This is a genomic window from Sphingorhabdus sp., assembly GCF_035329025.1.
GTDB lineage: Bacteria > Pseudomonadota > Alphaproteobacteria > Sphingomonadales > Sphingomonadaceae > Sphingorhabdus_B.
This window is the reverse complement of sequence record NZ_DAOLHN010000029.1, coordinates 1-44,239: the sequence shown is the minus strand read 5'-3', so window position 1 is coordinate 44,239 and position 44,239 is coordinate 1. Positions and strand designations below refer to the sequence as shown.

Below are 44,239 nucleotides of genomic sequence, written 5' to 3'. Positions count from 1 at the left end.
GCTGTCAGGCGGCGAGGCGCAGCGCGTGAAACTCGCCAAGGAACTCAGCCGCCGCAGCACCGGCCAAACGCTCTACATATTGGACGAGCCCACGACGGGGCTGCATTTCGAGGATGTGCGCAAACTGCTCGAGGTGCTCCACCGGCTGGTCGAACAGGGCAACAGCGTGGTGGTGATCGAGCATAATCTGGATGTCATCAAGACCGCGGACTGGATTATCGACCTTGGGCCCGAAGGGGGCGTTAAGGGTGGGGAGATTGTTGCGGAGGGGACGCCGGAGGATGTGGTTAAGGTGGCTGCCAGCTATACGGGGCATTATTTGAAGCCGTTGCTGGAAAAGGCGAAATAGCACCTCTCCCTTTAGAGGATGCCGCCAACCCAGCCTTGCATCAAAGCGCTATTGAGCTAAACCAACTTTGTGTGCGGAATATACAGCAAAGCTGTTATTTGGATGTTTCTAAGCCAGTTGCTCTAAATTGCATTGTGTTACAAGGCCCGCATTGGCGCGAATTTATTGAAATCATTTATTGTTAGTTTTCGGCTCTCTACTTAATACGAAGGCGTAAATAGACGAGCTTTTAGGTGAAGAGGTCACTTCTCTACCAAGCTGAGATGCTATTTTCCGATGCGAATATGCAACCTTTTGAAGTTCAACGTAGCGCTTTTTGGAATCCATCTTGCCTCATCCCTTTTTTGCTACGATACGTGCCTGCAAGAATAATTCAACTAGCTTGAGTGGTAAAATATGCCTGATGATTTGGCGTTGATCCGTTTTCCTGAACTGGTGGTCGGCATCGCCGGTCCAATTGGCGTGGATATTGAAACAATCTGTGCAACCACTCAAGAGGCACTTCGAGCTGTCGATTATGGATCGACCATCATCAAAATAACGGATGAAATTGATGAGCTTCCTTCATCATTCAAAAAACCACGCGGAAAAAACTTTCATGGTCTGATGAAATTTAAGATGGATCATGCCAGCGATCTTTGCCGAACACGCGATGATCCTGCGTTTCTGATGAGAGTGGCCATTGCCGCTATACGCCGTGAGCGTGACAGTTTGGCCGAAAATGGCAAATCGCTTAGTGAAGTATTCAAGAACGAAGTGGCTGGAGATGAATCCTTCGGTCCTCCTAATCCCTTCGCTTTTGACTTGATTGGCGCAACGGATCGTGTTGCCCAATCTGAAGCTTATATCATCAGACAATTAAAACGACCCGAAGAGGTAACGCTTCTTCGCAGAGTTTATGGTCGTCAGTTTATTCTTATTTCAGCATATGGCTCTGAAACTGATAGACGAGAAGTATTGGAAGAAAAAATACGTAGAACCACCCCCTTGAATACGTCCGAGAACACAATAACATATAAAGCCCAGGAGCTTATTGATAAAGATGCAGATGAAGGGGGAGATGTATGCGGACAACATCTTAGAGATACGTTTCACCTTGCTGATGTATTCATTGATGGTATCAATAAAAACGAAATGTCCATAACTTTAACTCGTTTTTTTAATGCACTATTCGGATTAAACTCAATAACTCCTAGTAAAAAGGAGTACGGAATGTATTGTGCTAAATCAGCTTCTTTAAGATCATCGGATTTATCAAGGCAAGTTGGTGCAGCTATTTTCAGCAAAGACGGGGAAATTATTGTTCAAGGTTGCAATGAAGTTCCAAAAGCAAATGGAGGAACTTACTGGGATTGCGAGCAGCCTGACTTTAGAGATATTTCTCTTGGAAGCGACCCGAATGAGGACGAAAAGAGAGAAGTCGTACGAGACGTTTTAGAACGCCTCGAAAGAGCAGAAATTTTAAAACTTCCAGCACAAGCAAAGAGAGATCTAGATTCCTTAATAGACCACTTAACATCGAACAAAAAAGATCAAAATGATAAAAGTATGGGAGCATTAAAAGGTTCTAAAATACTTGATCTTACTGAATATGGAAGAGTAGTTCATGCAGAAATGTGTGCAATTTGTGATGCAGCTCGCTTAGGAAAATCATTAAAAGGTGGAATACTCTATTGCACAACATTTCCTTGTCATAATTGCGCAAAGCATATACTTGCATCTGGAATAAAGTCTGTGGTTTTTATGGAACCTTATCCGAAAAGTAAGGCAAAGATTTTACATAAAAATGAAATAGAAGTTGACGGTTATAGCAGTGATAGAATTTCTTTTGTCCCATTTCTCGGAATATCTCCTTACAGATATAGAGATATATTTGAAAAAAGAGAAAAAAGGAAATCAGGAAGTCTCGCAAAAAAATGGTACTATGACGTGCCATGCCCGATGATAGATGTACTGGCACCGAGTTATACTGAGCTCGAGCGACATGTTGTGCGGCCTATTGCATCTGATGCTGTTCAGGGAATTCTTCCTCTCGAGACTGACCCTGAAGAATAGTTCAAAGTATTTTTCATTTTTTATTCGATCGTTGTCCAGAGTAAAATCCACTCTGAGCTGTTATCAAATCTGCGAGCCCCCCCTACAATTCCACCGCCTCCCGCACATAGCCCCACTCGCCAACGCCATCCCATGCCCGGCCATCGGGAAAATGCAGCTTCACCCCGGACAGCGCGGCGCGGTCGAACAGGCGCATGTTCAAGAAATTCCGGAGAGACGATGCCAATCATACAATTCCCCATACTCCCTCACCCCTCCCCAAAAGAACCAACCCCCTTCACAACCCCCCGTCCATCCGCCACAACATTGCCATGTCCACCGAGCCGGAAGAATATGAACATGGCGGCGAGTATCGGCCCGATGCCTTTGGCGCGCTCAACAGCATCGAAGACCTGAAAGGCGAGGGACATGCGGTCGGGTGTTTGCTGCTCTATCTGTTCGTCATTATCGTCTTCGTCGCGGAGCTGCTGCGCTATGTAACAGGCAGCGCCAAATGGTGGCCGTTGCTGATTGCCATTCCCTTCTTCTTTCCCCGCGTCTGGGCAGCATTCCGGTTGGGGCAAAATCCCGACATGGCGGATGTTCCTGCGTTCAGCGGCATGAGCCTGCGCGACAAACGGCTGTGGATCGCCGGGGCGGTGGTACTGATGATCGCTGAATTCGAATTGCAGCTATTCTGGCCAACGATCAGCGCGTGGTTTGACGGGCTTTGGTAGCCGGATTTAGCCGCCGAGCGTGATTGCCTCTCGCAAATAGCCCCACTCGCCCACGCCATCCCATGCCCGGCCATCGGGAAAATGCAGCATCACCCCTGACAGCGCAGCGCGGTTGAACAGGCGCATGTTCACGCCCATGCGGTCATTCGCGGCGCCGCTCTTTTCCAGCCAGGCCGCGCTCAAGGCAAAATGCGTGGTGCAGCCGCAGCGGGGGCAGAAATGCACCTCCACGGCGGGCTCCCGAATCGTTTGTGGTCGCATTTCCTGCCCATGAAACCGGTTCCCACTTTCGCTTGAAATACTCCCGAAATCTGCGCGGCTATAACCCCGCGTCTCCCCCGTCACCTCCACCTCATTCGGCGCATAATATCCCCACCAGACGCCGTGAGACTCACACAGGCTGCAATTGCATTCGAAGATGAAGTCGGGCGCATGCGCGACCTGCACATGCACGGCGCCGCAATGGCAGGTGGCGGATAGGGGATTGGTCATCGCGCGATGGTAGCAAGCTGGGGCGGAATTGCACCCTCTCTCTCCCTCTCTCCTTTAGGGGAGAGGAGCGAGACTTGGCAGCTGGTCTGCCTAGTCGCAGCGGAGAGGGGCTGAAACGGTGAGGTCGTGCCTAGTCTCCCCCTCTCCACTACGCCTAGGCGCTTGCAGCGCCAAGGCTTCGTACCTCTCCCCTAAAGGAGAGAGGTTTGGTTCCCCCTTCAAATCCTCCCACCCCACCCCATATCTGACGCAACCAATCAGAGGAGTTGCCCCAGATGCGCCTTTCCGCCCTTTCGCTTGCCCCGATTGCCCTGTTGTCGCTCGCCGCCTGTGGCGAAGGCGGGGCGCTGGACGAGAATGTGAAAGCCACCGTGCGCCAGTCGATCGTCGCCAGCTGCGCCGCGACCGCGGAGGGGCAGGTGCCCGAGGGCGTCAATGTCGACCTCGACAAAGTCTGCGATTGCGCCGCCGACAAGCTGATGGCGGGCAAGAGCGTGCAAGACCTGATCGCCAACCCGCCCACCAGCGTGGAGGACCTTGCGCCAATCAAGGAGTGCCTGAAGGAAATCGGCCCGGTAACGGTCGCGCCCCCGCCCGAGGGGTGAGCCCGCCTCTCTCCTTCAGGGGAGAGGAGTGAGGAATCGACCGGAGGGAGATGGCCGAAGGCCACCTGCGAACTTGTTCGCTAGTCGCAACGGAGAGGGGCTCCAACGGTAAAGGCTCGCCCAGCCTCCCCCTCTCCTCTTCGTCTAATCGCTTGCAGCGATAAGACTTCGTACCTCTCCCCTGAAGGAGAGAGGGTGGTTTTCCATCGCCTTCGGCCCTGCGTGAAACCCGAAAACCTCAAGGCCACAAAGCCGAGATCGGATAGAGCGCGATCAGCCAGGCCATGCAGCCAATCACCACGCGCCGGTCGTTGCTGGCAATCGCCAGCAAGCAAACCGGGAAGAAAGACCATGTCGTCACCAGCGTCTTTAGGCTGATCAATGGGGAAAGGCCGACAAGCGAGACGGTGAAACCGAGCAAGGCAATATTGGAGAACAGCAATCCGCCGAGCACCTTGCGCCGGTGCTTTTCAAAATGCCCGTCGAGATCGGCCCATTCCTCCGGCTCGTTCGGGAAGATCAGCGAGGCGGCGACGAAGAGCACCGCTGTCACCACGAATCCGCCGAACATCAACGGCCAGGTGACCGTCACCATCTCGCGCACTGCCCAGCCATACATCCAGAAGGTCACGACATCGCAGGTGACAAACAGCCCGAGCAAAGCGGTGGGCCAGCCGATCTGTACCTTGTGGCTCGCGTTGAGCGCGCGGGCGAGCCCGCCCAGCCCCTCTGCCAGCGCGAGCCCGAGCATCAGCCCGAACAGCGAAAAGATGAATTCAAACGCGCTCATGCAGCTCCCCCGGCTTTGCGGCTGTGTGCCAAAGTGCGCGGAGTGGGGCAAGCGAAGAGGAGGTTATCCGATAAAACTCCGCGCCTTGGCGATCGTCTCCGCGAGTCCGGCGCGCATTTCCTCCCACACTGCGCGCTCGTCATCCGCGTCTTCGGGCAGCGTGTCTTCGATCAGGTCAATCCCCGCCCACAGCATGCCTTCATACCAGCCGGGTTCAACCTTCAGCGTCTCCTGATGGTGCGGGATGGAATCATAGAGGATGATGCGGATCTCCTCCGGTCGTTCGAACCAGGTCATCAGGCAATAGAGCACATTGCCGACCATCTCCGCCTCCAGCAGCGCACGCTTGCCGAGGCCGTGATGTTCAAAGCTGGCCTCTGCCGCCGGATGCGCGGCGTAGAAGCGCGCCATCAGCGGGGCAGTGATATCGCCCACTGTTTCGGCTGCGCGTTCCAGACTGCGCTCGATCAGTTCAAGTTTCGCTGCCCTGTCTTGCATGCGCATCCTCCCTTTGGGCGATAGTGGCACAGGTGGCCGGGCGCGGGAAGTGATATCGGTCAAGCGCGATGCACTTTCGAGCTACTGTCCTACATGCGCGTTTTCTGCTTGGGTGGTGCGATGGACGAAGGTGCTTGCCCGCGCTGCCCGTTTCACCTCGCGCTATCGGCCGCGCTAAAGTGACAAAGGTGACAATCGGCCCCATGCCTTCCGGTGAAGTTTGTAACCTTAAGGCCGTTTTACGCCATTCGCTTTGCCGCATTCACGCCCCTATCCACCGTTATAGACCAAATGGGCGATTCACAGGTTGTCACATATATGTAACAAGCCGTCTCAAGGCGGGACACCGCACCAAAAATCCCAGCCTTTCGGGTCGCACCGAACATAATTCCGGGGGGAAGGGTATGGCGACAACAGCCAATGGAACCGGCGCAACAGGCCAGGATGCCGAGCGTCGTTTTTACGGGCGCATGGCGCTAGCGATCATCATCGCCATTTTCATCGGATTTGCGCCCAGCTTCTATCTGTTCCAGATGGTCAGCTATCCAAGGCCCAATCCGCCGTTGACCGCACTGACCGTGGCGCACGGAATTGCAGCGACCGCTTGGCTGGCGATATTCTATACGCAAATCCGGCTGGTCGCGGCCAAGAGGCGCGATATCCACCGCCAGCTTGGCGTTTGGGGCATGGTGTTGGGCGCGGCGATCCTGCCGATCATCTACTTCACCTCGCTGCACGCTATTCCGCGCGGGCTGCATCCGCCGATTATAGACGCCGAAAGCTGGTCGGCCGTGCCTTTGCTCGCCATTCCCGCCATGGCCTATCTGCTCTGGATGGGCTGGCGCAACCGGATGGACCCGCAGGCACACAAGCGCTTCATGCTGGTCTATACCCTCTGCATGGTTGAACCGGGGCTGGGCCGCTGGCCGTTATTCCCGCCGAATATGGCCGGGCATGTCATCAGCAACGTCCTCGCCTTTGCCTTCATCATCCCGCTCGTGATGTGGGACAGGAAGACGATCGGCAGCATGCACTGGGCTACCAAGGCCGCTGCGGTTGCACTCGCCTTCAGCTGCTTCGCGCGCTACATTTTCTGGGGCTTGGGTATTTGGCCCGATATCGTGCGGGTGCTGCCCTATTAGGAACCCAGCCGCTCGGCCATCAGCTTGCGGATATCCGCTTCGGGCCGCGCGCCATAATGGCTGATGACCTCGGCGGCGCACACGGCACCCATGGTCAGGCAGTCTTTGAGGTCGCGGCCCTCCGTCAGCCCGGCAAAAACGCCCGCCGCAAAAAGATCGCCCGCGCCGGTCGTGTCGACCACGCGTCCGACTTTTTCGGCGCCTACGCGCGCATGTTCGTCGCCACGATGCGCCTCTGCGCCCGCCGCGCCATGCGTGCAGACGAGCATCGGAACGCGCGCCGCAAGCGCTGCAACAGCCGCCTCGGTATCCTCGGTCTGCATCATCGCGCGGACCTCGGTGTCATTGGCAAATAGCAGATCGAGCGAACCGTCATCCATCAGCGCGAAGAATTCATCGCGATGGCCATCGACGACAAAGGCGTCGGACAGCGTCAGCGCAACCTTGCGCCCGGCCTGTTTGGCAATGGCAATCGCCCCCGTCATCGCCGCACGCGATTCCGGCGCGTTCCACAAATAGCCTTCGAGATAGAGCCAGGCGGAAGCTTCGATCTTCGCCTTGTCGATCGCCGTTTCGGGCAGGAACTGCGCTGCGCCAAGGAAGGTGTTCATCGTCCGCTGCGCATCGGGCGTCACCAATATCAGGCAGCGCGCTGTCGACGGCTGGCCGGGGCGAGCAGGCACATCAAAGTCGATCCCCGTCGCGCGGATGTCATGCGCAAAAACGTCACCGAGCTGGTCCTGCGCGACCTGACCGATAAAGGCCGTCTTGTGGCCAAGCCGCGAAAGCCCCGCCAGCGTATTCGCCGCACTGCCGCCGCTGATTTCCCGGCCGGGTCCCATTGCGTCATACAGCGACTGCGCGCGCTCGGCATCAATCAGCGTCATCCCGCCCTTGTTGAGATTCTGCGCCTCGATAAAGGCATCATCGGCATCAGAAATCACGTCGACTATGGCATTGCCAATCGCCAGCACGTCGTAGCGGGTTTGCGTCATTTACACTTCCTGCAAAGAGTTTGGCGCGCCCTAATGCGGCTGGCACAAAAGGGCAAGTGGCTTGCATGTGTAATACACCCGCACTATCTTGCGGGAATGTTCAGGGCCATCTCGCTCGGCTTCGCCAGTCTTTCGCACAAGGGCATCATGCGGATCCTCGCGCGGGTGATGCTGCTCACCCTGCTGTCCTTCATCCTCTTGGGTGTCGGTCTGTGGTTTTCGATAGACTGGCTGTTCCATGCCCTCGGCTATGCCAATGATGGCGGGTTGAGCGCCGTCGCGGCCATCGCCGTGCTGCTGATCGGCGGGTTGGTGCTGTTCCGAATGATCGCGATTGCCATCACCTGGGTCTTTTCCGACGACATCATCGATATCATCGAGGCAAAGCATTATCCTTTCGAGGCCGCACGCGGCAAGCGGCCGAGCAATTGGCAGTCGGCGCGGATGGGTATGCGTTCGGCCATGCGCGCACTCGGATATAATTTGTTGGCGCTGCCCTTCTATCTGGTTCTGCTGATTACCGGCATCGGGGCGCCGCTGGTGTTTCTTGGAGTCAATGCCCTGCTGCTTGGTCGCGATCTGGAGGATATGCTGGTCGCGCGGCACGGGCATCATTTGGCCGCCTTTGGCAAGGGAGAAAGGCTGATGTTAGGCCTTGCTGGCGCAGCAGGTATGATGGTTCCACTGTTGCAGTTTGTTGTCCCGGTTGTCGCCACCGCGTCTGCCGTGCATATGGCGCATGGAAAATTCAGGGTGACAACCAAGTGAAAAGATTTGCCTCGGTCGTAATTGCGACAATGATGCTGACGGCTTGCGGCGCTGCCAGCGCCGAACCCAAACGTCCGCAAAGCGCACCCGTGCCGTTGGACAAACCCGCCGCGACTTCACCGACAGCGCGAGCAGCATCATCCTCGAAGGGGCTCGACGCCGTTATGGGCAAGGACATGGGAACGCTGGTCCGCATGTTCGGTCCACCACGCCTTGATATTATCGAGGTGCAGGGGCGCAAGCTGCAGTTCAGCGGTCGCGCCTGCATCCTCGATACCTATCTCTATCCCCACGGCAAGAATGGCGCAGAGATTGTGACTCATGTCGATGCGCGGCGCAGCGACGGCGCCGAGGTGGACCGCGCGCAATGCGTCAACGCGCTGATGGCGCGGTAGAGCAAAGCAAATCATATAAGGATTTCGTCATTCCCGCGAAGGCGGGAATCCATCTCCCGTGGTATCAATTTAATCCGTCGGTGATGGACCTCCGCCTTCGCGGGGGTGACGAAAGTAGGTTTAAGCTACGTCTGGCGCCCATTCGGACCGCACAGTTTCATCCGACTCAAATTTGAGTCGCGTACGCTTTTCAGCCGAAAATTGAACTTCATCCAATTGTGCGATAGCCCAGATGGCTGCGCCGCGTACCAGCGGACTGGCGTCATCTAACAGTAAGACCAGCGGCTGGACCAGAGCGGTATCGCCACTGTTGCCAGCCGCAATTGCGGCATTCCGGACAAAGCGATCGCGCCCGGTCCGCTTGATTGGGGTCCCTGCAAACAGTTGCCGGAATTGACTGTCATCGAGCGCGAGCAACCGAGCCAATGGCATATCCGACAATTCCATCCGCTGCGCCAACGCTTTGTGCACGGAAGCGGTTCGAGCAAACTTGTTCCAGGGGCAAGCCGCCAGACAATCATCGCAGCCATAGATATGGTTCCCGATTGCGCGGCGGAACTCGTGTGGGATCGGCCCTTTGTGCTCGATCGTCAGATAGGAAATGCAGCGGCGCGCATCGACACGATAAGGCGCAGGAAAAGCATCGGTCGGACAAGCCAATTGGCATGCATCGCACGACCCACAGCGGTCGCGCCCGGCAGCATCAGACTCCAGCTCTGCAGTTGTGTAAATCGCGCCCAACAACAACCAGCTGCCATGTTCGCGGCTGACGAGGTTACTGTGCTTTCCCTGCCAACCCAGCCCGGCCGCCTCGGCGAGGGTCTTTTCCAGGACCGGCGCCGTATCGACAAACACCTTCACCTCGCTGCCCGTTTGATGGACGAACCATTGCGCCAACCGCTTGAGCGCGCCTTTGACCACATCATGATAATCCTTGCGCTGCGCATAGACCGAAATGCGGCCGAGCTCTGGCTGCGTCTCAAGCGCCATAGGGTCGGTTTCGGGCGCATAGCTCATGCCGAGCATGATGACTGACTGCACTTCGGGCCATAGGCCGTCAGGGCTCGATCTCTGGTCGACGCGATCGGCCATCCAGAGCATGTCGCCATGCCGACCTTCATTAAGCCACTGCCGCAAGCGGTCGCCCGCTTCAGGTGCCAGCCGCCCGGCTGCCACGCGGCAATCGGCAAAACCCTCCACCCTCGCCTTTTCCTTCAGGGCGTTAACCAAATTTGTCTTGTGTCTTTTCACGCGCTGTCCCTATTCGGGTGTCGGTTAACTTTGGGGCGATCTACCAATATGCATGCAATCGAGGCACGCGGGCTTGTCAAGCAGTTCGATGGTTTCCGCGCGGTCGACGGTATCGACCTGAATGTGCCGGAAGGTAGCATTTATGGCATATTGGGGCCGAACGGCGCCGGCAAGACGACCACGATCCGAATGCTGCTGGGCATTATCGATCCCGATGAAGGCACACGCACGTTGCTCGGCTCTGACCGCCCGCTGAGCCAATCCAAACTGGTGGGCTATCTTCCCGAAGAACGCGGACTTTACCAGTCGATGCGGGCAGCCGACACCATCGCCTTCATGGGTGCCCTGCGCGGAATGCCTCTGAAAGCGGCCGAGCAGCGCGGGCGCGAACTGATGGAAGAAGCCGGCCTTGGATACGCCGCCGATCGCCAGATACGGCAATTGTCCAAAGGCATGGCGCAAACCGTGCAACTGCTCGGCACTATCGTCCACGATCCAAAGCTGATTGTACTCGACGAGCCCTTTTCCGGCCTTGATGCGCTCAATCAGGCGAAGCTCGAACGCATGATCCGGGCACAGGCCGAGCGGGGCGTGACGATCATCTTTTCGACCCATGTCATCGCGCATGCCGAGCGGCTGTGTGAGCGCATTGCTATCATCGCCAAGGGCAAGGTCAGTTTCGACGGACTGGTATCGACCGCGCGGGACAGGTTGCGCCCTCAGGTCCATCTTGAAACCGAAAACTTGGACGGCCCTTGGCGCAAAGCATTGCCCGCCGATGCACGGCAGGAAGGCAATTGGTGGCACTTCACTCTGCCCGACAGTGGAGCAGAGCCGCTATTGACCGCGCTTGTCGAAGGCAAGGCTGGCGTCAAATCCTTATCTATCGAGCGCCCCGGTCTGCATGATGCCTTTGTCGCCATAGCCGGTGAGGATACTGCCGCCGAAATGGATGCGCCGACAGCGGAGGACTTGCTATGATGGAAACCATTCGCGCTGCTTTCGTCATCGGTCGCCGCGATTTCACGGCGATCATTTTTTCCAAAGCCTTCTTCTTCTTCCTTTTGGGACCGATGTTCCCTTTGCTCGTCGGCGGAGCCGCTGGCTTGTTGGGTGGGCAGGTCGCACGCGATATTGACCGCCCGGTGGTCGGGGTCGCGATGTCTGCTGAAGATAGCCGCCAGTTGCTCGCCGCACGCTCAACACTCGCCGCACAAGTTGGCGAGAGACGATTGCCCGAATTGAAGCAATTGGCGCAATCCGCGCGCGATGTTCCGCCAGAAAAATTGCTCGACGACAAAGCCAACGGTCTTGCGGCGGTTTTGGGAGGTACGCTGCAAAAGCCTGTACTCACGGGAACACGCGGCCCAGTCGAGAGCTATCAGGGAGAGGTTGCAATGCTCTCTGCATTCGCAAAGAATGCCGATGCAATGGTGCTGCCAACTGTCGAAACCCGACTGGTCGAGCGCAGCGCAGGTAACGAAAAGCAGAAGCGGTTGGTGACTGCGCAGGCGACCCAGGTACTCTTGTTCATGCTGACCATGTTGCTGGCAGGTATGGTGCTGTCCAATCTGGTCGAGGAAAAGGCAAACAAGATCATCGAAATCCTCGCTGCTGCTGTTCCCATGGATGCAGTATTCCTCGGCAAATTGTTTGCGATGTTGGCGATGGCGTTTGTCGGTATTACCGTCTGGGCAACGGTCGGCTTCGGGCTCGCAAACCTATCCGGCCCGGCTCTACCGAGCCTGCCTACGCCAGCTGTTGGCTGGCCGATATTCGTGTTGCTGGGCGTGGTCTATTTCACAATGGCCTACCTCATCCTTGGATCGCTATTCCTCGGGATTGGCGCAATGGCGGCGACGGTGCGCGAAGTTCAGACATTATCGATGCCGGTGACGATGGCGCAATTGATCAACTTCTTCCTTGCCATGTACACAGTCACCAAAATGGGTGAACCCATAGAACTGTTCGCCTGCCTTTTCCCGTTCACATCGCCTTTTGCCATGATCGCCCGCGCGGCGCAGGATGCAACATTGTGGCCGCATCTGCTCGCGGTGGCCTGGCAGGCATTGTTCGTGCTGATCATCCTGCGCGTCGGTGTCTATTTGTTCAGGCGCAATGTGATGAAATCGGGCAGCGCTGGCCGTATCAAGGATACGGGCGGCAAGAAACTGTTCGGCCTCGTCAAACTTCCCGGATGATTTGCTAACAGCAAATTAAGTTGCTTATCGAAACGGGATTGACATTATTGTCAGCAATGGCACTCTTCAGAACAAAGAAGAGGAGTCTAAAATGGCAACTGCCCCTGTGCTCGATACATCGGCAACCGAATCTGGCGAGAAGCTGCCCTGGAAGGTAGTTCAGTGCCCGCATGAATGGGACGTCACCCGTCCCGAAATCTATGTTGAGGATCGCTGGCATCCGATTTTCAAGGAAATGCGCGAGGAGGCCCCGATTAACAAAGTCGAGGGCAGCAGTTTTGGCAGCTATTGGAATGTCACCACGCTGAAGGCTATCCAGCATGTCGAGGCCTTGCCCGACATTTACTCCTCCTCGTTCGAGCATGGCGGTATCACGCTTGTCGACGACGAAGCGCTTGATGAGCCTATTCCGGAAGAAGAACGCATAGTCATGCCGATGTTCATCGCGATGGACCGGCCCAAGCACACCGAAGAACGCCGCGTCATCGCGCCTGCTTTCACTCCAGGCGAGATGGAGCGCATGGCATCCGACATTCGTCGGCGCACCGGTGAGTTGCTCGATTCGCTTCCCGTTGGCACCGCTTTTGACTGGGTCGACAAGGTTTCCATTGAACTCACCACCCAGATGCTGGCGCTACTGTTCGACTTTCCCTGGGAAGACCGCCGCCTGCTAACCGAATGGTCTGACTGGGCGGGCGATGTGGAACTTTTCCGCACCGAGGAAACGCGCAAGGCGCGTCTCGCCAAGATGTTCGAAATGGGTGCGTATTTCCAGCGTCTGTGGGACGAGCGCAAGGACCGTGGCGAAGCGCCCGACCTGATCAGCCGCATGATCCATTCACCGATGAAGGATATGAACCAGTTCGAATATATGGGGAACCTCATCCTGCTGATCGTCGGCGGCAATGATACCACCCGCAATTCGATGTCGGGCTATGCCTACGGCCTGCACAGTTTCCAGGACGAGCGCGAGAAGCTGGAGAAGAACCCCGAACTGATCCCGAATGCGGTCAGCGAAGTGATCCGCTGGCAGACCCCGTTGGCGCATATGCGCCGCACTGCGCTCAAGGACCACGACCTGTTCGGTGCGCCGATCAAGGCGGGTGACAAGATCGGCATGTGGTATCTTTCGGCCAACCGTGACGAGACTGTTTTCGACAATCCCGACAAACTGATTGTCGATCGCGAAAATGCCCGCCGTCACCTGTCGTTCGGCTATGGCATCCACCGCTGCGTGGGCGCCCGCCTCGCTGAACTGCAAATTCGCGTATTGCTCGAAGAGATGGCCAAGCGCCGCCTCCGCCCGAATGTCGTGGCAGAGCCAGTCCGCGTCGCCGGCTGCTTCGTCCATGGCTATCGCTCAATGGACGTTGAACTCAGCAAATATTGAGCGCGGGATGAAACCTTTTGCCTGCTTCGAACGTACTTACATTCGAGCAGGCGAAAGGGTTTCGGCATGAATGAATACACAAAGCGCACCTTCCTGAAAGCCGCCGTTGGTGGCGTAGTCAGTCTGGCTACCGCTGCGTTTTCGACATCATCTGCTGTCGCAAGCAAGGCTTTTGCGGTCGTCAAATCCGATGCCGAGTGGCACAAGATCCTCTCGCCCTTGGCCTATCGCGTGCTGCGCAAGGAATATACCGAACCACCCTTTTCCAGCCCTCTTAACGATGAAAAGCGGAAAGGAAATTTCGTCTGCGCCGGGTGCGGCCAAAAATTGTTCAATGCGCTGACGAAATATGAAAGTGGTACAGGCTGGCCCAGTTTCTGGCGTCCCATCCGAGGCGCAATCGGGACAAAGGCGGATTACGGCCTGCATTTGCCCCGCACCGAAGTTCACTGCTCGCGTTGTGGAGGGCATCTGGGCCATGTCTTTGACGACGGCCCAAAGCCCACGGGCAAGCGCTATTGCATGAATGGTGCTGCGATGAAATTTGAACCAGTCTGAAAGACCTATTTGGGCTCACCAATTCCCGAGAAATCGAGTTCACCGCTCTTCTTGGGTTCTTCCGCCTGGCCACCGCGTTCGATGATACCCAATATGGCGCTGTTTCGTCCATCTTGCGCCGCATATTCGCGCGCACTCAATCCGGCTACCGCATCGCGCTTGTCGGGATTTGCGCCTGCCTTGAGCAGCAGGCGAACCATCTCCGGCTGCCGCAATTGAACCGCACGAATCAGAGGAGTTTCCCCACTGCGATTGGTGCCATCAACCACGGCCTTGCTTTTGATCAAGCGTGCGGCACCTTCGACGAAGCCAAGCTGCGTTGCCAGCATCAGCGGGGTTACACCCTTTTTATCTGCCAGATTGGGATTGGCGCCTTTTTGCAACAAATAGCTCAGCCAAGTCTCGTCGCGGCGGTTGACTACAATATGCAGTGCCGTTTCTCCCGTACCATCACGCCTTGTGTTGATAATAACCGAGCCCGGCTCGCTGATAAATTTTTCTGCCTCTTTACCGTCGCGATCTTCAACGGCCTTGAGGAAATTATAACTGTCGGAAAACTGCGCCAATGCGGGCTGCGCCGCCAGCGCCGTAGCCAGTATCCCGAGAAGAAATATGCGCGATTTGGTCCGAATGAAAAGCATGGCCCCTACCCTGAATTGATGGATGCAAACTTGAATTCGCGCCCTTAACAGACCATGGCTGGCGCTGCCATGAACAAAAATGTCACATTTCTTATCGCCGCATTTGCGCTTGCCGCTTGCAATCGCTCCAGCGAGCAAGCCCCGCTATCGCAGGCGCCACTGGCTGGGGCCGCGATCGGTGGCCCATTCACACTGACGGACCAGGATGGAATGCAGCGCAAATATGACGAATTCGATGGGAAATATCGGATCGTCTATTTCGGATATACCAACTGCCCCGATATCTGCACGCCGGATATGCAGCATCTCATGGCCGGGCTGACCCAGTTCGAAAAGGCGCATCCGATGCTTGCCGGTAAGGTGCAACCGCTGTTCATCACCGTCGACCCGAAACGCGACACGCCTGCAATCCTCAAACAGTTTGTTTCAGCCTTCCATCCCCGTCTGATCGGCTTGACCGGAAACGACGCACAAATTGCTTCGGTCGCCAAGTCTTTTGCCGTCCATTACGAGCGGGTCGAAGGCTCCACTCCGGACAGCTATTTGATGAGCCATAGTCAGACGCCGTTCCTGATGGGACCGGACGGCAAACCGCTCGCACTGCTTCCCGCCGATACGCCGAATACCGAGCCGAACGAGGGCGAACCCAAGCTGGTGGCCGCAGAGCTCGCCAAGTGGGTGCGCTGAATTGAGTGAGGTGCCTTTCTGGGAGCAGCCGATCGAAGCGCTCACCCGCGATCAGTGGGAGGCCCTGTGCGATGGTTGCGGCAAATGCTGCCTGCACAAGGTCGAGGATGAGGATACAGGCCGCATCTATGCTACCAATGTCGCGTGCAAGCTTCTCGATCTGAGTAGCTGCCGCTGTGCTGACTATCGCCACCGACGGATGCATGTGCCCGATTGCATCCGTCTGACCCGGCGGAGCATCGACAATTATCCCTGGCTGCCTTCGACCTGCGCCTATGTGTTGCGGGCCAACGGCCAGCCACTGCCGGATTGGCATTATCTTGTCTGCGGCGACCAAGAGGCCGTGCATCGCGCTGGCATATCGGTCAAAGGTCGGGCAATATCCGAACTCCATGCTGGACCGCTTGAAAACCATATTGTCGAACAGCCTCTCTGATCCGAAAGCCGGGGATCCGGTCGTCGATATTGAGGGGCAGCAGATACCCGTCCGCATCAAGCGAACGCGCCAGGCGCGGCGCATTTCGATGCGCGCCGATGCGATCCGGCGCGAAATCCGGATCACGATGCCTGTGTACGCGCCCACTACCGCGGCATTGGATTTTGTTGCCCAAAAGCGGCAATGGATTGCCACACGCTTCGAAACCGCACCGGTCGTCGCGCAACTCGTTCATGGTTCACATATAGCCTTCATCGGCGAGCGGCACCGGATCGTCTGGAACAACAGCCACAGCCGCCGCGTCCGTCGCCTAACCGGCGACCAAGGGTTTGAACTCCATCTAGGCGGCCCCGAAGAAATGGTCGGTCAACGTATCCTCCGCTGGATGCGGGAGGAGGCGCGCCCCATATTCGCAGGTGACATTTCCGAATATTGCTGCAAGGCCGGCGAAACGCCTCCACAATTGGCGATCGGCGACCCCCGAAGCCGTTGGGGCAGTTGCTCGTCGCGTGGCACGATTTCGCTTAGCTGGCGGCTGATAATGGCACCCGCTTTTGTTCGCCGTTCGGTGATTGCCCATGAGGTCGCGCATATGCGCCATATGGACCATAGTCCGGCTTTCTATGCCTGGTTTGACGAATTGTTCGAAGGTGACCGGAGGGCCGCCGACCATTGGCTCAAAGCTCATGGAACAAGCCTGCAACTGGTGGGGAGGTAAATATTCGTCCAGTAAAGGACTTACCCGCCCAGTGCCGTTAGACCGAACTTGGCCAAGTCAGCAATTGACATTCCGGACCGATAGATAGAGCAATCGAGATATCGGAACGCTGGGGCGTACTTTTTTTGCGATGAGTGGCATGCAATTCAGTCTGGCATATATCGCTTTTATAGCGTCTTCAGCGGCATCGGCACAGCCAGGGGCGATGCCTGTAGAACCCATTATTTCCGATAACGAATTTGAAAAAGCTATACCCAAGCTGGAGGACAGCGACGGTGAAGAGCCCCCCTCCTTGGCTGCATCAGACGAGGACGACGACGGTACAGTTGAAACCGCAACCCCTCCAATTGACGAACCTTTACCATCCCTCGAAGCTTTCAGCATGGAGCCTTTGTCTGGCGAAGCGGCGACAGGACCGGATGAATCTGGAAGCCTTGTAAACTATGCTGTCCAGATAGATGGTTTGGAAACAGAAGGCGAAAATGGGGCCATTTTTGACAGGATAAAGCGGCGTTTTCGCGAGCTCTCCTCTTTGAGCCTCAGTGGAGGCAATGCAGAAAACAGGTTATCCATTAATGCCCGTGCTCGGGCCGACCAGCAGTTGCTGCTCGACATATTGTTGAGTGAGGGTTTCTACGACGGAAGGGTCAATCTATCGTCGAAACTTTCAGAAGCTGCTGGCGGCCCGATCCAGGTGGAGTTCCGTGTCCGGCCCGAAAAACGATACAGTCTGGGTTCAATCACATTTGAGGCCCCGGCCGACGTCACTGAAAGCCTGATACGGACCAATTTCCCGCCGAAGAGCGGCGACCCCATCGTCGCAGATAATATCGTGGCTGCGGAAGCCCAGATTTCGCTCGCTTTGCCACAAAATGGATACCCGTTCGCGCAGGTCGGGCAGCGCGATATTCTGCTCGACGAAACTGTGGGCACAGGCGACTATACCTTGCCCGTCGCAACAGGGCCGAAAAGTTACTTCGGGCAAATATTGACCGAGGGCAATCCGGTATTTGATGCCGAACATGTTGGTATTTTACGCCGATTCAGGACAGGTGATCTTTATGACGCGCGAAAGGTTGACGACCTTCGCGAAGCGCTGGTCGCCACCGGGCTTTTGTCGACTGTTTCGATCGAGCCTGTGGCCAGTTCAGAACTGGCCTCCGATGGCACAGCCTATGCCGACTTGATCGTCCGGCAAGAGGCGGGGCCTGCACGAACCCTTGCTGCGTCGGCCGGATATGAAACGGGTCGTGGATTTCGTGCCGAAGGAGGCTGGATACACCGCAACCTGTTCCCGCCAGAGGGATCGCTCGGCGTCAGCGGAATCGTCGGAACGCAGGAACAAGCCCTAGCTGTGGTTTTCAACCGTTCGAATGCGGGGCGCCGCGACCGCACGATCGAACTGTCGGTGTCGGCGCTCCACAAAAATTATGACGCCTTCGATGCTTATACAGGCCGTATAGCTGGAACGCTTTCTTACCAATCGACACCCATATGGCAGAAAAAGCTGACCTATTCCGTTGGTTTCGAGCTGCTCGCCACTTATGAGAGCCTTTTCGAAGCCAGTCGTGTGGCGCGCGCGCGCAACCTCTATTATGTCGCCGCATTGCCGACCGAAGTCGGCTTTGACCGTTCAAACGACCTGTTGAACCCCAGCCGTGGCTTTCGCTTCAACCTTCGCATGTCGCCCGAAACAGCGCTGGGCCAAGGATCCCGCTTTTACCTGCGCGCGATGCTTGATGGCAGCTATTATCAACCTATCGGTGATTCGCTTGTAATCGCAGCACGCGGCCGGGTGGGAACGATTGTCGGCACGTCCCGCGACAGCCTGCCGCCGTCGCGGCGCTATTATGGCGGAGGTGGAGGATCGGTGCGCGGGTTCGGGTTCCAGCAGCTCGGTCCGACCGATATAGAGGGTAATCCCATTGGTGGTCGAAGCCTCAACGAGGCGGCAGCAGAAGTCCGCTACCGCTTTGGGGATTTTGGCGCAGTAGCCTTTGTCGATGCCGGGCAGGTCTATCCGGAAAGCACGCCGCGATTTGATAACTGGCGATTTGGCGTGGGCGTGGGTGGTCGCTTTTACACGAATTTCGGACCGGTACGCGTCGATGTGGCGACACCCATTAATCGTCGCCCCGGGGAATCGCGCTTCTCCTTTTATGTCTCATTGGGGCAAGCATTTTGAAGGCGCTGTGGAAATGGATTGCAGGCATAGCCGCCATCATGTTGCTGTTGATAGCGGCCCTTTTTGGTTTCCACTATTGGCTCGACACGCCCTCCGGCCACAGGTTTGTCGCCCGACAGATAGCCGCCTATGAATTCGAAAACGGCCTGAATATCCGCATTGGCCGCATTGAAGGATCGATCTATGGCGAAGCGCATTTGTCCGATATCCGCCTACAGGACGACAAGGGAAGTTTTGCCAGCATCCCCCATGCGAAACTCGATTGGCATCCGTTAGATTATTTCTACGGCAAGCTGTCCATCGACGCCTTAATCGCAAAACAGGCCTATATAAACCGCCTCCCCGAATTACGCGTAATCCCGGATCGCGGCGAACCATTTTTCCCCGACCTCGATATCAGGATTGACCGTTTACAGTTCGACCGCATCGTTTTCGATAAGTCGATTGCGGGGCGTGAACATATCCTCAACCTGCAGGCGAAAGCCCACATTGTCGATGCAAGGGCGCGCGTCGATGCGACCGCGCAAACGATCGAAGGCGACCGGTTGGTTGCACATCTGGATGCCATTCCCGACAAAGACCGTCTCGGAATGGCTTTGCGCCTCGATGGTCCGGCCGGCGGTCTCACATCGGGATTGCTCGGCCTCAATGCGCCGGTGAAACTCCGCCTTGATGGCCAAGGTAGCTGGACCAAATGGGATGGTTTGCTGAACGCTGAGGCAGGGAGTGACCGTCAGGCCAAATTAACCGTAGCGGCGCGGGATGGAAAATTTTCCATCGCAGGCGATGTTACGACTGGCAAAATCGCCAACGACAATCTCCTTGGCAATCTGCTCACGCCCGGTTTCAAAGTCGACCTGGTGGCTGACTATGAAAACCGCGTAGCGCAGATTTCGGGCAAACTGATTGCGTACAAGGTAAAGCTGGATGCCTCAGGCACTTTGGATTTGGCGGAAAGCCTATTCCAGAAACTCACCATCAACATCGACATGCCACGCAAGGTGGCGCTTTCGAGCGGGATCGAAAGCCAGGGCGCAAGTGGCAAGCTCCTCATCGATGGCCCGATGGCTGGGCCCCAAATCGACTATTCCGTGAAGGCTGAGCAATTGCGCTGGGGCGAATTTTCCTTCTTCGGCCTGACCGCCAATGGTGTTGCGCGTTCTGAAAAGGATTTTGTCCGCATACCGGTTTCAGCCCGGGCGCGGCGCATGACCGGTTTTGAAGTCACTGACCAACGGATATTGGCAAACATCAAACTCGATGGCGACTTGGCGTACTCCAACGGACGCCTTTTGAGCGAAAGGCTCAACCTGAAGTCCGATCGGGTATCGGCAGTGCTGCAGGGCGCAGCCAATTTCTCGAAGGGTCAGTTGGCAGCCAGCATTAAAGGCAATATTGACCGCTATCGGATCGAATCTGTTGGCTTGTTCGATATCGATGCCGACCTCGGTCTCAAAAGCCGTATGCGCAATGATTATGCGCTGTCGGGAACGGTGCGGGCGCGGTCGACGCAGTTGTTCAGTGATGGCGTTCGCGATTTCCTCGGCGGTCAAATGCTGGTGCGGGCAGGTATCGGACTGTCCGAAAACGGCATTTTGCAGATCAGTTCGGCGCAAATGATCGCGCCCAAACTCAGACTGAATCGGGGAAGCGGAACCTATGTGCTGGATTCAGGAGCCCTGCGCTTCAATGGCAGCGGTTATTCGAACGAATATGGACCCGTCGGTATCGCAGTAAGCGGAACGCTGACCGAGCCGATCGCCAGAGTGACTGCAAGCCGCCCCGGAATGGGTATTGGCCTGGCCGATGTCAGCGCGCTGGTCAAACGCACGTCGCAGGGTTTTTCGGTGCTGTTCAACGCTTCTACAGACTATGGACCGCTTGATGGCGATGTGGATGTGCTGTCAGGTGGCCGGAACCTTGTACTCGATGTCAAACGCGCCGACTTTTCAGGTATTCGTTTTGGCGGCAGGTTGGAACAATTGCCTGCGGGGCCATTTGCAGGGCGGCTTGTCGGCAATGGGTCGGGCTTCGATGGCGTTGCCGAACTGTCGGCACAAGGCCGGTATCAACGCGCCATCGTAAAAGCGACCGCGATGAATGCAGCACTGCAGGGGCAAAAGACGCTGCGCATCGGACGGGGGATTATCAACGCCGATATAGTTCTGCTCGAACAGCCCCAGATAAAAGCGGATGTGCAATTGGGCGACACTACGGTCGACGAGCTATTTATTGCGGCCGCTCGCGGCAAAATCGATTACCGGAACGGGCAAGGCAACGCACAATTCCTAGTCGAAGGACGGAGCAGTTTCCCCTTCCGCATCGCTGCCAACAGCCAGTTGGCACCAAATCTGTGGACGGTTGCAGTGCGCGGCCGAGCGAATGGTATCCCCTTCACCTCTGCCAAACCTTTACGAATTGTCCCGGAAAAGCGGGGCTATGCATTGCTTCCTTCAGCCGTAAAAGTTGGCAATGGGACGATCCGGCTTGAAGGCCGTTATGCCGATGGTCTGCAAATCCGTTCCAATATCGACAACGTCAATCTGGCAGTGCTTAACCCGACGCTGCCGGGTTTCGAGATGGGCGGTCGGGCAAGCGGTGTAGTCGACTGGAACCAGTCTTCGCTGGATGCAGTGCCGCAAGCGCAAGTACAGTTGGAGATCAAACGCTTCCGGCGCAACAGCGTTGGTGTGCCATCCCAGCCGGTGAACGTCAGCCTGAAGGGCAATTTGGACGTCAATGGTGGCGGCCTGTCCGCGCTTATCCAGCGGCAGGGAACGAATGTGGGAAGACTTCAGGTAAAGCTCGGTGCACTGCCGACCGGGCCTGGTGACTGGATCGACAAAATGTTCGATGCGCCGTTGTCAGGGGGAATCCGCTACAATGGTCCCTCCGACCTGCTATTCTCGCTCGCCACATTGGCGAATCAAAGTCTCGCTGGTCCGGTCGCCGTCGCGGCCGATTTTTCCGGCAATCTGCGTGAACCGGAGCTCAGCGGATCGGTGCGTTCGGACAATCTGGTCTATGAAAATGAAACCTATGGAACGCGGTTGACCAATGTCCGCGTACGGGGCTTCTTTAAAAATGATGTTCTCGACCTGACCGAGATTTCCGCCAAGGCCGGAGACGGCACCGTCAGTGGACAAGGCGTCATCAACCTCAGTTTCGAAAAGGGTTTCCCGGCTAGGATTGACCTTGATCTCGACCGCGCAAGGCTGGCCCGAAGCGAACTTGTCACAACTGCTGCAACCGGCAAAATCGAAGTTACCAACACCCCCGGGACGGGTGCTTTGGTCAGCGGCACCCTGGCACTGCCCGAAACGCGCTTCCGTATCGTCCGGCAGAATGCCTCAAGCGTAACAACGCTAACCGGAGTGCGACGGAAATCCGCAGCCGGGCCAACACGCATCACCGGTGATGCCAACCCGGTCAGTTCACTTCCGTCCAACTGGAAACTGAACATCAAGCTGGTGGCGTCAGACGAGCTCTATATCTCCGGCATGGGGCTGGAATCGGAATGGAAGGCGGATTTGCGGGTGACGGGTACGTCCGACGCCCCATTCATCACAGGTGATCTGCAACTGGTTCGCGGGACGTTGGGCTTTGCCGGCCGTTCCTTCGGCATAGAGACCGGGCGCCTGACCTTCAACGGCGGCGACTATAGCAATCCTTCGCTTCGCGTTATTGCAGCCGCGGAGGTTGAAGGCACAACAGTTCGTGTTGACGTGCGCGGAACCGGAAACAAGCCGGAAATCCTCTTCACCTCGACCCCTGCCTTGCCCCAGGACGAAATCATGGCGCGAATCCTGTTCGGCAATTCAATTGCCGAGCTGTCCGCGGTTCAGGCAGTACAACTCGCTGCTTCCCTGAACAGCCTTCGCGCAGCCCCGGGAGGCCTCAACCCATTGGGTGTGCTTCAATCCGCGACCGGTCTGGATCGATTGCGGATCTTGAACCCGGACGAACAGACAGGCCGCGGCACCGCCATCTCGCTCGGTCATTATATTACCAACGATGTCTATGTGGAAATCATCACCGATGCGCGGGGCTACACGGCCAGCCAAATCGAAATCAGCCTGACTCCGGCGCTGTCGGTGCTCAGCCAGTTGAGCAGTTATGGCACGTCGAACGTCAGTGTACGATACCGGAAGGATTATTGATGCGGCCCGCTTTACTGATGATGCTGTTTTTGCTGGCTGGTTGCCAGAAAGACTTTGAGCAGCGCTATTCGGATATCGAAACCGAAGTGAAAAAGGATGCAGCGCGGATCGATGCGGACATGCGCAAGGATGCCGAGGACAGCAAAAAGTGACGCAACCCAGCGACTTTGCCAATCGATAGGACAGGATCTGACAGAGCTCGTTCAATTGAGGAGCCGGTTATGAAATTGAGTTGGACGGGTATTCGGAACGCCATCGCCCCTCGCTCCCCAATCGGTATCGCCTTGGGTGGGCTGGCGTTTCTGGCAAGCCTGACGCCGAGCCTGATTCCCAGGACCCCGGCAATGCAAGGCATCATCGCCGCTTTCGCCTTCATGCTGGCTTATGCTATCGGCGCCGGACTTGCCCGATTGTATCGCTGGCTTGGTTTCACAAGCCCTGAAGGCAAAACCAGAAGCACGGCAGACGCCATATTAACCGGCATTGCACTGGTTGCGGTAGCGATCGGTCTGGTATTTGCGGAAAGTTGGCAAAACGCTACTCAACAAGCGCTCGGTATCAATGCCGAGAGCTCTTGGCGCTCCCTGATTGTCATTCTTGTTGCACTCCCGCTGATACTCATAATTTTGCTCATCGCCAGATTTTTCGGACGCATTGCCCGCTTGATAGGCACATGGCTCGACCGCTTCATACCCGAACGTGCGGCGAAGCTGGCGGGTTTCACGTTCGCTATTTTCTCGCATGGTCGATCGGCAACGGCCTGCTGGTGCGCAACGTGGTGCGGGTCCTCGACAGTTCCTACAGCGAGTTGGACGAGTTCATTCCGCCGGACATGCCTCCCCCCGAAGAATATCAGAAAACGGGCAGTGCAGAATCGCTCATCGCTTGGGATGGGATCGGCGCGGCCGGGCGTAGGCACATATTGTCGTCACCAAACCAAGCGGATATCGAGGAATTAACGGCCAAACCGGCGATGGAACCGCTTCGCGTCTATGTTGGTCTGAATTCAGCCGAAACGCCCGAGGAGCGGGCGAATCTTGCTTTGGAAGAATTGCTCAGGATCGGGGCTTTCGACCGCTCATTGCTGGTAATCGCAACGCCAACGGGAACAGGCTGGATTGATCCCGCCGCCATGGCCCCTGTTGAGATGCTCCAACGCGGGGACATTGCTTCGGTTTCAGTGCAATATTCCTATCTGCCCAGTTGGCTGAGCCTGTTCACCCAGCCCGAATATGGGCATAATACGGCACGCGCTGTGTTCGATGTGGTTTATGGTCATTGGCGCAGTTTGCCGCCAGACAAGCGGCCCAAACTCTTTCTCTTCGGCCTCAGCCTCGGCACGTTGAACTCCGAACAGTCGTTCGATTTTCATGATATTGTCGGGGAGCCGTTTGACGGTGCGCTGTGGGTTGGTCCGCCTTTCGCGAGCCCGGTATGGCAGGACATAACGCGAAACCGGAACCAAGACAGCCCGGCATGGCTACCCGTTTTCCGCGACAGTTCACTGTTCCGCTTCCGGAACCAGAATGGGCCATTCAAGCCGGAAAACGACGCGTGGGGCCCAATGCGCTTTGCCTATTTGCAATATGGATCCGACCCGATTGTGTTTCTCGATACCAAAAGTGCTTGGCGAAGCCCTGCATGGCTCAATAAGCCGCGCGCGCCCGATGTGGCACCCGAATTGCGATGGATACCAGTAATCACATTCCTGAAAACCGCTTATGATGCAATGACGGCGACAACAACACCGGCTGGAACCGGCCATGTTTACGATGCGGAGCACTATCTGGCGGCATGGCAGTCATTACTTGAAACGCAGGACTGGTCTGAAGAAGACATGCAGAAACTGCGCGCCTGGCTAAAGGATCGCGAGGAGGAATAAAACTTTGGGGAATGGTGGAGCCTAGGGTTTAATAACCCAAACCAGATATAGTCATGGTATTTCAATAGTATATATCACTAGTACATTAGTATTGTATCCCATGCATGTATACCAGTTATTTGTGCTGCACAGCCTATTGTTCGAGGATTAACCAACCTCCGAAAATTGGCTCACCTAGAAAACGAGCGAATTAGATTTTTGCTGCCGCTTCTTTGTCTGCCGTCTCCTGGCGATCTTGATAGATTTTCGTCAGCGGCAGGTGTGAATAGGTTACGCCACGCAGCTTGGCTGCAGCCGAAGCCTGTTTCGTGCGATGAGAAATCAGATCGCGTTCGTGCTCGGCAAAAGCGGCTAAAATATGCAGCGTCAGTTTGTTGGCGTACGGTGCGTCAGCGGCCACGAAATCAACGCCGCCCTCCATTAACGACGATATGAATGCCACGCTTCGGGCAAGGCGATCCAGCTTTGCTATAAGCAGAGTTGCGTTCTCTTTTTTGCAAAGTGAAATTGATTGCACAAGGACCGGCCGAACATTTTTTGTACCGCTTTCAATCTCAACGAGTTCGGCGATGGCAACGCCACCAACTGAATTCATGCAATCCTGGACCGCGCTTCTTTGCGCCTCTAGGCCGAGACCGGACACCCCCTTGCCTTGATGTGCTGACTCGCAAATATTCGACAAAGCGATTTTCCCGAGTTGCAGTTAATTGCATCCAGATGGATCGTAACCTGTCCGCACCGTGTAGCAAGTGAGTACGAATCTGTTTTCCACCGACAATTCTATTTTGTTTCAATATCTTGTGGGAAATTCGGTTCTACCGTTGGTGTCAGGAGACAGCCGCATGATCTTTATCGTGTCCTAAATCGAGCCATTGCAAACATTACTGCGATTTCGACACGTACTCCAAATGTGACATTTGTTTAGGCAGCTAGCGCTAACTTTGCAGACGTTCGTTTAGACCAACCAGTTCCCTGAAAGCTGCCGTCAGTTCAACTACCCGTGTTTGAAATATCCAGGGCAGAATTTGGGCCGTATGCCAGTTGTCTGCATTCAAGACCAATTTGATAAAAGCAGGCAGTATTGGATCTCATTAGCGGCTCAAAACCAGTTCATTTGTCCGTTCGATATCCGGCGGCTTTCTTTTTAAGTCCCAGGAATTGGCAGCTTGGCCCTTGCAAAACAGTAATTTTCAGTCCGATATCCGAAAGGGGCATCGTATCTCACTAACAGAGCAATAAGCTCCAGAACTCAATCCTGAATCAAGGAATAGCCTCGCATTTGCAATGTTCCGATTGTGGTTATCGCCGATACGTCAACGCGGACATCAGGATTCAATTCTTCCCGCGTGACTCCCATAGCGACCATGGACTGGCCACATAGCCGAACGCTAACGCCTGCCACTGTCAACTGCCTTATTAACTCTGCGTTGGGGTTCGCCTCGCCATCGAACCGCGCCGCGAAGGCCTTTTCCGTGAGCGTGGTCCGGGCTGCGGGTCCATGAAGCGTCACCACGATGTCACCGGGCTGAAGCGCAACGCCATAATGGCTAAGTAGATTGACCATACGCGCCACGCGTTCCAAACCTTGATGCACTGCGCCAGGGGTACGGGCCGCTTGCGCTACGTCGAAAATAATTTTGTAACGAAGATTTGCATCCGGTTTCTCAAAAGGATCCGTGATTTCGCTATAGGTTCCAAAACCTGGCACTGGTCGGGTTTTTGTTTGCGCACTTACCGGACCGGTCAGCACAGAAATGACAGCTAGAGCGATAAGAATTTGGCGCATGATTTGCAGTTCCCGTTTTTAACTTTGCGCAATTATTGTTCGACCATATAGCAATAGACAATGCAGATTATGTCAATGTTTTTAGGGTTCGGCTTCAATGAAAAAAGTCACATCTGCTCTTATTGTCGGGCTCGCGGCGGGAGCATTCGGGATGGCTATTTTTAGCCGTACCCAAGAAGAAACTCCTGCTCCTCCTTCTGTTGTCCAGACCGCCCCTCTCGCTACTAAAGTGTTTGATCCGCCTTCGGCTGAATCGGCTCCAGCCGATGCGCTCGGTGATGCCATCCGGCTGGGCGCGCGGCTGATGACACATACGGCGCAGGAAGCCCCACAATATGTCGGCAACGGACTGGCGTGCAGCAACTGTCACCTTGACGCGGGACGCAAAGCGGGTGCAGCTCCGCTTTGGGCAGCTTTTGTCAATTTCCCAGCTTTTCGGAAGAAAAATGGTGAGATCAACAGTTTTCAAAAGCGCGTTCAGGACTGTTTTTTATATAGTATGAACGGGACGCCGCCGCCGCTGGGTAGCCGTGAACTCCTTGCAATTGAAAGCTATGCGGCGTTCATGGCGCGTGGTTTGCCGAGCGGTATTTCACCTCCTGGCCGGGGATTTCCGAAACTCGCTGCTCCCGCTAAAGCCGGTGATGATATTCGAGGTGCCCAAATCTATTCGGAAAAGTGCAGCGCCTGCCACGGTGCCGACGGAGCTGGCCAGCGCCTATCAGATGACATGGTCTATCCTGCCTTATGGGGTCCACAATCCTATAATTGGGGTGCGGGCATGGCGACAATCGATAAGGCCGCTGCGTTCATTCGTGCCAACATGCCGCAGGGACAAGAGGGCAGTTTGACCGTTCAGGAGGCATGGGACGTTGCGACCTATATCGACGGCCGTGTGCGCCCGCAGGATCCACGTTTCGCAAAGAGTCCTCAGGCGACAAGGGCTCTGCACCACGACTCGCCCTTTTCCCGCTATGGCACGCGCGTCGATGGCATTTTGCTTGGTGATCCGGCAACGACGCCAGCGGCGGGGAAACGCCAATAGGGCACATCGATCGATAAACTGGAATTTTGCCTTTTCTATTCTGAAAAATATCGAAGTTCATTGAGATTGAAATTGCAGTTTAAAAAACTGGTTTGGGCTACTCTTCTGAAATCCACAGATTGTGGCTGTCGATCCTGATTTGTGTAATCGCCCGAAGCGCTTCGGTGCGTGCGATCGCTTCGGCACGAAAGGCGTCGTGGGTCTGGCGTTCAGCGAGCAGCAGATCCGACAAATCCATTGCGGCCAAATCATAGCCGCGTCGCATTTTCAGGACGGCTTCTACCTGCGCGTTCATTCCTTCGCGGCTCCGCACCCAGCTATCCCATGCCGCACTGGCCCGGGCAAAGTTGCCGTCAGCCATTTCCTGAACGTCGAAGCGAACGGCTGCCAGTTCTGCCATGGCGGCAGCGGCTTCCGATGCACTGCGTTCTGCCACTGCCTTACGGTGGCCGCCACCAATTGGCATTGACACCACGACCGCGGCACCACGTTCAGCTCCGTCCCGCTCGCTAAAGGCGCGCAGGCCAACGCTTGGGTCAGCCCAGCGATCACGCCGCGCCCGTTCGGACAGCGTTGCCAGCCGGTCGGCTTCGGCTTGGGCCGCGCCAATTTCATGGCTGCGCTCGATCACCTGATCGCGCATCGCCGCAAAACCCAATGCTGGGATTTCAGGTAAAGGCAGTTCTTCAGGTGTTTCAGGCAAGGTCATCGACGGGAATTGCGCCTGCAATCGCGCCTTTGCCAATGCTACCCGGCCCTGCGATTGCGTCGCCATAAGCCGGGCATTACCCAACGCGGCTTCGGCTTGATCGGCCTCAAGCTGCGCTGCATCGCGCAGCTCCACCCGGCGCTTTATGCCTGCGAGCGCTTGTTCCAGATTGGCGACGCCCTGTTTGTCGACGGCTGCTTCTGCGTTCGCTCCAAGCCAGCCCCACCACAGCTCTGACAACAGTAACGCTGCCTGATGCTTGGCATCCTCCCAGCGATTTTCAGCTGCCGAAATACCGAACTCTCCAGCCTTGCGGTCAAGTCGTGATTTTCCGGGCAGACGAAGTCCGCGAGAAAGCGTGGCGTCATATTCATTATACCGTCCCTCCCGGTCAACTGACCGACTGATATAACTGCCGCTCACCGAAAATTCATGAGGTCCGGATTTGAGCGCCCGCGCATCTGCTTCGGCAACGCCGATACGCGCTTTGGCCGCTTCGACCGAAGGATGGGCGTCGAGGGCAGTCTGAACTAACGCTTCCGGGGGCAGGCCCGGTTCGGCGAAAGCTGCGTGCGATACGCCGAGCAAAAGAGCTAGGATCAAGCGCTTCATGCTGTCTCTCCCGCCGGATGTTCAAGGTCGCCCGCTTCGCGCTCTGCCGTACTTTCGCCAAAGCGTTCATACAGCATCGGTAGCAGGAACAGTGTGAGTAGCGTGGATGTAACCAGTCCGCCAATTACGACGATAGCCAGCGGCTTCTGAATTTCGGAGCCCGGGCCGCTGGCGAAGAGCAGCGGCACCAGCCCGAACGCTGCAATGCTGGCGGTCATCAGAACGGGCCGAAGCCGGCGTTCCGCGCCTTGGCGCACGGCCAGCGCAAGCGGAATACCCTCTTGCCGCAATTGCCGGAAATAGCTGACCATGACGAGACCGTTGAGCACGGCAATACCCAGCAGCGCGATAAAGCCGACGGATGCCGGAACCGAGAGATACTCGCCCGATATCGCCAGGCTGATGATGCCACCAACGGCTGCGAAAGGAATGTTGGCGATGATCAGCAGCGACGCCCGCACCGAATTCAGCGTGGCATAGAGCACGACAAAGATCAGCAATACCGCAATCGGAAGCACGATCATCAATCGGGCTGAAGCGCGTTGCTGGTTTTCAAACTGGCCGCCCCATACAATCCGGTAGCCGGGCGGCAATTTCACATTTGTGCCGATGTCCGCCTTGGCTTCTTCGACATAGCCAACCAAATCGCGCCCCGAGACAAACGCCTGCACAAGCGCAAAACGCGAACCATTTTCATGTTCCAGCTTCACCGGCCCCGCAATTTGAGCAACTGTGGCGACATCACTGGTCCTGACTAATTGGCCGGACGGCGCGCGATATATCTGATCGGTAAAGCTTGCTGGATCGATCCCTTCGCTTCCCGCGCCCTTGATCACGATTGGCACGCGGCGATTGCCATCGGCAACGACGCCTGCGCGCACGCCTTCGACATCGGCGCGCATCATGTCTTGCAGCATATCGACTGGCATCCCTGCGCGTCCTGCAGCCAGACGGTCAATATCGATCTGGAGATAGTCGACGGTATCATTAGCGACCGTCATGGCTTCAGTGGTCCCCTTAATCTGCTGCAGGCGGGTTTGAATTTCTCCCGAAATACGCGACAGTTCCTTAAGGTCGGGCCCAAACAACTTAATCGCCAAATCTCCGCGCGCGCCGGTCAGCATTTCGGAAATACGCATTTCGATAGGCTGGGTGAAACTGGGTTCGATACCGGGTAGATCATCCAAGACTTTGCGGATTTCCTCCACCAGCCAATCCTTGTCCTGTACCCTCCATTCTTCACGCGGTTTTAGCCGCATGAAGCTGTCGGTCTCATTCGGACTCATCGGATCAAGGCCGAGTTCGTCGCTACCGACGCGAGCGATAATGTCGGTCACTTCGGGCACTTGCGACAGGATGGCACGCTGCACTTTCAAATCACCTTCGAGGCTGTGATCGATGCTGATGCTGGGATATTTGGCGAGTTGGACGAGTGTCGAGCCCTCGTCCATTGTTGGCAAGAATGTCTTGCCGGTTATTGTAAATGCACCGCCAGCCACCACGAGTGATGCTACCGCAATGCCGGACACCAGCCGCCGGTTGGCGAAGGCCTTTTCCAGCAGGCTATGATAACGCGGACCGATTTGCCGCATCAGCCACGGTTCATGATGACCTTCGGCTCGCTTCAATCCGAAATAAGCGAGCACCGGAATTAAGGTGAGCGATAGCAATAGTGCCGACATCAGTGATAATATGATGGTCAGCGCAACCGGCCCGAACAGCTTGCCTTCCAGTCCTTCCAGCGTCAGCAGCGGCAGGAATACAAGCGCAATAATCAGCATGCCTGAGGCGACCGGAGTCGCCACCTCGGCAGCAGAAACAAATACGGCTTGAAGCTTGCTTTGATGACGATGTTTGGGATCCGAAAGCCGTTCAACGACATTTTCGACGACAACCACCGCGCCGTCGACCAATATCCCGACTGCGATAGCGAGCCCGCCGAGGCTCATCAGATTCGCGGTAAGGCCAATCGAGCCCATGACGATAAAGGTCAGCAACGCCGCCATCGGCAGAGCGACCGCAACGATGATGGCAGCGCGCACATCACCCAAAAACAGCAGCAAGAGAATAACCACAAGCACAGTGGCTTCAAGCAATGCTGACTCAACTGTGCCTACCGCGCGCCCGATCAGGTCTGACCGGTCGTAGAAGTCGTCGATGGCCATGCCCTTGGGGAGGCTGGTTTTGATTTCATCCAGGCGCGCTCGCACTCCTGACACAACCTTGCTGGCATCGGCGCCACGCAGGCCGATGACGAGGCCCTGAACTGCCTCGCCTTTGCCGTTTTTCGTCACCGCACCATAACGTGTCAAAGCGCCGGTGCGGACGTTCGCAACATCACTGACGCGGAGAACCGAGCCTCCCGCTGCGCGGACCACGACCGAGGAAAGATCTTCCAAAGAACGGACAGCACCGACGGCGCGGACGATCAGCGATTCTTCGCCGACTTTCAGCCGCCCTGCGCCATCGTTGCGGTTGCTGCTTTCGATTGCGCTTCGCAGGTCTTCGACGCTAAGACCGGCGGCGGAAAGCGCCGCATTGTCAGGGCGCACCTCGAATGTCTCGACAAATCCGCCAAGCGCGTTGACGTCGGCCACGCCGGGAACCGTGCGTAGAGCCGGACGGATGATCCAGTCGAGCACCCGGCGCTTTTCGGCGAGTGTTTGCGGGCCTTCGACGGTAAACATATACATGTCGGACAGCGGCGTCGAAATCGGCGCCATACCCCCCTCGACAGTTACCGGCAGGTCCCCCGACACGTTGGACAGGCGCTCGGCAATCTGGCTGCGCGCCCAGTAAATGTCGGTGCCGTCCTTGAAGTCGATGGTGATATCGGCAATCGCATATTTGGCAACCGAGCGCAGGTTGGCTTGGTCCGGAATGCCGAGCATTTCCATTTCGATTGGGGTAATAACGCGGCTCTCGACCTCTTCGGGGGTCATCCCTGGGGCCTTCAGAATGATCTTCACCTGAGTCGAACTAATGTCCGGGAAGGCGTCGATTGGCAGATTGGCAAAGGACCACCCGCCCCAGCCAGCCAGTGCCAAAGCGATCCCGATGACGGCTAGGCGAAATGCCAGCGCCTGCTCGACCAAACGGCGTAACATCGCTTATTCCCCGCCCAATATGACTTTGAGTTCCGAAATACCCGAAGTTGCTACCTTTTCACCCGGCTTGAGGCCAGCCGATAACACGGCTTGGTCGGACGTCCGGCTTGCCACAGTCACAGCGCGCTGTTCAAAGCCCTTCGAAGTCCGCACGAACACGATGTCTTTGTCGCCCATCCGAGTCACTGCCGCCGCCGGTATGCTGGTGCCCGGTGTTGGACTTGTTCCCTTGAGCAACGCCGTGACCGCCTTGCCGCTTACCAGTGCAGGCGATGTGTCCAGACGTGCCTTTGCCAGCAGGGAACGCGTAACTGGATCGATTGTGCCGCTAACCGATATGATGCTGCCCCGAACCGGCTCGCCGCCCGCGACCGCTACTTCCACAACCATTCCGGGAAAGACGCTGTTGGCCATTCGCTCGGGCAGTTGCAGGTCGAGCATCTGGGCCGAGGTATTCTCGACGACAAATGGGGCAGTCATACCATCAACAGGCCCGCCGGTCTGGACGTTGACCATCGCCAGCCGTCCGGTGATGGGCGCGCGGAGCGTCATCTCACCGCTCGCATTTGCACCCGATTGATTGAGAACTCGGGCATTCTCTGCGACATCAACCTGCGCTTGGCGGACCGCCGATTGAGCTTCGTCACCGCGTGCGCCGGCAATGATGCCTTCGCGCACCAATTGTCCGGTCCGGGCCGCTGTCGCCTGTGCCAGATCGAGCCGTGCGCGTGCTCTTGCAAGCTCTGCTCCATATTGGACGGGTTCGCGGCTGCGCACGATTGCAAGGGCTTGCCCTTGGCGTACCGCCTGACCTGGCACCACAAAAAGTCGGATGACCGAACCCGTGAACGGCGCAGTTACAGCGACCCGCGCTTCGGGCGGAAGCGTGACCGTGGCTGGTACCGTTCCAAGGGCAATATTGGATGCGACGGCTGCTGTTGCAGTTACAATACCCAGCTTCTCGATTTGTGCTGCTGTTATCACGCCAGATTCGGCGGCTGGGGGTGGAGCGGTTGTCCTGTCAGGAGTGTCTGGACTGGCCCACCACAATATACCAGCGATAAGCATGACCGCTGCCAAACCGAGTATGAAAATCGAGCGTCTGTTTATCATTTTTGACGTTTCGCTTACGAATCTGACAAAAAGCTGACAAAATGTCAGGGTGCCGTCAGATTTGGTGGCCAGACGAAAAATATAAAAAAGCGAGTCAATGATGCGCGTATTGCTTGTGGAGGATGATCCCGAACTTCGCCGACGGTTATCCGAACGGCTGCAACGTGCAGGTATCGCCGTAGATTGTGCATGCAACGCTGAAGAGGCACGACTGTGGCCCGACATCGAAGCTATGGCTGCAATTATTCTCGACCTCGGGCTACCCGATAGCGATGGCCTCGACCTGTTACGCTATTGGCGTGCCGGGGCAGCGTCATTACCGATATTAATTCTCACCGCACGGGGTGGATGGCGTGACAAGGTTGAAGGGTTGAATGCCGGAGCTGATGATTTTTTGGTAAAACCCGTTCGGTTCGAAGAGTTGCTGGCCCGCATCCATGCCATGTGTCGCAGGCACGATGGTCGGGCTGCATCAGCATTAACCGCGGGCGATCTATCGCTCGATCCGGTCGGTAAAATGGTTACGCTTGGCGATACAGCGCTGCTATTGAGCCGAAAGGAATTCAATCTCTTACATCATTTTCTTCGTCGCCCCCACCAGATCCATTCGCAAGCCGTTCTCGTTGAACTACTTTATGCACTCGACACCGAGCGTGATCATAACGCCGTCGAAGCGCATGTCAGCCGGTTGCGGCGAAAGATCGGGAAAGCACGGATTCAGACGGTGCGTGGCATGGGTTACAAATTCATTCCATGAATATTCGAATCAACAGCCTTCGTGACCGGTTTCTGATCGCAATTCTATTGTGGGTGGCGCTTGGCATAGGGGCAATCTGGGTCTCGTCCGTCCGTCTGTTCAGCCTGCATGTCGAAGCGCAATATCATGAAGAACTGGAGGTTCATGTGAAGGAACTTGCGGGACTGACAGTGCTCGATGAAAAGGGTAGCCCACAACTGACGCGACCACTTTCCGACCCGCGTTATGCGGTCCCGTTGTCGGGCTTTTACTGGCAAGTGACGCGACCGGGTTTCGGGACGCTCAAGTCGCCATCAATGACTCGCGGGGCTCTTGATTATGACATCGCACATTCGCCCAATGTCCTGCATTATGTGGCGAACGGTCCAACCGGGCAGACAATAGTATATGGACTGGTCCGTCCGACAACGACAGGTGCGCCGACCCACTTCGTGATTGCAACCGACGAACGGCATTTGAAACGCATCATCTCGGCGTTCACGCGAGAATTAACGGTCTGGTTAGCGCTGCTCGCACTGGCGTTGATCGCGAGCGGATTTGCCATCATCACATTCGGATTGCGGCCGTTTGGTCGGCTAGCCAGCGGTATTCGTGCCTTGCGGGCGGGCAAAGCGAGTATGATTGACGGGTCTTATCCCGACGAGATTCAGGAAGTCGTCACCGATCTCAATGCTTACGCGAGCCGAAATACAGCTATTGTGGAACGCGGACGCGTGCAGGCAGGCAATTTGGCGCATTCGTTACGAACGCCTCTGGCTGTTGTTACCGACGAGGCCGAACGAATGGTAGAGACCGGCACTGCTGGCGATCAGGCACAGATATTTCTTGACCAGACGCAAGCGATGCAGAGACAGATTGATTATCATTTGGCCAGAACCCGGTCGGGAGGGTCACGTCAGGCGATAGGTGCGCATACGTCGTTATCTGACATACTCCCGCCGCTACTCAGCGCTATGACACGAATTTATCCAGCCAAATCTTTCCGGGCCACAGAGGCGATAGCTACTGCAAAGAACATTGCGTGTGACCCGGAAGATTTGAGTGAAATTTTGTCCAATCTTCTCGATAATGCCGGCAAGTGGGCAGCCAAGAAAATTACCATTCGCTTTTATGAAACGAGTAAGGCATCGATAATTGAGATTGAGGATGATGGCGACGGCGTCGGCCCCGATGTCCTCGACCAGATATTCGAAATCGGCGTGAGCCAGTGTGACAGAGCTGGCGATTCCGGCCTCGGCCTCCCAATATCCCGCGACATTGCCCGCGATTATGGTGGGGATATCACAGTTGCGAATGCACCAAATGGCGGCTTAATAGCTAAAATCGTTCTGCCCCTGTTACGATGACGGGCCAAACCTAATCAGCTTGTTTCTAAGCAATGGCGCTAGCCAGCCATGCCTTACCTTGCATCATGACTCCTCGGCCCGCTTCATAATGGTTCTGAAACAACTCAATCAAATCCGCCTCAGCTGCCGAGCGAACATCTGCGCCTTGTTCATCTAGCGCGCGTCCAACGGCCATTGACGACAATATGAATGAGACGGCGTCTTGCGGTGTGACATTTACACCGCCAATCGGCTGAAGTCCTTGATAGGCCGACACGTTCACATTTGAAAAACCACCGCTTGCGAGGATCTCATTTAGATAGTCGAGGTCTTCGAATGCAAATGGGCCAGGTGTGCGGGGGACAGCCGGCGGTATGTCTACATAACGGCGGACGATGCTCATCATCTCCATCATCCACAGATTGTCACGCGGCGGTCCCCAAACAGCGAGATCAATGCGCGCGCTGGGGCGCAGCAAGCTGTGCAAATTGGCGAAAGCCTTATGCGGTTCGGGAAAAAACATGCTGCCAAAGCGCGAGAAGAGCCGGTCGAATGGTTTGTCGTCGAATTGAACTGTCGACGCGTCAGCGCAGATGAAGCGGATATTGCTGACACCGGCATCGTTGGCGCGCTGTGTAGCCGCCGTCGTCAAATCGGGTGAAATGTCGATACCAAGGACCTCGCCCGAAGGTGCAACCGCCTGCGCAATGGCAATTGTTGTCCCGCCACCACCGCAGCCGATATCGAGCACGCGCTCGCTGTGTTTGTAATCTGCCTGTTTGAGCAGAGCCTCACCAATCGGAGCGATCATGCCTTCGAACCGCTCGAGATTAGCGAGCCATTTGGCACCCATCTCGCCCGCCCAATCTTCGCCCTTCAATGCTTCTGGGCTGCTGTCGATCTCGGTCATTCTAACTCTCTCCATCAAGCCTTTGCATTAAAGATAGTGACTAATTACTATCTTTAATGCAAAGTACAATGCATGTATCAAACAAAACTTCCGGCCGAAATGAGGCGAGCAGTTACCGTCGAGGCGGTGATTGCGCTGGCGGCAAAAACAAATCCCGCCGATATAACGACCGCGCAAATTGCAGCGCATATGGGTGTTTCCCAAGGTGCCCTTTTCCGCCATTTCGCAGATAAGCAAGCGGTCTGGACAGCGGTTATGGATTGGACAGCCGATACGCTATTGGCCCGCTTCGACGCGGTTACGGGCGCAACACCCGTCGACCGGTTGCGCGCTATTTTTACGACGCACATCGCATTTGTTGTCGAACATGTGGGTGTACCCCGGATCCTGTTTGGCGAGTTGCAGCGTGATAGCGACGCCCCCGGCAAGGCGCGGGTACGCGCGTTGATGACCGGATATCGAGACAGGGTGATAAACCTGCTTGAACAAGCCAAGGCTCAGGGGCTGATAAAAGAAACAACCGACTGCTCTGCGGCCGCATCGATGTTTTTGGGCATGGTGCAGGGCCTTGCGATGCAGGCGATGGCTGCCGACGATTTCGATAATATGCCCGCCGTTTCCTTGCGGATGTTCGATCTATTTCTCGATGCTTTGGGCGCAGCGACATGAAATTGGCATTTACGATAAGCCGAAGGGGCTGGCTGCTTTTGGCCGTTCTGATGCCGCTTCTTTTGCTATTTGCATGGGTGGCCTTGCGCTCCGGTCCATTGGCGCCCGTGAATGTCACAGTCGTGCAGGTCGAAGAACGCGCCATTTCGCCAGCCTTATTTGGCATCGGCACCGTTGAAGCCCGTTACACGCAGAAAGTTGGTCCAACTGCTGCGGGCAGGGTCAGCATGGTCGCAGTCGATGTAGGTGACATTGTAAAAGAAGGACAGTTGCTCGCGCAAATTGATCCTGTCGACCTTGACCAACGGATTGATGCCGCTGCCGGAGGTTCCGCGCGTTCAGCAGCACTGGAGCAAGCGGCGGTTGCGCAGATTGCTGATGCAACCGCCCGCGTTGCGCTCGCGCAAAACCAGGCTGCCCGAACAGAAAAATTGAAGGAAGGTGGCTGGGTCACCGATGCCATGGTCGATCAGCGTCGACAGGAGTTGGCAGCAGCCCGCGCAAGCCTTGCAGCCGCCAAGGCCAATCGCAACGCCGCTGGGCAAGATCGCGCAAGGCTCGGTGCCGAAAGGGCTGCTCTGGTCCAGCAAAAGGTCAATCTGCGCCTCGTAGCGCCGCACGCGGGACTTGTGGTGCGGCGGGCAGTTGAACCCGGGACAACCGTAGTTGCAGGGCAAGCAGTGATTGAAATCATCGATCCGAGCCAATTGTGGATCAATGTAAGGTTCGACCAGACACAATCGGCCGGGCTTGCGGCAGGGTTGCCGGTGCGCATCGTCCTGCGTTCTCGTCCCGAACGCCAGGTGCCAGGCATCATTGAACGCGTAGAGCCTATGGCCGATGCGCTGACGGAGGAAGTGCTCGCGAAAGCAAAATTTTCTCTTGTCGAAGGGATTCCGTCGATTGGTGAGCTTGCAGAAGTAACCGTGGCTTTACCAGCCCGTGCCCGGACATCGGCCATCCCGAATGCGGCCGTGCACCGCGTCGATGGTCAGGTCGGGGTTTGGGTGATCCGCGGTGGCGATCTGGAGTTTGTAAAGGTTAAGATCGGCGCGCAGAATCTGGATGGATGGGTTCAGATTCTGGATGGTCTCGAAATCGGCGAACAGACTGTCCTTCACAGCGCAAAGGCGCTTTCAGCAAACAGCCGGTTTAGCATCGTCAGATCATTGCCATGATCAGTCTGGCCGGCCGCGATATCCTGCATGGTTGGGGTAAATTCGTGCTCACCGGTGTTGGTTTGGGCCTGTTGATTGGCGTAACATTATCGATGGCCGGGGTCTACCGGGGGATGGTTGATGATGCCCAGGCACTGCTCGATAACAGCCATGCCGACCTATGGGTGGTGCAAAAGGATACGCTTGGCCCTTATGCGGAACCATCGAGCCTGCCCGAAGACAGCGAGCGACCGATTCAGGCCATGCGCGGCGTCGCGCAAGCGGCCGGCGTCACCTACCTCACGATGCAGATTGCCCAAGGCGACAAGGACGTACGGGTGATGGTTGTTGGAACCGAAATGGGCGAGCCTGGGATGCCAGGCCAACCCACGCATTTGATTGCCGGACGCCAGATTGTGCGGGGCCATTATGAGGCAGTGGCCGATATTAAGAGTGGTTTTGCAATAGGTGACCGCGTAAAAGTTCGGCGCAATTTCTATACCGTCGTCGGATTGACGAGCCGAATGGTATCATCGGGTGGTGACCCGATGCTGTTTTTGTCACTGAAAGATGCGCAGGCCGCCCAGTTCCAGAAAGACAGCGATGCGATTGTCAGGCAGCGTGCGCGCACTGAAGCCAATCCGCAGCTGAACCCGCCAGGCAATCCGGCGGTTGCTGCAGCAGTAAACGCGGTTCAGTCGGGCAGCACCAATGTTAACGCCGTCCTGGTCACCATAACGCCCGATACCGATCCCGATCTGGTCGCCGATGCGATCCGTCGTTGGCAGCGTCTAACCGTCTATACCCGTGCGGAAATGGAAGAGATACTCGTCCAGAAACTGATTGCCAATTCGGCGCGGCAAATTGCCATGTTCCTTGTCATCCTGTCCATCGTCAGTGCGGCCATCGTGGCCTTCATCATCTACACTATGACAATCGGCAAAATCCGCGAAATTGCCGTGCTGAAACTGATTGGAACACGCAACCGCACGATTTCGTGGATGATCCTGCAGCAGGCACTGGGGCTTGGGCTGATCGGCTTTGTCGTGGGTAAAATCGCTGCCAGCCTTTGGGCACCATTTTTCCCGAAATTTGTCTTGTTATTACCGGCGGATTCGATCCGGGGCTTTTTTGCGGTCATGCTGATTTGCGCTTTGGCGAGTGTGCTCGCCATTCAGGCAGCTCTCAAGGTGGATCCGGCGGAGGCTATCGGTGGCTGACGGCATTACACTTGAGAATGTCGTGAAAACCTATGGAAACGGTGACACCGCCGTTCATGCGCTGCGCGGTGTCAATATGTCAGTGGCCAAAGGCGAAGTTGTGGGGCTCATTGGACCATCGGGCTCGGGCAAGAGCACTTTGCTCAAATGCCTTGGTGCAGTAATCGAGCCTACCTCGGGTAAAATGACGATTGGTGACCAGTGCATTTACGATAATGGCTGGAAAGTGCGCGATTTGCGGGCGCTGCGCCGTGATCTTATCGGCTTTATTTTCCAGGCACCATATCTGATTCCGTTCCTGGATGTGACCGATAACGTCGCGTTGCTGCCCATGTTAGCTGGTAAGCCCAATGCGATGGCTAGGAAAATGGCCCGTGACCTGCTCGATGCGCTGGATGTCGGTCACCGCGCCGCCGCCATGCCCTCACAGCTTTCCGGCGGGGAGCAGCAGCGCGTTGCGATTGCCCGCGCGCTGATCAATCGCCCGCCTGTCATCCTCGCTGATGAACCTACAGCGCCGCTTGACGGCCAACGCGCGCTGGCAGTTGTGGCGCTGCTCAACGACATGGCACAACAATTTGACACGGCGATTATCATTGTCACCCACGACGAGAAAATCATCCCGACCTTCAAGCGGCTTTACAACATCCGCGAAGGAGTGACGGTCGAGGAGATACCTCAAGGCATTGCACCACCTGCATCCGCCGATGCGTTGTTCGAAAGTGACGCAGCGCGAGACAAGATGTAGGGGCCGCGCAAGATGACAGCAATGCGCGCCATTACTTTGCAGCGGCGGTCAAGCGTGTTATCCCACGACACAGTGGCAGTTGAACCCGGCAAACGATCAGACTTAGAAATTCCGCCTTTAAGGAGGCTTTCGATAGGCTGGACGTCTTGAGCGAAACCTTTATCAGTTTGCGCCCGTACGCAGCGACCGCATTATTGGGCACCCGACGGAAAAAGGACCACGTTTTTCCGCGAAGAATTAATCGATGGGTCTGAGCCATAGCCGCCATGCCCTTGTATACCACTAATGTATACCATCGCCATAAGCTAACTATCTGGTAGAGATAATGTTTTTTAGGGACAACGCTTTAAGAAAGCGTTGGTGGAGCCTAGGGGAGTCGAACCCCTGACCTCTACACTGCCAGTGTAGCGCTCTACCAGCTGAGCTAAGGCCCCGAACGCCGCGATATAGGGCGGCTGTATAATTCAGAGGCGCGCCTTTAGCCGCACTGCCCCTGCATTTGCAAGCGGGAAAATGGCAATGCCACCTTCCCGCCTGTTCAATCCTTATTGCTCGTCGCCATCGTCGTCGGTGCCGGCAACGCCAAGGTCGTCATCGCCGCCCAGGTCGACGTCATTGTCAGGCGAGACGTCGCCGTCGACAGCATCGACATCGATGTCGAGATCATCGTCGCCCAGATCAGCATCGTCCTGTTTCTTTTCGACTTCCTCGAACGGCAGCGGCTGCTTTGATTTCAGCACCGGCTCAGGCGTCCACTGGTTGCCGCACTCGATGCATTCAACCGGTTCGTCCTTGGTCAGATCGTAGAATCGCGTGCCGCATTTCGGGCAGGTGCGCTTGGTTCCCCATTCAGCCTTCACCATGGTGGGCCTATAATCCTTTCAAAATTGCGTGAAATGCGGTCTCGCGGAGGAGACTCGCTGCAAACAGGCGCCGCCCTTGCCACAGCGGAGCGCGCCTGTCAAAAATTAGTGTAATCGTTGACTTGAAGGCAGTGTGAAAGCAAAGCACCTCGCCTATGTACAGCACCCATCCCCGTCCCGCCTCTTTCGCCGCTCGCGGTCCGCTTTGCGGCACGGTAAAGGTGCCCGGTGACAAGTCGATCAGCCACCGGTCGTTGATGCTGTCAGCACTTGCCATAGGCGAGAGCCGGGTGACCGGATTACTCGAGGGCGAGGATGTACTTGCCACTGCGGCAGCAATGCGTGCGATGGGCGCGACCATCGAACGCACCGGCGAAGGCGAATGGCGCATTAACGGCGTCGGCGTCGGCGGATTGCTGCAACCGCAGAACGCGCTGGACATGGGCAATAGCGGCACCTCGACGCGATTGCTGATGGGTTTGGTCGCAAGCCATGCAATCACCGCCACCTTTATTGGCGACGCCAGCCTGTCGAAACGGCCGATGGGCCGGGTGATCGACCCGCTTTCGCTGACAGGCGCCGAGTTCAACGCCAGCCCGGGAGGTCGCCTGCCATTGATGGTGCGGGGGATGTGTCCGGCGGTGCCAATTGGCTACCGTCTGCCCGTCGCCTCGGCTCAGGTAAAGTCTGCTGTTCTACTGGCAGGGCTCAATACGCCCGGCATTACCGAAGTGATCGAACCAGTGCCGACACGCGACCATAGCGAGCGGATGCTGGCAGGTTTTGGCGCTGACCTGATGGTCGAAACCGATGCAGATGGTGTCCGGCATATCCGCCTCGTCGGCGAGGCTGAATTGAAACCGCAGACCTTAGAAGTTCCGGGTGACCCATCTTCCGCGGCGTTTCCGATCGTCGCCGCACTCATTACCCCGGGCAGCGAAGTCACCGTAACCCATGTTGGCATGAACCCGACCCGCACCGGCATATACAAAATGCTGGAGACGATGGGCGCGGATCTCACATATTCGAACGAGCGTGTTGTGGGGGGCGAACCGGTTGCGGATATTACAGCGCGACATTCGGCGTTGAAGGGAATCGAAGTGCCGCCCGAGGTCGCTCCAAGCATGATCGATGAATTTCCCGTGTTCTTCGTCGCTGCCAGCATGGCTGAAGGGCGGACAGTGACCAGCGGTCTCGACGAACTGCGCGTCAAGGAAAGCGACCGCCTGGCACTGATGGCCACCGGCTTGAAAGCCATTGGCGCGACAGTCGAGGAACGTGAGGACGGCCTTGTCATCGACGGCACCGGCGGAGAACCGCTTGAAGGCGGCGCCACAATTGCCAGCGCGCTCGACCATCGCATTGCCATGAGCTTCGCAGTCGCCGGGCAACATTGCTACCACGCAGTTACAGTCGACGACGTGTCGCCAATTGCCACCAGCTTCCCGACCTTTGAGGCGATGCTGGCGGGGCTTGCTGGCGCATGATCATAGCGGTCGACGGTCCCACCGCCTCTGGCAAAGGCACCATATCGAAGGCTCTGGCGGCGCATTATGGTCTGCCTTGGCTCGACACCGGACTGCTCTATCGCGCGGTGGGACGGCAGGTAGCGTTGAATGGTGGCAATGCCGACAATTCCGCAGACGCGGTCGCTGCATGCGACTTTCCCGACGAATTGCTCGATGATCCTGTGCTACGCGACGAGGCGACCGGCGGGCTGGCCAGCCGCGTATCGGTCCATCCGGAGGTACGCGCTGCGCTGAACAAGCGTCAGGTCGACTTTGCCAACCAGCCCGAAGGCGCGGTGCTCGACGGACGCGATATCGGAACGGTGATCGCCCCACATGCCGAAGTAAAACTCTTCGTCACTGCCTCCGCCGAAATCCGGGCCGAGCGCCGCTTCAAGGAAATGCAGGGGCGTGGACAGGATGTCGATTATGAAACTATCCTCGCAGATATCCGCGCCCGCGACAAACGCGACAGCGAACGCGCCGATGCCCCGCTGAAAGCTGCGGAAGACGCACACTTGCTTGATACCGGCAATTTGACTATAGGCGCGGCCGTTCAAAGGGCGATTGCACTGGTGGACGCGAAGATAGAGAATCGGCCCGCATAGAGGCCGGCCAAGCTAACATAGAATGTTCGGGCATGCGGCAAGACGCCAATGGCGTAACTTGCACCGCATTGTCCTGTTCGCGTTGGTATCTATCAAATCGCTGAAATCAAAGCAAAAGTCTGGAGAATGCCTTTGCAGCATGGGGCTGTATTGGCAGTCTGGTCAAAGACCATCGGAACCAACCGATTGGCCGGATAAAGCGTAAGTAAGGAACTCTAACCATGGCAACTTCGCCTAACCCTACCCGCAACGATTTTGAAGCGTTGCTCAACGAATCACTCGGTGGTGCAGAAGGTGGCTTTGAGGGCCGCGTCGTCAAAGGCACCGTAACCGCAATCGAAAACGACTTCGCGATGATCGATGTCGGCCTCAAGAGCGAAGGCCGTGTGGCCCTGCGCGAATTCTCGATGCCCGGCCAGAAAGCTGACCTCAATGTCGGTGACGAAGTCGAAGTTTATGTCGACCGCGTCGAAAACATGAACGGCGAAGCCGTGCTGTCGCGCGACCGCGCGCGCCGCGAAGCCGCTTGGGACAAGCTGGAAGGCGAATTCGCCGCTGGCAACCGCGTCGATGGCGTTATCTTTGGCCGCGTGAAGGGCGGCTTCACTGTCGACCTCGGCGGCGCCGTTGCGTTCCTTCCCGGCTCGCAGGTGGATGTTCGCCCCGTGCGCGACGTTGGCCCCTTGATGGACATTGCACAGCCCTTCCAGATCCTGAAGATGGACCGTCGCCGCGGCAATATTGTTGTTTCGCGTCGCGCCATCCTTGAAGAGACTCGTGCTGAACAGCGTTCGGGCCTGATCCAGAACCTGACCGAAGGCCAGATTATCGAAGGCGTCGTCAAGAACATCACCGATTATGGTGCGTTCGTTGATCTGGGCGGCATCGATGGCCTGCTGCACGTCACCGACATCAGCTACAAGCGCATCAACCACCCGTCGGAAATGATCAACATCGGCGATACCGTGAAGGTGCAGATCGTCCGCATCAACCGCGATACACAGCGCATCAGCCTTGGCATGAAGCAGCTGGAATCGGATCCGTGGGAAGGTGCCGTTGCGAAATATCCGGTCGGTGCACGTTTGCATGGCGCCGTTACCAACATTACCGAATATGGTGCCTTTATCGAACTCGAAGCCGGCATCGAAGGCCTGGTCCACGTTTCGGAAATGTCCTGGACCAAGAAGA

General features: G+C 56.5%; 40 protein-coding genes, 1 tRNA gene and 1 pseudogene. 28 read left to right on the top strand and 14 right to left on the bottom strand.

The window, feature by feature from the left end; all coding sequences use genetic code 11:
• The 3 genes and pseudogenes from PKC81_RS09670 to PKC81_RS09660 form a co-directional block, all read left to right on the top strand.
• Positions 1–349: pseudogene (locus PKC81_RS09670) on the top strand (excinuclease ABC subunit A); the annotation flags it as partial.
• A 396-nt stretch (positions 350–745) separates the two neighbouring features.
• Positions 746–2,404, top strand: a complete 1,659-nt coding sequence (locus PKC81_RS09665) for an anti-phage dCTP deaminase (protein ID WP_324335513.1) — start codon at positions 746–748, stop codon at positions 2,402–2,404.
• Between the two features lie 311 nt (positions 2,405–2,715).
• Positions 2,716–3,120: a hypothetical protein gene (locus tag PKC81_RS09660; RefSeq protein WP_324335511.1), complete on the top strand. Its 405-nt coding sequence runs from the start codon at positions 2,716–2,718 to the stop codon at positions 3,118–3,120.
• 6 nt (positions 3,121–3,126) lie between these two features.
• On the opposite strand, the gene PKC81_RS09655 is transcribed toward PKC81_RS09660, so the two are convergent.
• The gene (locus PKC81_RS09655; RefSeq protein WP_324335509.1) at positions 3,127–3,612 is read right to left on the bottom strand and encodes an aldehyde-activating protein; all 486 of its coding nucleotides are present in this window, start codon (positions 3,610–3,612) and stop codon (positions 3,127–3,129) included.
• 275 nt (positions 3,613–3,887) lie between these two features.
• Between PKC81_RS09655 and PKC81_RS09650 the strand changes: the two genes are divergently transcribed.
• Positions 3,888–4,217 carry a hypothetical protein gene (locus PKC81_RS09650; protein WP_324335507.1) on the top strand — a complete coding sequence of 110 codons (330 nt, stop codon included), beginning with the start codon at positions 3,888–3,890 and terminating at the stop codon, positions 4,215–4,217.
• A gap of 238 nt (positions 4,218–4,455) precedes the next feature.
• Here PKC81_RS09650 and PKC81_RS09645 read toward each other — a convergent pair whose 3' ends face one another.
• On the bottom strand, positions 4,456–5,007 hold the full coding sequence (locus PKC81_RS09645; protein ID WP_324335505.1) for a hypothetical protein: 552 nt from the start codon (positions 5,005–5,007) through the stop codon (positions 4,456–4,458).
• A gap of 63 nt (positions 5,008–5,070) precedes the next feature.
• A complete protein-coding gene (locus tag PKC81_RS09640; protein ID WP_324335503.1) occupies positions 5,071–5,505 on the bottom strand; it encodes a hypothetical protein in 435 nt (144 codons plus the stop codon).
• A 404-nt stretch (positions 5,506–5,909) separates the two neighbouring features.
• Between PKC81_RS09640 and PKC81_RS09635 the strand changes: the two genes are divergently transcribed.
• A complete protein-coding gene (locus PKC81_RS09635; protein ID WP_324335501.1) occupies positions 5,910–6,647 on the top strand; it encodes a hypothetical protein in 738 nt (245 codons plus the stop codon).
• Here the strand turns inward: PKC81_RS09635 and PKC81_RS09630 are convergent.
• Entirely contained in the window at positions 6,644–7,642 is a 999-nt protein-coding gene (locus PKC81_RS09630) for an adenosine kinase (RefSeq protein ID WP_324335499.1), read from the bottom strand. The two genes, PKC81_RS09635 and PKC81_RS09630, sit on opposite strands and share 4 nt — an antisense overlap.
• Before the next feature lie 96 nt (positions 7,643–7,738).
• Here PKC81_RS09630 and PKC81_RS09625 point away from each other — a divergent pair, with 96 nt between their 5' ends.
• The gene (locus PKC81_RS09625; protein WP_324335497.1) at positions 7,739–8,410 is read left to right on the top strand and encodes an EI24 domain-containing protein; all 672 of its coding nucleotides are present in this window, start codon (positions 7,739–7,741) and stop codon (positions 8,408–8,410) included.
• A complete protein-coding gene (locus tag PKC81_RS09620) occupies positions 8,407–8,805 on the top strand; it encodes a hypothetical protein (RefSeq protein ID WP_324335495.1) in 399 nt (132 codons plus the stop codon). Before PKC81_RS09625 ends, PKC81_RS09620 begins: the two co-directional genes overlap by 4 nt.
• A 120-nt stretch (positions 8,806–8,925) precedes the next feature.
• Here PKC81_RS09620 and queG read toward each other — a convergent pair whose 3' ends face one another.
• Complete coding sequence (gene queG, locus PKC81_RS09615; protein WP_324335515.1) at positions 8,926–10,023, bottom strand: tRNA epoxyqueuosine(34) reductase QueG; 1,098 nt, start codon at positions 10,021–10,023, stop codon at positions 8,926–8,928.
• Positions 10,024–10,104: 81 nt separating this feature from the next.
• On the opposite strand from queG, the gene PKC81_RS09610 reads away from it, so the two are divergent.
• The 4 genes from PKC81_RS09610 to msrB all read left to right on the top strand — a co-directional run bounded on the left by PKC81_RS09610 (position 10,105) and on the right by msrB (position 14,205).
• A complete protein-coding gene (locus PKC81_RS09610) occupies positions 10,105–11,037 on the top strand; it encodes an ATP-binding cassette domain-containing protein (protein ID WP_324335493.1) in 933 nt (310 codons plus the stop codon).
• Entirely contained in the window at positions 11,034–12,257 is a 1,224-nt protein-coding gene (locus PKC81_RS09605) for an ABC transporter permease (protein ID WP_324335491.1), read from the top strand. The genes PKC81_RS09610 and PKC81_RS09605 overlap by 4 nt, the downstream gene beginning before the upstream one ends.
• A 91-nt stretch (positions 12,258–12,348) precedes the next feature.
• Complete coding sequence (locus tag PKC81_RS09600) at positions 12,349–13,647, top strand: cytochrome P450 (protein ID WP_324335489.1); 1,299 nt, start codon at positions 12,349–12,351, stop codon at positions 13,645–13,647.
• Positions 13,648–13,713: 66 nt separating this feature from the next.
• Positions 13,714–14,205 (top strand): peptide-methionine (R)-S-oxide reductase MsrB, encoded by a 492-nt coding sequence (msrB, locus tag PKC81_RS09595; protein ID WP_324335487.1) that lies wholly within the window; start codon positions 13,714–13,716, stop codon positions 14,203–14,205.
• A gap of 5 nt (positions 14,206–14,210) precedes the next feature.
• On the opposite strand, the gene PKC81_RS09590 is transcribed toward msrB, so the two are convergent.
• Complete coding sequence (locus PKC81_RS09590; protein ID WP_324335485.1) at positions 14,211–14,846, bottom strand: ankyrin repeat domain-containing protein; 636 nt, start codon at positions 14,844–14,846, stop codon at positions 14,211–14,213.
• A gap of 54 nt (positions 14,847–14,900) precedes the next feature.
• Between PKC81_RS09590 and PKC81_RS09585 the strand changes: the two genes are divergently transcribed.
• From PKC81_RS09585 to PKC81_RS09555, 7 genes are all read left to right on the top strand, one after another.
• Complete coding sequence (locus PKC81_RS09585; protein ID WP_324335483.1) at positions 14,901–15,533, top strand: SCO family protein; 633 nt, start codon at positions 14,901–14,903, stop codon at positions 15,531–15,533.
• Position 15,534: 1 nt separating this feature from the next.
• The gene (locus tag PKC81_RS09580) at positions 15,535–15,969 is read left to right on the top strand and encodes a YcgN family cysteine cluster protein (protein WP_324335481.1); all 435 of its coding nucleotides are present in this window, start codon (positions 15,535–15,537) and stop codon (positions 15,967–15,969) included.
• Positions 15,926–16,687, top strand: a complete 762-nt coding sequence (locus PKC81_RS09575) for a SprT family zinc-dependent metalloprotease (protein ID WP_324335479.1) — start codon at positions 15,926–15,928, stop codon at positions 16,685–16,687. The genes PKC81_RS09580 and PKC81_RS09575 overlap by 44 nt, the downstream gene beginning before the upstream one ends.
• Before the next feature lie 139 nt (positions 16,688–16,826).
• On the top strand, positions 16,827–18,872 hold the full coding sequence (locus tag PKC81_RS09570; RefSeq protein WP_324335477.1) for a BamA/TamA family outer membrane protein: 2,046 nt from the start codon (positions 16,827–16,829) through the stop codon (positions 18,870–18,872).
• Positions 18,869–23,032, top strand: coding sequence for a translocation/assembly module TamB domain-containing protein (locus tag PKC81_RS09565; protein ID WP_324335475.1), 4,164 nt, complete (start codon positions 18,869–18,871; stop codon positions 23,030–23,032). The genes PKC81_RS09570 and PKC81_RS09565 overlap by 4 nt, the downstream gene beginning before the upstream one ends.
• Complete coding sequence (locus PKC81_RS09560) at positions 23,032–23,184, top strand: hypothetical protein (protein WP_324335473.1); 153 nt, start codon at positions 23,032–23,034, stop codon at positions 23,182–23,184. Before PKC81_RS09565 ends, PKC81_RS09560 begins: the two co-directional genes overlap by 1 nt.
• A 521-nt stretch (positions 23,185–23,705) precedes the next feature.
• Complete coding sequence (locus PKC81_RS09555) at positions 23,706–24,914, top strand: alpha/beta-hydrolase family protein (RefSeq protein WP_324335471.1); 1,209 nt, start codon at positions 23,706–23,708, stop codon at positions 24,912–24,914.
• A gap of 190 nt (positions 24,915–25,104) precedes the next feature.
• Here the strand turns inward: PKC81_RS09555 and PKC81_RS09550 are convergent, their stop codons facing one another.
• Positions 25,105–25,557, bottom strand: coding sequence for a recombinase family protein (locus PKC81_RS09550; RefSeq protein ID WP_324335469.1), 453 nt, complete (start codon positions 25,555–25,557; stop codon positions 25,105–25,107).
• A gap of 606 nt (positions 25,558–26,163) precedes the next feature.
• Positions 26,164–26,700 (bottom strand): DsrE family protein, encoded by a 537-nt coding sequence (locus PKC81_RS09545; protein ID WP_324335467.1) that lies wholly within the window; start codon positions 26,698–26,700, stop codon positions 26,164–26,166.
• A 151-nt stretch (positions 26,701–26,851) separates the two neighbouring features.
• On the opposite strand from PKC81_RS09545, the gene PKC81_RS09540 reads away from it, so the two are divergent.
• On the top strand, positions 26,852–27,745 hold the full coding sequence (locus PKC81_RS09540) for a c-type cytochrome (protein ID WP_324335465.1): 894 nt from the start codon (positions 26,852–26,854) through the stop codon (positions 27,743–27,745).
• Positions 27,746–27,842: 97 nt separating this feature from the next.
• Here the strand turns inward: PKC81_RS09540 and PKC81_RS09535 are convergent, their stop codons facing one another.
• The 3 genes from PKC81_RS09535 to PKC81_RS09525 are packed head-to-tail and all read right to left on the bottom strand — an operon-like array spanning position 27,843 to position 33,241.
• Positions 27,843–29,066, bottom strand: coding sequence for a TolC family protein (locus tag PKC81_RS09535; protein ID WP_324335463.1), 1,224 nt, complete (start codon positions 29,064–29,066; stop codon positions 27,843–27,845).
• A complete protein-coding gene (locus PKC81_RS09530; RefSeq protein ID WP_324335461.1) occupies positions 29,063–32,173 on the bottom strand; it encodes a CusA/CzcA family heavy metal efflux RND transporter in 3,111 nt (1,036 codons plus the stop codon). The genes PKC81_RS09535 and PKC81_RS09530 overlap by 4 nt, the downstream gene beginning before the upstream one ends.
• A 3-nt stretch (positions 32,174–32,176) precedes the next feature.
• A complete protein-coding gene (locus tag PKC81_RS09525) occupies positions 32,177–33,241 on the bottom strand; it encodes an efflux RND transporter periplasmic adaptor subunit (protein ID WP_324335459.1) in 1,065 nt (354 codons plus the stop codon).
• A 142-nt stretch (positions 33,242–33,383) separates the two neighbouring features.
• Between PKC81_RS09525 and PKC81_RS09520 the strand changes: the two genes are divergently transcribed.
• The gene (locus PKC81_RS09520) at positions 33,384–34,043 is read left to right on the top strand and encodes a response regulator transcription factor (protein ID WP_324335457.1); all 660 of its coding nucleotides are present in this window, start codon (positions 33,384–33,386) and stop codon (positions 34,041–34,043) included.
• Positions 34,040–35,389, top strand: coding sequence for a HAMP domain-containing sensor histidine kinase (locus PKC81_RS09515; protein ID WP_324335455.1), 1,350 nt, complete (start codon positions 34,040–34,042; stop codon positions 35,387–35,389). Before PKC81_RS09520 ends, PKC81_RS09515 begins: the two co-directional genes overlap by 4 nt.
• A 25-nt stretch (positions 35,390–35,414) precedes the next feature.
• On the opposite strand, the gene PKC81_RS09510 is transcribed toward PKC81_RS09515, so the two are convergent.
• A complete protein-coding gene (locus PKC81_RS09510) occupies positions 35,415–36,278 on the bottom strand; it encodes a methyltransferase domain-containing protein (protein WP_324335453.1) in 864 nt (287 codons plus the stop codon).
• A 99-nt stretch (positions 36,279–36,377) separates the two neighbouring features.
• Between PKC81_RS09510 and PKC81_RS09505 the strand changes: the two genes are divergently transcribed.
• Genes PKC81_RS09505 through PKC81_RS09490 form a run of 4 tightly spaced genes read left to right on the top strand, consistent with a single transcriptional unit; the run spans position 36,378 to position 40,072 of the window.
• Complete coding sequence (locus PKC81_RS09505) at positions 36,378–36,947, top strand: TetR/AcrR family transcriptional regulator (protein ID WP_324335451.1); 570 nt, start codon at positions 36,378–36,380, stop codon at positions 36,945–36,947.
• Positions 36,944–38,125 (top strand): efflux RND transporter periplasmic adaptor subunit, encoded by a 1,182-nt coding sequence (locus PKC81_RS09500; protein ID WP_324335449.1) that lies wholly within the window; start codon positions 36,944–36,946, stop codon positions 38,123–38,125. Before PKC81_RS09505 ends, PKC81_RS09500 begins: the two co-directional genes overlap by 4 nt.
• A complete protein-coding gene (locus PKC81_RS09495; protein WP_324335447.1) occupies positions 38,122–39,324 on the top strand; it encodes an ABC transporter permease in 1,203 nt (400 codons plus the stop codon). The genes PKC81_RS09500 and PKC81_RS09495 overlap by 4 nt, the downstream gene beginning before the upstream one ends.
• On the top strand, positions 39,317–40,072 hold the full coding sequence (locus PKC81_RS09490; protein ID WP_324335445.1) for an ABC transporter ATP-binding protein: 756 nt from the start codon (positions 39,317–39,319) through the stop codon (positions 40,070–40,072). Before PKC81_RS09495 ends, PKC81_RS09490 begins: the two co-directional genes overlap by 8 nt.
• Positions 40,073–40,430: 358 nt before the next feature.
• On the opposite strand, the gene PKC81_RS09485 is transcribed toward PKC81_RS09490, so the two are convergent.
• Together PKC81_RS09485 and PKC81_RS09480 are read right to left on the bottom strand one after the other, a co-directional pair.
• Positions 40,431–40,506 (bottom strand) — tRNA-Ala (locus tag PKC81_RS09485).
• Between the two features lie 111 nt (positions 40,507–40,617).
• Positions 40,618–40,935, bottom strand: coding sequence for a TIGR02300 family protein (locus tag PKC81_RS09480; protein ID WP_324335443.1), 318 nt, complete (start codon positions 40,933–40,935; stop codon positions 40,618–40,620).
• 155 nt (positions 40,936–41,090) lie between these two features.
• Here PKC81_RS09480 and aroA point away from each other — a divergent pair, with 155 nt between their 5' ends.
• From aroA to PKC81_RS09465, 3 genes are all read left to right on the top strand, one after another.
• A complete protein-coding gene (aroA, locus tag PKC81_RS09475) occupies positions 41,091–42,422 on the top strand; it encodes a 3-phosphoshikimate 1-carboxyvinyltransferase (RefSeq protein ID WP_324335441.1) in 1,332 nt (443 codons plus the stop codon).
• The gene (locus PKC81_RS09470) at positions 42,419–43,051 is read left to right on the top strand and encodes a d(CMP) kinase (protein WP_324335439.1); all 633 of its coding nucleotides are present in this window, start codon (positions 42,419–42,421) and stop codon (positions 43,049–43,051) included. Before aroA ends, PKC81_RS09470 begins: the two co-directional genes overlap by 4 nt.
• A gap of 221 nt (positions 43,052–43,272) precedes the next feature.
• A partial coding sequence (locus PKC81_RS09465; protein WP_324335437.1) for a S1 RNA-binding domain-containing protein occupies positions 43,273–44,239 on the top strand: 967 nt, incomplete at its 3' end.

What these genes read in the sequence shown, in the direction of transcription:
- PKC81_RS09535 (WP_324335463.1), bottom strand. Translation starts at nt 29,066, where the DNA reads ATGAAGCGCTTGATCCTAGCTCTTTTGCTCGGCGTATCGCACGCAGCT.
- PKC81_RS09540 (WP_324335465.1), top strand. Translation starts at nt 26,852, where the DNA reads ATGGCTATTTTTAGCCGTACCCAAGAAGAAACTCCTGCTCCTCCTTCT.
- PKC81_RS09605 (WP_324335491.1), top strand. Translation starts at nt 11,034, where the DNA reads ATGATGGAAACCATTCGCGCTGCTTTCGTCATCGGTCGCCGCGATTTC.
- PKC81_RS09515 (WP_324335455.1), top strand. Translation starts at nt 34,040, where the DNA reads ATGAATATTCGAATCAACAGCCTTCGTGACCGGTTTCTGATCGCAATT.
- PKC81_RS09650 (WP_324335507.1), top strand. Translation starts at nt 3,888, where the DNA reads ATGCGCCTTTCCGCCCTTTCGCTTGCCCCGATTGCCCTGTTGTCGCTC.
- PKC81_RS09520 (WP_324335457.1), top strand. Translation starts at nt 33,384, where the DNA reads ATGATGCGCGTATTGCTTGTGGAGGATGATCCCGAACTTCGCCGACGG.
- PKC81_RS09660 (WP_324335511.1), top strand. Translation starts at nt 2,716, where the DNA reads ATGTCCACCGAGCCGGAAGAATATGAACATGGCGGCGAGTATCGGCCC.
- PKC81_RS09545 (WP_324335467.1), bottom strand. Translation starts at nt 26,700, where the DNA reads ATGCGCCAAATTCTTATCGCTCTAGCTGTCATTTCTGTGCTGACCGGT.
- PKC81_RS09495 (WP_324335447.1), top strand. Translation starts at nt 38,122, where the DNA reads ATGATCAGTCTGGCCGGCCGCGATATCCTGCATGGTTGGGGTAAATTC.
- PKC81_RS09555 (WP_324335471.1), top strand. Translation starts at nt 23,706, where the DNA reads ATGGCTCGACCGCTTCATACCCGAACGTGCGGCGAAGCTGGCGGGTTT.
- PKC81_RS09630 (WP_324335499.1), bottom strand. Translation starts at nt 7,642, where the DNA reads ATGACGCAAACCCGCTACGACGTGCTGGCGATTGGCAATGCCATAGTC.
- PKC81_RS09560 (WP_324335473.1), top strand. Translation starts at nt 23,032, where the DNA reads ATGCGGCCCGCTTTACTGATGATGCTGTTTTTGCTGGCTGGTTGCCAG.
- PKC81_RS09530 (WP_324335461.1), bottom strand. Translation starts at nt 32,173, where the DNA reads ATGTTACGCCGTTTGGTCGAGCAGGCGCTGGCATTTCGCCTAGCCGTC.
- PKC81_RS09575 (WP_324335479.1), top strand. Translation starts at nt 15,926, where the DNA reads ATGCTGGACCGCTTGAAAACCATATTGTCGAACAGCCTCTCTGATCCG.
- PKC81_RS09600 (WP_324335489.1), top strand. Translation starts at nt 12,349, where the DNA reads ATGGCAACTGCCCCTGTGCTCGATACATCGGCAACCGAATCTGGCGAG.
- PKC81_RS09505 (WP_324335451.1), top strand. Translation starts at nt 36,378, where the DNA reads ATGAGGCGAGCAGTTACCGTCGAGGCGGTGATTGCGCTGGCGGCAAAA.
- PKC81_RS09625 (WP_324335497.1), top strand. Translation starts at nt 7,739, where the DNA reads ATGTTCAGGGCCATCTCGCTCGGCTTCGCCAGTCTTTCGCACAAGGGC.
- PKC81_RS09500 (WP_324335449.1), top strand. Translation starts at nt 36,944, where the DNA reads ATGAAATTGGCATTTACGATAAGCCGAAGGGGCTGGCTGCTTTTGGCC.
- PKC81_RS09665 (WP_324335513.1), top strand. Translation starts at nt 746, where the DNA reads ATGCCTGATGATTTGGCGTTGATCCGTTTTCCTGAACTGGTGGTCGGC.
- msrB (WP_324335487.1), top strand. Translation starts at nt 13,714, where the DNA reads ATGAATGAATACACAAAGCGCACCTTCCTGAAAGCCGCCGTTGGTGGC.
- PKC81_RS09585 (WP_324335483.1), top strand. Translation starts at nt 14,901, where the DNA reads ATGGCTGGCGCTGCCATGAACAAAAATGTCACATTTCTTATCGCCGCA.
- PKC81_RS09655 (WP_324335509.1), bottom strand. Translation starts at nt 3,612, where the DNA reads ATGACCAATCCCCTATCCGCCACCTGCCATTGCGGCGCCGTGCATGTG.
- PKC81_RS09480 (WP_324335443.1), bottom strand. Translation starts at nt 40,935, where the DNA reads ATGGTGAAGGCTGAATGGGGAACCAAGCGCACCTGCCCGAAATGCGGC.
- PKC81_RS09590 (WP_324335485.1), bottom strand. Translation starts at nt 14,846, where the DNA reads ATGCTTTTCATTCGGACCAAATCGCGCATATTTCTTCTCGGGATACTG.
- PKC81_RS09640 (WP_324335503.1), bottom strand. Translation starts at nt 5,505, where the DNA reads ATGCAAGACAGGGCAGCGAAACTTGAACTGATCGAGCGCAGTCTGGAA.
- PKC81_RS09570 (WP_324335477.1), top strand. Translation starts at nt 16,827, where the DNA reads ATGCAATTCAGTCTGGCATATATCGCTTTTATAGCGTCTTCAGCGGCA.
- PKC81_RS09510 (WP_324335453.1), bottom strand. Translation starts at nt 36,278, where the DNA reads ATGACCGAGATCGACAGCAGCCCAGAAGCATTGAAGGGCGAAGATTGG.
- PKC81_RS09635 (WP_324335501.1), top strand. Translation starts at nt 5,910, where the DNA reads ATGGCGACAACAGCCAATGGAACCGGCGCAACAGGCCAGGATGCCGAG.
- PKC81_RS09610 (WP_324335493.1), top strand. Translation starts at nt 10,105, where the DNA reads ATGCATGCAATCGAGGCACGCGGGCTTGTCAAGCAGTTCGATGGTTTC.
- PKC81_RS09470 (WP_324335439.1), top strand. Translation starts at nt 42,419, where the DNA reads ATGATCATAGCGGTCGACGGTCCCACCGCCTCTGGCAAAGGCACCATA.
- PKC81_RS09645 (WP_324335505.1), bottom strand. Translation starts at nt 5,007, where the DNA reads ATGAGCGCGTTTGAATTCATCTTTTCGCTGTTCGGGCTGATGCTCGGG.
- aroA (WP_324335441.1), top strand. Translation starts at nt 41,091, where the DNA reads ATGTACAGCACCCATCCCCGTCCCGCCTCTTTCGCCGCTCGCGGTCCG.
- PKC81_RS09525 (WP_324335459.1), bottom strand. Translation starts at nt 33,241, where the DNA reads ATGCTTATCGCTGGTATATTGTGGTGGGCCAGTCCAGACACTCCTGAC.